Consider the following 57,671-nt stretch of genomic DNA (forward strand, 5'->3'; position numbering starts at 1 on the left):
GTTGGCCCACAGCAGCGTCACGAGAGCGACGTCGTCGTGCTCGGCGAGGGCGCGGCGCAGGAACTCGAGGCTCACGCGACCCAGCGCATCGAGCGGAATCCACTCGATCACGGCGCCCTCGTACCGCTCGAGCCATTCGACAGTGTCGACCGTGGCGTGGTGCTCGCCGCCGGGCACGAGGATCCGGGGGCGGGGGCGGTCGGCCTGCCGCGCCCACCACAGGCCCTTGACGGCGAGGTTCACCGACTCGGTGCCACCGGACGTGAAGACGACTTCGATGGGGTCGCAGCCGAGCGAGTCGGCGACGCGCTCGCGGGCCTCTTCGAGCACGCGCTTGGCGTTCTGGCCGGCGCTGTGGATGGACGAGGGGTTGCCGACGGCATGGAGCGCGTCGGTGTACGCGTCGATGGCCGCGGGGAGCATCGGCGTGGTCGCCGCGTGGTCGAGGTAGACGGCCATGGGTGCTCCTCTCAGGGCGTGTTCGCCGGTTCTGTGCCGGTGGGCCCTCTTAAGTACTCTAAGACGCGTGTCTGACATCGAGCTCCTCCAGGGCGATCCCGCTCTCGTCGATTCCCTGCGCGATCTCGGCGTGAGGCCGGGCCCCGACGGGCCGACGCTGCGCGTCTGGTCGGGAGCCGCGTCGAGCATCGACCTGGTGATCGACGACGCGCCGTCCGAGCGGGTCGTGCCCCTGATGCGCGATGCGTCCGGCGTGTGGACCGGCTCCGACCCGCGGCTCGTTCCCGGGCGGCGCTACTGGCTGCGCGCCGACGGCGAGCCGACCGGGGTCGACGACGTCGTGACGCCGTTCGACCCGACGGTCAACCTGCTCGACCCGTACGCGCGCGGCCTCGCCCGCACGGGTCGCGGAGACTGGCGCGGAGTCGTGGTCGACGAGTCGTTCGACTGGGGCGGGGTGGGCAAGCCCCGCACGCCGCTCGATCACACCGTCGTCTACGAGGCGCACGTGCGCGGGTTCACCCGCCTGGCGCCCTTCGTTCCCGAAGACCTCCGCGGCACCTACGCGGGCCTCGCCCACGAGAACACCATCGCCTACCTGAGAGAGCTGGGCGTCACCGCCGTCGAGCTCCTCCCGGTGCACCACCACGTCGACGAGCAGCGCCTCGTCGCGCAGGGCTTCCAGAACTACTGGGGCTACAACACGCTGTCGTACTTCGCACCGCATCCGGCCTACGCGTCGCGCGACGCCCAGCTCGGCGGGCCGTCGGCGGTGCTGCGCGAGTTCAAGGGCATGGTGCGGCTGCTGCATGCCGCCGGCATCGAGGTCTGGCTCGACGTCGTCTACAACCACACCGCCGAGGAGGGCGAGGGCGGCCCGGTGACGAGCCTGCGCGGCCTCGACAATCACTACTACCGCCACGACGAGGACGCCCGTCCCATCGACGTCACCGGCTGCGGCAACACCCTCGACACGAGCCTCCCCGCGGCGGCGCGCCTGGTGCTCGACAGCCTGCGGTACTGGGCGAACGACCTGCAGATCGACGGCTTCCGGTTCGACCTGGCGGCCACGCTCGGCCGCGGCGCCGACGCCGTCTACTCGCGCAACGCCCCGCTGCTGGAGGCCATCGCCTCCGACCCGGCGCTCGAAGGCGTGAAGCTCGTCGCTGAGCCGTGGGACGTGGGGCTGGGCGGGTGGCAGACCGGCAACTTCCCGGACGGCTGGAGCGAGTGGAACGACCGCTTCCGCAATCGGGCCCGCGACTTCTGGCTGCGCGACATCGCCGACGCCCGCGTGCACGGCATCGCCTCGAACGGCCTCGGGTCGTTCGCCTCCAAGCTGTCGGGGTCGAGCAACATCTACGCGCACGACCGCGGCCCGCTCGCCGGCGTCAACTTCATCACGGCCCACGACGGCTTCACCCTGGCGGACGTCGTCGCCTACGACTCCAAGCACAACCTCCGGAACGGCGAGGGCAACCGCGACGGCACGGACGACAACAAGTCGTTCAACCACGGCGCCGAGGGCCCGACCGAGAACCCGTGGGTGCTCGACGCGCGTCGGCGGGCGTCGCGCAACCTGCTGGCGACGCTCTTCCTGTCGGCGGGCATCCCCCTGCTCACCGCGGGAGACGAGATCGGCCGCACGCAGCGCGGCAACAACAACGGGTACTGCAGCGACGACGAGATCTCGTGGGTCGACTGGCAGCTCGACGACGAGCGCGAAGCGCTGCTCGCCGACGCCAAGGCCCTGATCCGGCACCGCCGCGAGAACCCCGCGCTGCGGCCGGTGCGGTTCGGCGAGACCGGCAAGGTCACGCTCTCGGCCACCGACATGAGCTGGTACGGCCCCGACGGCCGGGAGGTGCTCCCGGAGGCGTGGAACGACCCCGGCTGCCGCACCCTGCAGTACCTCGCGGCCTCCACCCCCGAGGTCGAGGAGTTCAACCGCGTGCTCGTGGTCGTCCACGGCTCGGAGAGCCCGATCACGGTCACGCTGCCGTCGCACGAGGGCGTCGCCTCGTACGAGGTGCTCTGGACCAGCGGCGATGCCTTCGACCCCCAGCCCCGGAAGCCGGGCGACGCTCACGAGATCGTGGGGCCGACGGTGACGCTCTGGCGGGTGTCCTGACTCGTGAGGGGCCACCTCGGATGAGCTCGGCACCAGGAACTCCCGCCACCGTCGCCCTCGACGCCGCCGGGGTCCCCTTCACCCCGCACACCTACGCCCACGCCGACACGGCCTCCAGCTTCGGCGAAGAGGCCGCGGCACTGCTCGGCCTCGACGAGGGCCAGGTGTTCAAGACGCTGGTCGTCCAGGCCGACGACGCCCTGGTCGTCGCGGTCGTTCCGGTCTCGGGCACGCTCGACCTCAAGAAGCTCGCGGCGGCAGTCGGCGCGAAGAAGGCGGCCATGGCCGATCCCGCTCTGGCGTCGAGGCGGACGGGCTACGTCGTCGGCGGCATCAGCCCGGTCGGGCAGAAGGCCCGGCTGCGCACGGTGATCGACGAGACCGCCGAGCTGTACGACACGGTGTTCGTGTCGGGCGGGCGCCGGGGCTTCGACATCGAGCTCGCGCCCGCCGACCTTGCGCGCGTGACCGGGGCGGCGTTCGCCCCGGTGGCGCGCGGCTGAGTTCCTGCGCCCCCTGCGCTTGCGGCTTCGGAGTTCGGGGTACATCCCGTCGCGGCGATGTCGGCGGCTCGGCGTACCGTTTCGGCCATGAGCGACCAGACAGCACCCTCTTCCGCGAACAACCAGCCGACGAACGACGACGATGTCGAGCCCATGGCCACCGCCGGGCTCGGTGACGACCCTCTGGGCGACCAGGCGGCCGACCAGGGAGACACTCTCGGCGGCACCCGGCCCGACCCGTCCAATCCCGCATCGAAAGACCCGGAGGAGTGGGTGACCGGCGACGAGCCCATGACACCCGCTCAGCGCAGCTACCTCGACACGCTCGCTCGCCAGGCCGGCGAGGAGCTGTCGGCCGACCTGACGAAGGCCGAGGCGAGCGAGCACATCGACCGGCTCCAGCAGGAGACCGGACGCGGCGCGTAGCCGAACCTGCCGCCAGACGACGAGTGCCGCCCCGGCGGGTAGTCCGGAGCGGCACTTCGTGTCGTGCACCGGGGAGAACGACTCGTCGTCCGCGTTTCGGGCGCGGCTCGCATGATTCGGGCATGCGAGTGCAGTCGTCGGCCGGTGCAGGGCCCATTCGGGTGGGGTCCTGAGAGATCGGGGCGGGAATGCCTCGATCGCCGGCCGGTCGACATCGACGGTTCGTCCTCCGCCGGCCCGGGCTTTCGGGACCCTGGCCTGCGGTGTGATGACGACATTACTGGTCCCCCATAGTGCGGACAACACGCGTGGACAAGTGTCGTGCACCCAGTACGGGGGGCATTCGGTCTATCCCCCGCAGCGTGGACACTCACCTGTACCCCGAACGTGCTCGGCCGGGTACGGCATGGACGCGGCGTCACCCTGACCGGGTACGGTCGAAGCGTGGCGATCCCTACAGAATCCAGAGTCGGAACCCGAGTCGGCCGCATCCCCGTCATGGGGTTGCAGCCACGGACGCCGGACGACGTGTTCGATACCAAGGCCTTCGTCGGCGAGGTCGTGCCCTTCAGCGCCACCGTGTTCCGCGAGGGGCACGACATCATCGACGCAGCGCTCGTCGTGCTGGGCCCGGACGGCAGCGTCGGCCGCAGCCGGATGACCCCGGGAATCCCGGGCACCGACCGCTGGAGCGCCGAGTGGCTGTTCGAGTCCGAGGGCCTGCACACCTGGTGGGTCGAGTCGTGGAACGACGACTGGGCGACCTGGCTTCACGTGGCCGAGATCAAGGTGCCCGCTGAGCAGGATGTCGAGAACGTGCTCGCCCAGGGCACCGACCTCCTCCGCAAGGCCGCCGAGCGCGACCCCGCATCCGCCCTCTTCCGCGACGGCGCCAAGGCGATCGGCAACACGAACCTCTCATCTGCGGCCCGCCTGCGCGTGGCGACGGACTCCCGCATCGCCGCCGCACTCGCCGCCCAGCCGCTTGCGAGCCTGGTGACGCAGAGCGACCGCAAGCACGTGCGCGTCGAGCGCACCCGTGCGGGCGTCGGCAGCTGGTACGAGTTCTTCCCGCGCAGCGAGGGCGCCAAGCGACGCGACGACGGCTCGTGGCAGAGCGGCACCTTCCGTACGGCCGCCCGGCGACTGCCGGCGATCGCGCGCATGGGCTTCGACGTCGTCTACATCCCGCCGGTGCACCCGATCGGCACGACCTTCCGCAAGGGGCCGAACAACACGCTCGAGGCCGGCCCGGACGACCCCGGCTCGCCGTACGCCATCGGCTCCCCCGACGGCGGCCACGACGCCGTCCATCCCGAGCTCGGCACCGTCGCCGACTTCGAGTGGTTCGTCGGCGCCGCGAAGAACGTGGGCCTCGAGCTCGCGCTCGACCTGGCGCTGCAGTGCTCGCCCGACCACCCGTGGGTCGAGGAGCACCCGGAGTGGTTCACGAAGCTGCCCGACGGCACCATCGCCTATGCGGAGAACCCGCCGAAGAAGTACCAGGACATCTACCCGCTCAACTTCGACGTCGACTACGAGGGTCTGAGCGCCGAGATCCTGCGCATCGTCCGCCTCTGGATCGACCGGGGCGTCACGATCTTCCGCGTCGACAACCCGCACACCAAGCCGGTCCACTTCTGGGAGTGGCTGCTCGCCGACATCCGCGAGGACCACCCCGAGGTGGTGTTCCTGGCCGAGGCGTTCACCAAGCCGGCGATGATGCAGGCGCTCGCCCAGGTCGGGTTCCAGCAGTCGTACACCTACTTCACCTGGCGCAACGAGAAGTGGGAGCTCGAGGAGTACCTGAACGAGGTCTCACACGAGACCAGCCCCTGGTTCCGCCCGAACTTCTTCGTCAACACCCACGACATCCTCACGCCGTACCTCCAGTACGGCGGAGTGCCCGCCTACAAGGTGAGGGCGGCGATCGCCGCGACCAGCTCCCCGACGTGGGGCGTCTACTCGGGCTACGAGCTCATCGAGAACGTGGCGCGTCCGGGCTCCGAAGAGAACATCGACAACGAGAAGTACGAGTTCAAACCGCGCGACTGGGCCGCCGAAGAGGCTGCCGGCGCCTCGATCGCGCCGTACCTGACGCTGCTGAACCGGATCCGCTCGCAGCACCCGGCGCTCCGGCAGCTCCGCAACGTGCACGTGCACTCGTGCGACGACGACGCGATCCTCGTCTTCTCGAAGTACCTCGACGGCCGCCACACGCGGTCCGGCCGTACCGACGGCATCATCGTCGTCGCGAACACCGATCCGCACTCCGCCCGAGAGACGATCGTGCGGCTCGATCCGAGCGCCTTCGGCGTCGAGCCCGGAACGCAGTTCACCGTGCGCGACCTCATCACCGGCCAGATCTGGACCTGGGGCGACGACAACTACGTCCGCCTCGACGCCTTCGTCGAACCCGCCCACATCCTGGCCGTCGACTACACCCGCGCCCCGTAGGAGGCACCATGACCACTCAGAACCTCGTCATCCCCGCACTCGACCCGAACGAGGCCCATCTCGTCTCCGTCGGGTCGCACCCGCACCCTCACCGTGTCCTCGGACCGCACCACGTCGACGCCGGTGTCCTGGTCCGCGCCCTCCGGCCTCTGGCGACCTCGGTGTCGCTGGTGATCGAGACCGGTGCCCGCCTCTCCATGAGCCACGTCTCCGACGGGGTGTGGGAGGCCCTCGCCATCATCGAGCCCGGCGCCTACCGGATCGAGGCCACCTACGACGGTGCCGACGCGCCCTGGCTCGCCGACGACCCGTACCGCTTCTGGCCGACGGTCGGCGAGGTCGACCTCTACCTCTTCGGCGAGGGTCGCCACGAAGAGCTCTGGAACGTGCTCGGGTCGCACGTGCGCGAGCACCAGGGCACGCTCGGCACCGCCTTCTCGGTCTGGGCGCCGCACGCGCAGGCCGTCCGGGTCAAGGCCGACTTCAACGGCTGGTACGGCGTCGCGCATGCCATGCGCCGCCTCGACGGCAACGGCATCTGGGAGCTCTTCGTGCCGGGCGTCACCTCCGGCACCTACAAGTTCGAGATCCTGACGCCCGACGGCCGCTGGGTCGACCGCGCCGACCCCATGGCCCGGTACTCCGAGGTGCCGCCCGCGACGGGCTCCGTCATCACTCAGAGCAGCCACGAGTGGGCCGACTCCGACTGGCTCGAGTCGCGCGATCGCGCCGACCACTCCAGGCGCCCGATGAGCGTCTACGAGCTGCACCTGGGCTCCTGGCGCCCCGGACTCTCCTATCGCGAGGTCGCCGACCACCTCATCGGGTACGTGACCGACCTGGGGTTCACCCACGTAGAGTTCCTGCCCCTCTCCGAGCACCCGTTCGGCGGCTCGTGGGGCTACCAGGTCACGGGCTACTACGCGCCCACCTCGCGCTTCGGAACGCCCGACGATCTCAAGTACCTCATCGACCGCCTCCACCAGGCCGACATCGGCGTGATCATGGACTGGGTGCCCGGCCACTTCCCCAAAGACGAGTGGGCGCTGGCGAAGTTCGACGGAGTCGCCGTCTACGAGCACTCCGATCCGCGGCTCGGCGACCAGCCCGACTGGGGCACTCACGTCTTCAACTTCGGTGATTCGCAGGTCAGGAACTTCCTGGTCGCCAACGCCCTCTACTGGCTCGAGGAGTTCCACATCGACGGCCTCCGCGTCGACGCCGTGGCCTCGATGCTGTACCTCGACTACAGCCGCAACGACGGCGAGTGGGTGCCGAACAAGTTCGGCGGGCGCGAGAACCTCGAGGCGATCGCCTTCCTGCAGGAGGTCAACGCGACCGCCTACAAGCGCAACCCGGGCATCGTCATGATCGCCGAGGAGAGCACGTCGTGGCCCGGGGTGACGCGCCCGACCAGCGACGGCGGCCTCGGCTTCGGCCTGAAGTGGAACATGGGCTGGATGCACGACTCGCTCGAGTACATCGAGCGCGACCCGATGTACCGCAGCTACCACCACGGCGAGATCACGTTCTCGTTCGTCTACGCGTTCAGCGAGAACTTCATGCTGCCGATCAGCCACGACGAGGTCGTGCACGGCAAGGGCTCTCTGTACGGCAAGATGCCCGGCGACGAGTGGCAAAAGCTCGCCAACCTGCGCGCCTACCTCGCCTTCATGTGGGCTCACCCCGGCAAGCAGCTGCTGTTCATGGGGTCCGAGTTCGGCCAGCCGTCCGAGTGGAGCGAGGAGCGCGGCCTCGACTGGTGGGTGCTCGATCAGCCCATGCACGAGGGCCTGCACTCGCTCGTCCGGACGCTCAATCTCGTGTACCAGGGCGAGAAGTCGATGTGGGAGCACGACTTCGACACCGACGGCTTCGAGTGGATCGACGGCGGAGCGGCGTCCGACAGCGTCGTGGCGTTCCTGCGGAAGTCCTCCGACGGCGACCGCGTCGCCGTCTTCGCCAACTTCTCGGGGCAGCCCGTCGCCATGCGCATGGGGCTCCCCGAGGCCGGCGTCTGGCACGAGATCCTCAACACCGACGCCGGCGAGTACGGCGGATCCGGCGTGGGCAACTTCGGCAGCGTCACGGCGACCTCCGACCCGTGGTCCGGTCGACCGGCATCGGCCGAGGTCGTGCTGCCGCCGCTCGGCGTGATCTGGCTCAAGCTCGCGCGCTGATCCTGCGCCGCGTTGCCGGAAGCCTGGCAGAGACACGCCGGCCCCGACCGATCCGCAAGGACTGGTCGGGGCCGGCATCTCTGTGCGCGGCTAGTACAGGAGCATCGTCAGACGACGGCGGGCCGCGACGACCTCGGGTGCGTCCAGCCCGACGATCTCGAAGTACTCGAGGAGGCGGGTGCGCACGGCGTCTCTGCCCTCCTGGTCGAGTGACGGGAAGAGCGTGAGCACGCGGTCGAACGCGTCGACGACGTGCCCGCCGCTGACGTCGAGGTCGGCGACGGCGAGCTGCGCGTCGACGTCGCCGGGAGCTGCGGCCGCGGCGTCACGGACCTCGGCCATCGACACGCCCTGCAGGCGAGCGAGCAGCGAGACCTGCGCGAGGCCGGCGACAGCGAGCTGGTCGCGAGGGTCCTGGGCGATCGCGGTCGTGTAGGCCTGCTTCGCCGCCTCGTAGTCACCGCGTTCGATGGCGTCATAGGCGTCCTGGTGGTGCGGCGGCAGCGGCTCCGGCTCGGGTTCGACCGCAGGATCCGCGGCGCCCTCGACGGGCACCGACCCCGTGACGCCGTTCTGCGCGGCGAACTCCAGCACCTGCTCGAACACGTCGCGCACCTGGGCCTCGGGCAGCGCGCCGACGAACAGCCCCATCGGACGCCCGCCGATCACGGCGGCGACGGTCGGGATGGACTGCGCCTGGAAGGCCTGAGTGAGCTGCGGGTTCGTGTCGGCGTCGACCTTGGCGAGGACCACGCGGCCGGCGTACTCGTTCGTGATCTTCTCGAGGATCGGCGAGAGCTGCTTGCACGGCCCGCACCACTCGGCCCAGATGTCGACGATGACCGGAACGGTGTTGCTCAGCTCGAGGACGGCCGAGAAGGTCTCGTCGGTGATGTCGACCACGAGCGACGAGACGCCTCCCGGGCCGGGGCCCGCCTGCTCCGCGGCCGGTGCCGGCGCGGCGGGATCGGGACGGTTGACGAGGGACGACAGGTCGACCGCGCCGCGAAGGCTCGCGGCGCTCGGGGGGACATTGCTCATGACGCCTCTTTCGCGGAGATCAGGGCCTGACTGAAGCCGAGCAGCACGATCTTGTCGGAGCTGCCGACCGGGGGGACGGAGAACAGGAGCTGGACGCCGTACGTGGCGACGATGCCCTTGGTGGACTTGGAGACGCCGCTGAGCGACTTCACCTCGCCCTCGGTGTTGACCTCGGCGCCGTCTTTCGTGGGCTTGACGGTCTCGATCTCGTCGAGCGACACCGAGACGATCGCGCCGGCGTCGTTGGTCGCGAAGGCGATGCTCGGCTCGGTGCCCACCTTGCTCGAGTAGGCGATGGACGCCGTCGACGGGAGCTTCTTCGCCTTGGCGTCTTTGTAGGGCTTGCCGATCTTGTCGCGGAGCGTGTCGCCGTCGGCCTGGAAGGCCGAGGCCGACGAGGCCGTGTCGCCGTTCTTGAGGATGGCGGCGTAGGCCGCGGCGACCTTGTCGGGCTCCAGCGCGAGGAGCTTCACGTCGGGAGCGAGTCGCGCGGCGCCGATCGTCGCCGGCGCCACCTTCGGAATCTGCGCGCCCGCCTCGAGGCCGACGAGGTAGTCGACCTTGTAGGGGTCGCGGGCGCTCTCCTGCACGAGCATCACGCCGACGGGCGCGACCTTCGTCGACGTGGTGCTCTGGACGAGCGCGAAGACGGTGCGCGGCCACGAGTCGGTCTGCTGCGGGAGCGTGAGGCTGACGGAGCCGCTCGGGATCGACACCGGAAGGGCGGCCGTCTTGTCGGCCTTGCGGATGGTGTAGCTCGCTGTGCGCTGCTGCAGAGCCGGACCAGTGAAGCGCGTCGCCGCCAGCTTCGGGTCGAGGTCTTTGTCGGCGCTGGTCTGGACGGCCGTGATCCGGGCGATGACGCGCTTCGCCTGCGGCACGGTCACCGCCGGGGGCTGGAGGTCGTCGCCCGGCGCGGCGGTCGCCGTCGCCGACGGCGTCGCCGCGCTCGTGGAGTCGCCGGTCGCGGGCTGCGGCCAGTAGTCCGAGGAACACGCAGACAGGCCGAGCGCCGTCACGAGCACCACCGGCACGACGGCGACCATGCGGCGGCCGCGCGGGCCGCGGCCTGAGGTGAGGCCGAGGGCGGCCTTGCGGGAGGAGCGGACGGAGCCGCGGCGCTCGGAGCGCTTGAGGCGCGGGGGCTTGCCGCCGCCCGAGCGTCGCGGGCCGCGCGTGCGACGGTGGTGGGCGACGGCCCACGCGAAGAGCAGGACGCCGATCACGAAGACGAGCAGACCGGCGCTGATCAGAGGGCCGACCAACGGGGTCGCCGTCGACAGCGGCCAGGTCACGGACACCGTCTTGGGGACGGCCGCGCTGCCGTCGGTGGCCACGAGCACCGAGATGTCGGTGTCGCCGACGAGCGAGAACCGGAGGTCTGACCCGGAGTACTCGGCCGTCCAGAGGTCGGAGTCGCGCGGGTCGGGCGCGGTGCTGCTGGTGCCGTCGACCGTCTTGGTCGTGAAGTCGCCGGTGGCCTTGTCGTACGACACGCGGTTGTAGGTCGTGTCGCCGATCCAGCCGACGATGTCGGCGGTGCGGCCGTAGGCGGCGAAGGAGTCCTTCGCACCGGCGATGTGGATGCTCTCGCGCCCCTCGTAGGCCTTGAGCGCCGACGCGGGCAGCAGCGTGAGCGGTGCCGACGACGACGACTGGGACGTCGCGGTGACGGAGTCGGCCGGTGCGAACACCGTCCGTTGGGCCAGACCGAGAAGGACCAGCAGAGCCGCGATCACCAGGGTGACGACGGCCAAGACGAAACGCACGAGTTTTTCTCCCTTCGTGCCACCATCCGACTTTCTGGCGGCAGCGAATTTAAGACGGTTCAGGATAGCCGACCTCTCTGGGAGAGACCTAGCCCGCATCACATCCTCCGTATCCCGCTAAAATACGGAGGTTGGCCGTCGCAGCGGGTTCCAACGTGTTCATCGTTCTCGCGCCCCTTCCTTTCGGGCACCCCAACCACAGGGAGACATTCGTGGCCACTGATGAGGCTGAATTCGGAACCGAGCTCCGCGGCTACAAGAAGGAGGAGGTCGAGAAGGCTCTCGGCGACCTCCGGCGAGAGCTGATCAAGGCCAACAGCGACCGTGCCGAGCAGGCCGAGTCCGTCAAGGCCCTGAACCAGCGCGTCGAGTCGCTCGAGGACGACCTGCAGGAGGTCGGCGAGCCGACCTACAAGGGCCTGGGTGCGAAGCTCGAGAGCACCCTCCGCCTGGCGGAGGAGCAGTCGAACGACCTCATCTCGAAGACGGAGCGCGAGGCGTCGGAGCTCCGCTCGTCAGCGGCCGAGGAGGCCGGGCGCGTCACCGACGAATCCCGAGAGCGCGCCGCCGACATCCTCGACGACGCCCGAGGCCGCGCCGCCGCCCAGATCGAGGAGTCGACCGGCGAGGCCGACCGCCTCGTGGCTCGCGCCCGCGACGACGCGAGCGCCATGATCGCCGATGCCGAGCGCGACGCGTCCGCCACCCGCACCGCGGCCGCGACCGAGGCCGCCGAGGCGCTGACCACCGCCCACCGCGAGGCCGCCGCGCTTCGCGCCGAGGCCGAGCGGGAGGCCGCCGAGCTGCGCCAGACCGTCGCCGCCGAGGTGTCTGCCGCGCGCGACGCCGCCGCGACGCTCGCCCGCGACACCGAAGAGGGCCGTGCCGCGTTCGAGAGCGACTCCGAGCGTCAGCGCGCCGAGCTCGAGCTCGAGGGCATGACCGTCCGCGACGAGCTCCTGCGTCTCAGCGAGACCACGCGTACCGACCTCGAGCACGAGGTCGTCACCCGCCGCGACGCTCTCGACCGCGAGGTCATGGGCGGCCGCGCCGAGCTCGACCGCGAGACGACCGCCGCCCGCGCCGCCCTCGAGAACGAGGCGTCCACGACGCGGCAGGCGCTCGCCCGCGAGGCCGAGGTCACGCGCGCCGAGCTCGACCGCGAGGTCGGCGAGGCCCACGCCGACATCGAGGCCGCCCGCGCCGCCAGCACCGAGGCCATCGCGCGCAGCACCCGCGAGACCGCCGAGCAGATCGAACGCGACCTCGAGCAGACCCGCGAGCGGATCGCCCGCGAGCTGGCCGAGCACGATGCCCGCATCGCCGACGAGGCCGCCCGCGCCCGCTCCGAGCTCGACGCCGACCTCGCCGAGACTCGTGCGCGCCTGGCCCACGACGACGAGGCGCAGCGCGCACGTCTGAAGAACGAGCTCGAGAACTTCGAGGCGCAGACGAAGGCTCGCGCCCAGGAGGTGCAGGAGGTCCTCGACAAGGAGGCCGAGCAGGCCCGCGTCGACCTCGACGCCGAGCTGGCCACTCGCCGCGACGAGGCAGAGAAGGAGTACGTCGAGCGCCACCACGACGCCGTCACGCAGACGCAGACCTTCCTCGACGACGCCAACGCGCAGCTCGCCGAGGTCACGGCCCGCGCCGAGGCCAAGCGCCGGGAGTCGCGCAAGGCGGAGGAGACGGCGTACTCGACAGCCCGCAAGGTGCGCTCCGAGTCCGAGCGCGTGGCGTCCGAGACGCTGAGCAACGCGCAGTCGCGCGCCGGCTTCCTGGTCTCCGACGCCGAGCGCCAGGCTCGCGACATCATCGGCGACGCCGAGGAGCGCCTCTCCGAGATCAACGCTCGCCGCGACGAGGTGGCCGCGTACTTCGGCAACCTCCGCGGCATGATCGGCGACGGCGAGCAGGTCGAGCAGGTCGCGGCCGAGTGACCGCCCCGTGAGAATAGCCAACCCCTACCGCCTCGGCCTCTTCGGCGGCCTGGGCGTCCTGACCGCCGTCCTGATCGGCACCGCGCTCGGCGAGCTCTCGACGATCCTGACCTACGTCGGCGTCGCCATCTTCCTGGCCCTCGGCCTCGACCCCGTCGTCCGCTTCCTCGAGAAGCGCCGGGTGCCGCGCTGGCTGGCGATCGTCATCGTCATGGTCGCCGTGCTCGCCGCATTCGTCGGCGTCGTCTTCGCCATCGTGCCGACGATCGTGCAGCAGACCTCGGTGCTCGTGAACAACCTCAGCACGTACCTGCAGAGCGTCACGGCCAAGCAGTTCACCGACAATCTGCAGTCCCTGGTGCCGAAAGACGTCTTCGACGTGCAAGACACCCTGAACACCGTGATCGACTTCCTGACCGACCCGAAGAACGTCGTCACGATCGGCGGCGGCGTCCTGGCCGTCGGCGTCGCGATCTCGAACGGCCTCGCCGGGGTGCTGATCGTGCTGATCCTCACCCTCTACTTCATGGCGTCGCTCGACAGCATCAAGGGCGGCCTCTCGCAGCTCGTGCCGAAGTCGAGTCGCCTCGAGTTCCTGCGCCTCACCGAGGGGATCAGCTCGTCCGTCGGGCGCTACGTGATCGGCCAGGTGTCGCTGGCGCTGCTCAACGGCATCCTGAGCTTCATCGTGCTGTCGATCGCGGGCGCCCAGCTGCCGGCCTTCTTCGCCTTCATCGCCTTCATCGGCGCGCTGATCCCGCTCGTGGGCACGGTGAGCGCGGCCGCGGTGGTCGTGCTGGCGCAGGTGGCGCTGCTGCCCCTCTCCCCCGCGACCTGGATCTTCCTCGGCATCTACTACCTCGTCTACATGCAGGTCGAGGCGTACATCCTCGCCCCGCGCGTCATGCGCCAGGCGGTCAAGGTCCCGGGCGTCATCGTGATCATCTCCGCTCTGGTCGGCGGCACGCTGCTCGGCGTGCTCGGCGCCCTCATCGCGGTGCCCGTGGCAGCGGCCGTGCTGCTCGTGGTGCGCGAGGTCGTGATCCCGCGGCAGAACGAGCGCTGAGCCGACCTGAGGCGGGGGCCCGTCGGGGCAGGAGGCTGGGCGCGGCGCTACCAGGAGCGGGGCGGCACTGCCGCGGTTCCTGCGCCCGATGCAGACTCGGGGCATGACGAACTCCACGTACACGATGACAGGCGGCCCCACGGTCGCGCGGATGGGCTACGGCGCGATGCAGCTGGCAGGCCCGCGGGTCTGGGGCCCGCCGGCCGACCGCGGCGAGGCGATCGCAGTGCTCCGGACGGCCGTCGAGCTGGGCGTCGACCACATCGACACCGCCGATTTCTACGGGCCGCACGTCGTGAACGAGATCCTGCGCGAAGCCCTCGCACCCTTCTCAGGCGACCTGACGATCGTCACGAAGGTGGGCTCGGTGCGCGACGAGAACGGCGGCTGGCCGCACGCGCGCTCCCCCGAGCAGCTGCGCGACCAGGTGCACTCGAACCTGCGGACGCTCGGCGTCGATGCTCTCGACGTCGTCAACCTCCGCGTGGGCGGCGGGGCCGACGGGCACTCGACGGTGCCCGGCTCGATCGCCGAGCCGTTCGGCGCGCTGGCCGAGATGCGGGCCGAGGGGCTGATTCGGCATCTCGGCGTCAGCGTCGTCGACGCCGAGCAGGTCGCAGAGGCGCGGGCCATCGCCCCCATCGTGACAGTGCAGAACTGGTACAACGTCGCCCACCGCGGCGACGAGGAGCTGATCGCGTCGCTGGCCGAGCAGGGTATCTCGTACGTGCCGTTCTGGCCCCTGGGCGGCTTCAGCCCGCTGCAGTCGGGGGTACTCGACGCGGTGGCGGCTCGACTCGGTCAGACTCCCAACGCGGTGGCGCTCACCTGGCTGCTGCAGCGGTCGCCGAACGTCCTCCTGATTCCCGGGACCTCGAAAGAGGCGCACCTGCGCGAGAACGTCGCCGCGGCCGAGCTCGAGCTGCCCGCCGACGCGGTGGCCGAACTCGACGCGATCGGGTGAGCGGTGGCGGCGTCGAGCCGAGCTCGACGCGATGGGCTGTGCCGCCTCCGCTTGCGGGGACCGCGGCCCATCGCCAGCAGGCACAGTCGCCACGCGCGGTCGTTACACCCGCGCCGGCTCGGGCCAGGACTCAGACATCGGCAGCGCCCCCGGATTGACCACCCGGACGATCTCGCTCAGCACCCGACGGGTCTGATTCTCGCCGACCCACAGGTGCTTGCCGCCCTCGACCTCGACCAGCTCGGTCTCGGGCACGACAGCGAATCGCTCGCGCGCCTCGGCGGGTCGGAGGAAGTCGTCGAACTCCGGCACGATGGCCACCAGGGGCCTGCCCGACCCGGCCCAGCGAGCCAGTTCGGCTTCGCTCGTGCGCGACAGGGGCGGCGACAGCAGGATCGCCCCCGCGATGTCGTGCTCGAGGCCGTGCTTCAGCACGACCTCGGTGCCGAACGACCAGCCGACCAGCCACGGCGCCGGCAGCCCCTGGGCCGCAACGAACTCGATGGCGGCCGCGAGGTCGAAGCGCTCGGTGACGCCGTCGCCGAACTCCCCCTCGGACGTCCCGCGGGGCGACGAGGCGCTCCGGAAGTTGAACCGCAGCACGGACAGGTCGGCCTGTGCCGGAAGCCGCGCCGCCGCCTTGCGGATCACGTGCGAGTCCATGAAGCCGCCTGCGGTCGGCAGCGGGTGCAGCGTCAGCAGGGTCGCAGCCGGGGGCCGGGACGCAGGAACTGCCCACTCGCCGACCAGTGTCAGCCCGTCGGCGGTGTGCAGCTCGATGTCGCTCCGCCGCGCCGGGAGCTCGACGCCCCCTCGCACCTGGAGGGGCTCGCGTGCGGCTTCATCGGCGTGCGCATCAGTCATGAGATCTTCCAGCAGTGGGTGTGCCAATGGCGGCGAGCCGCCAGGTCGGAGTCTTCGCCGAACAGGCCGTCGGCGCGCCATGCGACGACGTGCGGCGTTCCGGGCTCGACGGGGAGCGTGCAGCCGGGGCAGACGTAGGGCTTCGTCGACGACGCACCCGAGATGGCCTGGACGACCCACTCGCGCCCTCGTCGGGTCTCTGTTCGCTGGCCGCCGTAGAGGATGCGACTGAGGTCGCCGCCGTCGTCGTGCGCGGGCACCTGGCCCGGACGGCCGCCGGGGGCGCGTCGAGGTCGGTTGCTGCGCGGCATGCCCTCCAGCCTAGCGAAGGGGGTGGCGGGGCGGTGGTCGAACCGGCGGGGCGCCGGAGTTCCTGCTCGTTTGCCCCTGGCTACCGTGACGGCACAGAGAATCCATCGTCAACCGCGCCGCCGCCGATGCGTCGGCTGCGGCGGAGGTGAGGCCTAGTACCAGTTGTTGGCGACCGAGTGGGCCCAGGCACCGCAGGGGTTGCCGTAGCGGCCCTGGATGTAGTTGAGGCCCCAGGTGATCTGAGTGGACGCGCTGGTCTGCCAGTCGGCACCGACGGAGGCCATCTTGCTGCCGGGCAGTGCCTGCGGGATGCCGTAGGCGCCCGACGGGTTGGCTGCGTAGACGTTCCAGCCCGACTCTTTGTTCCAGAGCGAGACGAGGCAGTTGTACTGCGAGGTGTCCCAGCCCCGAGCGGCAACGAGCTGCGCGCCGATGGCCTGGGCGCTGCCCGGGGTAGCGGCTGCGGCGGCCGGTGCCGCCGTGACCGTCGTGGTGGTCGTCGTCGGGGCAGCATCGGCAGCCGTCGTGTCGGCCGTGGCCGTGTCGGTCGCCGTGGACTCGGCGGTGGCCGTGGTCTTGGCCTTCTCGACGACCACCGGGGCCGTGTAGTTGACGGTGTAGGCGTCGCGGCTCGTCGAGATGGACGCCCCGTCGGCCACGGTGTAGCTCTGGCCGCCCACGGTGTATCCACTCGAGATGGCCGTGTCGGTGCTGGGCGTCGTCGTCGACGCATAGGCACCGGAGAGCGGGTTCACGAGCGAGGCGGAGACGAAGGCGAACGTGGCCGCGAACCCGACAAGCGGAAGGATGACGCGCTTCTGAGGAGCGCGGAAACCCGATGAAGCAGCTGCCGGGGCGAGGACCAGAGCGGTCTGACGGACTGCCGGTGCGCTGGCGCGCGGTCGTGAGACCACGGATCGCGACGGACCGGATGCGTGTACTGCGGAGTGCCTACCCATAAGTCCGTCAACTATAACGGATGGATCACGAGCCGTACAGCCTTCGATGGCGGCGCGCCATCATCCGTGAGATGTATCCCGGAGGACATGCGGAGTGAATCGTCAGCGAACGGCCAGCATGACGTCGACCACGGAATCGAGCACGAGGTCGACCTGGGCCTCGCGGTAGCCGCCGCGCTTCGAGCGGAACACGCTCGTGCGGACCTCTTCGATGCTGAGCGCCCGCCCCTCAGAGAAGTAGCCGCGAAGACGCGTCGCGAGGCGGTCGACGTCTTTCGGGTGGTAGCCGGACGACAGCACGCTGACACGGTCGAATCGGTGACCCTCTGGTCGCTCCAGGCGCGCGACTACAGCCTCGGCCGTCGCCTTCGCCTCGGCGAACCAGGTCTCGTCGCCCGTCGAACGGAGGTACCGCTCGCGCTCGCGCATGGCGAAGGCGTCTTCGAGGCGCTCGAGGGCCGAATCGACGTGGTCGGGCACGTAGCCGTGCTTGACCATCGAGAAGGCCGTGCGGCGAATGGACTCCGCCGACACCTCCGGGGACTCCGCGTCGCCCGAGTAGGCCGCACGGGCTTCCTTGAGGAAGTCTTCGACCTGCTCGATGTCGTAGCCGCGGGTCGAGCCGGTCACCTTGGGGAATGTCGCGCTCACGGTGACATTGTGCCGCACGATCCCGTGGAAGCGGTCGCGCGACCCGCACCAGCGGCAGGAACCCGCCGCCGCGGCGGGCTTCTCCGCCGCCGCGCGGGGCTTCTCCGCCGCCGCGGGGGTGCCGCGGGCCTACGCGAAGATGAGGTAGAGGGCGTACGCGACGACCGCTGACGGCAGCGTCGAGTCGAGCCGGTCGAGGAAGCCGCCGTGCCCGGGCAGCCACGTCGAGATGTCCTTGATGCCGAGATCGCGCTTGATGAGCGACTCCGTCAGGTCGCCGACCGTGGCGGTCAGCGTCAGCACGGCGCCCATCAGCACGCCCAGCCACCAGGCCTCGTGGATCATGAACAGCGCGATCAGAACGCCCGCGATCATGGCGGCCGCCGCTGATCCTGCGAACCCCTCCCAGGTCTTCTTGGGGCTGATGCGCGGCGCCATCTTGTGCTTGCCGAAGTTGAGGCCGGCAGCGTAGGCGCCGGTGTCGACCGAGATCACGATGATCAGCGTGCCGAGCGCCCACCACTGACCGCCGTCCTGGGCCGTGAGAAGCACCAGGAACGAGCCGAGGAAGGTCGTGTAGATCTGCACGAACGCGCCCGTGCCGAGGTCTCGGACCAGGTCGGCACCCGTGGCCTTTCGCGAGGGCACGGCGATCTCGGCCACGCGCCACAGCGAGATGAAGAGGATTCCGCCCAGCAGCACGAGCCACTGGCCCTCGGCGCGCCAGTAGTAGGCGGCTGGAACTACGGCCAGCGCCGTCAGGACGCTGGGGACGCGAGGCACGTTGCGCCCGGCGACTCGCACCGCGTTGGTCAGCTCGATCACCATGAAGAGGATCAGCACGGCCGCGACGACCATGAACAGGGCCTTGACGAGGATCAGGCTGACCAGCACGGAGCCCCCGAGGCCGACGCCGATGCCGATCGCCGCGGGCAGGTTGCGGCCGGTGCGCTCGGTCAGCTTCGCGTTGCTGGCCTCGAGGCGTGCACGCTGGGCGCGGAGCTGGTCTTCGATCTCGTGGCGCGCCGAGTGGGCCCGCGCGTCGACGTCGGGTCTGGTCGGAGTGGTGCCGCGCTCCGGATCGTCAGGAACGGTTCCCATCAGACCTCGAGGAGCTCCGCCTCTTTTTTCTTCAGCGCGTCGTCGATCTGGTCGACGAAGCCCTTCGTGATGGACTCGAGCTCCTTCTCGGCGCGCGAGATCTCGTCTTCGCCGACCTCGGGCTGCGAGTCGAGGTCGTCTTTCGCCTTGCGGCGGATGTTGCGGATCGCGACCTTGGCGTCTTCGCCCTTGGTCTTGACGATCTTGACGAACTCCTTGCGGCGGTCCTGCGTCAGCTCGGGGATCGTCACGCGCACGATCGTGCCGTCGTTCGTCGGGCTGGCACCGAGGTTGGGGAAGGTCGCGATGGCCTTCTCGATCTCTTTGAGCGCCGTCTTGTCGTAGGGCGTCACGATCAGCGTGCGCGCCTCGGGCGCCTGAAGCGACGCCAGCTGAGCGAGCGGAGTCGGGGTGCCGTAGTAGTCGACCGGGATCTTCTGGAACAGCGCCGGGTTGATGCGGCCCGTGCGCACCGTGTTGAAGTCGTCTTTCGCGACCTCGACGGCCTTGCCCATCTTGTCTTTGGTCTCGGTCAGTACATCTGCGATCGCCACATTGCTCCTTAGTTCGTCGTCAGCTTACTCGGGGGGCCGATGCTCGACCTGCGCCCCGCCGCCGGTCGGGGAGTTCGCGCCCCGTGGCCCCTCAGTTGCTGACGAGGGTGCCGATGGCCTCGCCGCGGATGGCGCGGGCCACGTTGTTGTCGCCCTCCATGCCGAACACGCGCATGGGCATGCCGTTGTCCATGCAGAGGCTGAAGGCGGTCGAGTCGACGACCTTGAGGCCCTTCACGAGGGCGTCCTGGTAGGTGAGGGTGTCGTACTTCATGGCCGTCGGATCGGTGCGCGGGTCGGCCGAGTAGACGCCGTCGACGCCGTTCTTCGCGACGAGCACCTCGGTGGCGCCGATCTCGAGCGCCCGCTGCGCCGAGACGGTGTCGGTCGAGAAGTAGGGCAGGCCCGCGCCGGCGCCGAAGATGACGATGCGGCCCTTCTCGAGGTGGCGGCCGGCGCGGCGCGGAATGTACGGCTCGGCGACCTGGGTCATCGCGATGGCCGACTGCACGCGGGTGGAGGCGCCGGTCTGCTCGAGGAAGTCCTGCAGGGCGAGGGCGTTCATGACGGTGCCCAGCATGCCCATGTAGTCGGCGCGGCCTCGGTCCATGCCGCGCTGGCTGAGCTCCGCGCCGCGGAAGAAGTTGCCGCCGCCGACCACGATCGCGACCTCGACGTCGGCCGAGGCCTCGGCGATCTCGCTGGCCAGCGCGCTGACGACGTCGGGGTTGACACCCAGGGATCCGCCCCCGAACGCTTCGCCCGACAGCTTCAGGAGAACTCGGCGGCGGGCGGTCTTCGGTGTCTTCATCGTGTTCTCCCTCGGTGATGGCTCATGTCAGCGTAGCCAGAAATCAGAGTGCGGGCGGGCGCAGGAACGAAGCGCCCTTCGCCGTGCGGCGAATCGTCTGCGCGCGCGCAGATGGGGCCCGAGACGATCGCTCGTCTCGGGCCCCATCGGGTGGTGCTACGCGCCGACCTTGATCCGGGCGAAGCCCTGGACGGTCATGCCGGCCTCGGCGAGGACCTTCTCGACGGACAGCTTGCTGTCCTTCGCGTAGGCCTGGTCGAGCAGGGCGATTTCTTTGAAGAAGCCCGTGAGGCGTCCCTCGATGATCTTGGGCAGAGCCGCTTCGGGCTTGCCCTCGTTCTTCGCGGTCTCCTCGACGATGGCGCGCTCGCGGGCGACCTCCTCGGCCGGGACCTCGTCGCGGCTCAGGTACTTCGGGTCGGCGAACGCGATGTGCTGAGCGATCGAGCGAGCCGTCTCGGCGTCGCCGCCGGTGTAGCCCACGACCACGCCGACCTGCGGGGGCAGGTCTTTGGAGGTCTTGTGCAGGTAGACGGCGAACTCGGAGCCCGGGACCGTTGCCACCGTGCGGAGCTCGACCTTCTCGCCGAGAAGAGCGGCCTCCTGGTCGACGAAGGCGGCGACCGTCTGGTCGCCCGAGACGATCGCGGCATTGCCGGTCTCGGCGTCGTCGGCGCCCGAGGCGGCGACGGTGTCGAGGACGGTCTCGGCCAGCGCGACGAACTTGTCGTTCTTCGCGACGAAGTCGGTCTCGCTGGCGAGTTCGATGATCGTCGCGGTGTCCGCGCCGACCTTCGCGGTGACGAGGCCGGCGGTGGTCGTGCGACCCTCGCGCTTGGCGACGCCCTTCAGACCCTTGACGCGCAGGATCTCGATCGCCTTCTCGAGGTCGCCCTCGGCTTCGACGAGCGCGTTCTTGGAGTCGAGCATGCCCGCGCCGAGACGGTCGCGGAGGACCTTGACGTCGGCGAGTGAGTAGTTGGCCATTGATGTGCCCTTTCGTGAATCAGGCGTGCTGAAAAGGTGGAGAGGTTACTTCTTGGCGGCGGCGGCGTCGACAGCGGCAGCGTCGGCGTCAACGGCGTTGGCGACCTCGGGGTCGGCCTCGGCGACCGGGTTGGCGACGGGCTCGCCCAGTGCCTTGTCGGCGACCTGAGCGTCGGCGTCGTTCTCCTCGGTCGGCTCGGGAGCGGCCTCGGCGGCGGGCGCCTCGGCAGCGGCGGGCTCGGCCGAAGGGGTCTCAGCAGCAGGGGTCTCGGCAGCAGCGGTCTCAGCAGCAGCGGGAGCCTCGGTCGACTGAGCGAGGAGCTCGGCCTCCCACTCGGCCAGCGGCTCGACGGGCGCAGCGCCCTCTTCGGGCTTCTGGTGGCGCTGGATGAGGCCCTCCGCGGCGGCGTCGGCGACGATGCGCGTCAGCAGGCCGACGGAGCGGATCGCGTCGTCGTTGCCCGGGATCGGGAACTGGATCTCGTCGGGGTCGCAGTTCGTGTCGAGGATGCCGATGACCGGGATGCCCAGCTTCTTGGCCTCGTCGATCGCGAGGTGCTCCTTCTTGGTGTCGACAACCCAGAGAGCCGAAGGGGTCTTCGTGAGGTTGCGGATACCGCCGAGCGTCTTGTGCAGCTTGTCGAGCTCGCGCTTCTTGATCAGGAGCTCTTTCTTGGTGAAGCCCTGAGTCGTGTCGTCGAAGTCGATCTCTTCCAGCTCCTTCATGCGAGCGAGTCGCTTGGAGACGGTCTGGAAGTTGGTGAGGAGGCCGCCGAGCCAGCGCTGGTTGACGAACGGCTGGCCGACGCGGATGGCCTGCTCGGAGATCGAGCCCTGAGCCTGCTTCTTGGTGCCGACGAAGAGGATGGTGCCGCCGTGGGCGACGGTCTCCTTGACGAAGTCGTAGGCCTGGTCGATGTAGCCGAGCGACTGCTGCAGGTCGATGATGTGGATGCCGGAGCGCTCGGCGAGGATGAAGCGCTTGACCTTCGGATTCCAGCGACGGGTCTGGTGTCCGAAGTGGACGCCGCTGTCGAGCAGCTGGCGAATGGTGACGACGGCCATGGCCGTTCTCCTGTTCTACGCACGCGAACGCGCACGTCTTCTCGGTTGGATGGACGACCGGTCGGTCGCCTCTGCCTGATGCCCGGGCTCGTACCCGCCTTGCGTGGCAAGGACCGAATGGGTGGAGTCACCGCGGTCGAGGACCGCTCGGGCATGCGAAGTCACCCCGCGAACGGAGTGCGTGCCAACAATAGCACTCGCTAGGCGGAAGCACCCACCGCCTCGGAGCCCATCTCCTCGAGCGAGCGGCCCTTCGTCTCCTTGATCTTGAAGAACACGAAGAGGATCGACAGGAAGGCGAAGAAGGCGAAGATCCCGTACGAGAGCGTGAGGCTCAGTGCGGCCAGCGCCGGGAACGCGACGGTCACGACGAAGTTCGCGATCCAGTTGAAGCTGGAGCCGATGCCGAGGGCGGCCGCGCGGATGTTCGACGGGAACATCTCGCCGAGCAGGACCCACATGAGCGGGCCCCAGGTGGCGCCGAACGAGATGACGAAGAGGTTCGCCGCGACGAGGGCGATAGGGCCCCAGGCGCCGGGCAGCTGCGGGTTGCCGTCGACGACGTTGGACTGGCTGAACGAGATGGCCATGAACGCCAGGCTCACCGTCATGCCGATCGATCCGACCAGGAGCATGGGGCGGCGGCCGACCTTGTCGACGAGCGCGATCGCGATGAAGGTGACGGCCACGTTGACCACGGCGGTGATCGTCGAGATGAGGAACGACTGGTCTTCCTTGAAGCCCACGGCCTGCCAGAGCGTGGTCGAGTAGTAGAAGATCACGTTGATGCCGACGAACTGCTGCAGGATCGCGAGGATGATGCCGACCCAGACGATGCCCTGCAGGCCGAAGACCGGTCCGCGCACGCTCGACTTCTTGGTGAGCTGGGCCTCCTTCTTGATGGCGTCCTCGATGTCGTGGAGGTTCGTCTCGATCGTCTCGGTCGGGACGATCTGCTTCAGCACGTCGCGCGCCTCGTCGCGACGGCCCTCGCCCGCGAGGTAGCGCGGCGACTCGGGCAGGCGGAGTGCGAGAATGCCGTAGACCACCGACGGGACGACGCCGACGAGGAACATCCAGCGCCAGGCGGGGAACGGGCCGATCATGGCGTCGGCTGAGCCGGCGGTGACGGCGAAGAGCTGGTCGGAGAGCAGAGCGGCGAAGATGCCAAGCGTGATGGCGAGCTGCTGGAACGAGCCCAGGCGGCCGCGGATGCTCTTGGGCGAGACCTCCGAGATGTATGCCGGCGCGATGACCGACGCGATGCCGATGCCGAGACCGCCGACCAGGCGCCAGATGATGAAGTCCCACGTGGCGAAGGCGAGTCCGGCGAAGATCGAGCTGATCAGGAAGAGGCCCGAGGCGATGAGCATGACGCGGATGCGGCCCCAGCGGTCGGCGAAGCGGCCGCCCAGGTAGGCGCCGACCGCGCAGCCGATCAGCGCTGACGCGACCGTGATGCCCGAGGCGGCCTCGGGGATGTCGAACTCCTTGGTGATGGAGTTGACCGCGCCGTTGATGACCGACGAGTCGAATCCGAACAGGAACCCGCCGATGGCCGCTACGACCGCGAGAGCGGTGACCCTCCGGTCGAGCCGTCTGGCTTCGTCGGTCTTCGGTTCTGTCGTCTTGTCTGACACTGTTCTTCTACTTTCCATCGGCGGCGACATGCTTTGTCGTCGACCCTCTGTGAGGAAGGCAGCGACTCATGATCGCCGCCTCCCCAGGTGCGGCATGCACGAGTCGTTGTGCACAGATCGACCCTACGCCCGTTGCAGAGTGCATCGCCACGCGATCCTGGGCGTGTGAGATCGATCCTCGTCGTGCCGCGTGCTGCGGCGCTGCTCGTCGCCGCGCTGCCGGCCGGGGCGCTGCCAGTGGGGGCGTTGCTGGCCGGAGTGCTGCTCGTGGGGGCGCCGGGCGCCGCCGCGGCGCGCGAGGAGGCGGGGTCGCCGTGGTCGTGGCCCGTTCCTGCGCCCCATCCGGTCCTGGCGGGGTTCGAGGCGCCGACCGAGGTCTGGTCGCCCGGGCACCGCGGCATCGACGTCGGGGCCGCGATCGGCGCCGTCGTGCTCGCGCCCGAGTCGGGCGTCGTGCACTACGCCGGGGTGGTCGTCGACCGTCCGGTCCTGTCGATCGAGCATCCGGGCGGCGTGCTGTCGAGCTTCGAGCCGGTCGCCGCGACCGTGGCCCGCGGCGACTCCGTGCAACGAGGTCAGCCGGTGGGCGTGGTCGAGGCCGGGCACTGCGCCGACGCGATCCCGTGCGTGCACGTAGGCGCACGGGTCGACGGGGCGTACGTGTCGCCGCTGGTGTTCCTCGGCGGGGTGCCGCGCGCCGTGCTGCTGCCGACGCGGCCGCTGGCCGGCGCGGAGACGGGTCCTTCGACAAGGACGCGTGGGCGACCCGCAAGGAGATCCGTCGCGACGCGCAAGCCCAAGAAGGATTTCGGGCTCGAGCTGCGAGCGCCACGAGGACGCCCGGGCTGACTGTCCTTGCGAAGCTCGGGCATGCGGTCAGGCGCGCGGGTGAGCCGTCCGGTAGCTCTCGCGCAGCCGCTCCGTGGAGACGTGCGTGTAGATCTGCGTGGTGCCCAGGCTGGCGTGGCCGAGGAGTTCCTGCACCGCCCTCAGGTCGGCTCCCCCGTCGAGCAGGTGGGTCGCGGCGGTGTGCCGGAGCGCGTGCGGACCCGCGGGGCCCGACCCCGGCAGCGGCTCGAGCAGCCGGGCCACCAGCGAGTAGACGGCGCGGGTGCCGAGCCGTCGGCCCGACCTCCCGACGAAGAAGGGCGCAGGAACTCCGCCACCGCCGCCCACCAGCTTCGGCCGGGCGCGGTCGACGTACTCCCCCAGCGCCGCCGCTGCCGGCACTCCGAACGGGACCACCCGCTGCTTCGACCCCTTGCCGACGACCCGCACCGTGAGCCGCTCGAGGTCGATGTCGCCGAGGTCGGTGCCGACCAGCTCGGCCACGCGCAGCCCTGCGCCGTACAGCAGCTCGATGACGGCGAGGTCGCGAACAGCGCCAGGGTCTCCGGTATCGGCGAGAGTCGCCAGCGAGGTCAGGATGCCGTCCATCTGCTCGCGGGTGAGGACACGCGGCAGGTGGCTCTCGGCCTTGGGAGCGCGAAGCCGTACTCCGACATCGGTCGGGGTCGCACCCGACTCGTGCAGCCGCCGCGTGAACGCGCGCGCCGACGCCGACCGGCGGGAGATCGTCGCGCGCGCCAGCCCCTGCTGCGTCGACTGCCACAGCCAGTCGCGGAGCGTGTCGAGGTCGAGCCCGGACGTCTCGGGCTCGCCGTCGACGCGGCCGCGGACGAATGCCAGGAGCGACTCGAGGTCGGAGCCGTACGCGCGGACGGTGTGCTCGCTCAGCCCGCGGCCGTGGCGGAGCCAGGCGAGGAAGGCGTCGATGTCGCGGACGAGGGTGGCGGGCACGGTCAAGGGTAGGCACGGCGGCGGCCGGGCGCGGCGCGGCGCGCCACGGCCGCGGGCGCACCGGGGCGGTCCCCGCCGCGCGCCGCGGCGCCGAGCCCGACGCGCTGCGGCCCCGGCGCGCCGTCGACTCACACGACGGCGACCCACCCCCGATCGCGCTCGCGGGCGCGGCCCGTCAGCTCGAGGACCGCCAGGGTGGCGCGGGCCTCGCTCTCGCCGAGACCCGCCGACAGGGCGACTTCGGCCTCGGTGCGCGGCCGCCGCGGACTCAGCGCGTCGAGCACCCGCACCTCGACGGGGTGCAGTCGCCCCTCGCCGGTGCCCAGGTGGTCGGCCCCGCCGGTGTCGAGGGCCGGGCGCAGGAGCCCGACGACGTCGTGCACTCCCCCGATCAGCCGGACCTCGGGCTCGCCCAGCAGACGGTGGCACCCCGCCGACGACGGCGACGTGATGGGCCCCGGCACCGCGCCGAGCGGACGCCCCAGCCCGCGAGCGTGGGTCGCCGTGTTCAACGCGCCCGACCGCTCGCCGGCCTCGACGACGACCGTGGCGCCCGTTCCTGCCGCCAGAAGCCTGTTCCGTTGCAGGAACCGCCAGCGCGACGGACTCGTGCCGCACGGCACCTCCGCCACCACGGCTCCGCGGTCGACGACACGGGCCAGCAGCTCGGAGTGCCCGGCCGGGTAGAAGCGGTCGACCCCGCCAGCCATCACCGCGACGGTCGACCCCTCGGCGGCGAGGGCAGCGCGATGCGCGCTCCCGTCGATCCCGTAGGCGCCGCCCGAGTGGACGGCGATGCCGCGCGAGGCCAGCCCGTCGCCCAGCTCCAGCGCAACCTGCTCGCCGTAGCCCGACGAGGCCCGCGAGCCGACGATGGCCACCCCGGGCTCCGCGGTCAGCCGCGCCGGGTCACCCCGCACCCAGAGCGCCGCCGGCGCGTGCGGGCCGAGATCGGCGTACCCGGCGGGCCACGACTCGTCGCCCGGCACGAGCAGCTGCGCCCCGACCGAGCGCGCCGCACGGATCGCGGCCCGGACGCGCGCCTCGGTCAGGCGCCCGACCCAGCGTCGCAGCGCCGCGTCGACGTCGACGTTCGCGGCCTCGGCCACGTGAGCGTCACGCAGCCGGGACCGGATCTGATCGGCCGAGAGCGTCAGGAGCCCCAGCGCTCTTTCGGCGCCGAACACCGTGCGGAACAGCCCCGCGACGCCGTCGCCCGGTTCGGCCAGGCACGACCAGATCGCTCCGGATATCGCCGCGGTCGGCTCGACCGCGCAGCCGTCGACGCGACCGAGCACCCGGGCAGCGGCTTGCGCGTCGCCCGGCGACAGGATGCCGCCGATCGTGCCTGCACTGAGCGTGCCGGCACCGAGGGTGTCCCGCGCCGAACCTGCAGTGCCCTCTGCTGCGCTCACAGCGCCCTCCGCCGCATTCACAATGCCCTCCGGAGGGCCAGGGCGGCTCCCACGTGCTCGCGGGTCGGCCGCTCGGCGGCATCGAGGTCGGCGACCGTCCATGCGAGCCGAAGCACGCGGTCGTAGCCGCGCATCGTCAGCGCCCCGCCCTCGAGCGCCCGGTCGAGCACCTCGGTGTCGGCGGTCGCGAGGCGCAGGTCGCCCGACCGGAGCCGGCTGCCCGGCACCTCGGAGTTGAGCCGCCACGGCGTGCCCTCCCACCGGCGTCTCTGCCGATCGCGGGCGGCGACCACCCGTGATCGCGCCTCGGCGGTCGTGATCTGCCCGCCGAGCGGCTCGGTCGCCTGCCGGAACTGCGCCGAGTCGATCCGCGACACCCGCAGCTGGATGTCGATCCGGTCGATGAGCGGCCCCGACAGCTTGCCGAGGTAGCGCCGTCGCTGAAACGGCGAGCAGGAGCAGGCGACGTCGCGCGACCCGTACTCGCCGCACGGGCACGGGTTGGCGGCGAGCACCAGCTGGCACCGGGCCGGCCACGTGGCCGAGCCGTGGGTCCGTTGGATCACGATCGACCCGCTCTCGAGGGGCTGGCGCAGCCCGTCGAGCACGGCGGCCGCGAATTCCGGCGCCTCGTCGAGGAAGAGCACCCCGCCGGAAGCACGCGTCACGGCGCCGGGCCGCATGATGGCGTGCCCGCCGCCGACGAGGGCCGCGGCCGAGCACGAGTGGTGCGGGCTCTCGAACGGCGGGCGCCGCGACAGGAGCGCCTGCACCGGGAGACCGCTCAGCGATCGCACCGACGAGACCTCGAGGGCCTGATCGATGTCGAGGTCGGGCAGGAGTCCCGGCAGCCGTGCCGCGAGCATCGTCTTGCCCGCGCCCGGCGGCCCGACCATGAGCATGTGGTGGCCGCCCGATGCCGCCACGATCATGCCCTCGACGGCCGCCCGGTTGCCGATCACGTCGGCCAGGTCGAGGTCGGCCTCGTCGACGGCCTCGGTCGCGGGCCGGGTCAGCGCCTCGACGGCTTCAGGCTCGAAGTCGCCGCCGTGCCAGATCGCGGCGTCGCGGAGGCTCGCGACCCCGACCACGCGGACGTCGGGCACCAGTGACGCCTCGTCGACGTTCGCGGACGGCACCATGACGGTCGTCGCCCCGGCCCGGGCGGCGCCGAGCACGCTCGGCAGGATGCCGTCGACCGGCCGAAGCCGTCCGTCGAGGCCGAGCTCGCCGATGTGGACCACCGACCGGATCGACGCGGCGCTCACGAGGTCGCCGGCCGCGAGGGCTGCCACGGCGATCGACAGGTCGAACGACGATCCGTGCTTGCGGAGCGACGCGGGCGACATGTTCACGGTCAGCTTGCGCGACGGCAGCGGGCATCCCGAGTTGGCAGCGGCCGCCCGGACCCGGTCGCGGGCCTCGCCGAGCGATGCGTCCGGCAGCCCGATCAGCAGGAACCCCGGCAGGCCGTCGCTGATGTCGGCCTCGACCTCGACGATCGCACCGTGGAGCCCCTGGAGGGCGATGGCCTGGGTGCGTGCCACGCTCATGCGACGTTCTCGAGGTGCTCGACGGTGGGCGGGGCGGTTCCTGCGACCGTCACTGCCACCGCGTCCACGCGCAGACGCGAGCCCTCGCGCGGGTTCTCGCGCGCCCAGGCCCCCGTGAGGCGCCGCAGCCGCGCCAGCTTCGTCGGCGTCACCGACTCGAACGGATGCCCAGCCGCATGGCTCGACCGCGTCTTCACCTCGACGACGACCACCCAGTCGTCGTCGGCGACGACGATGTCGATCTCGCCCTCGGGGCACCGCCAGTTGCGCGCCAGCACCCGGTAGCCGCACTCGCGCAGGTACTCGGCGGCGATCTCCTCGCCGGCAGCGCCCAGTTCGAGCCTGCTGCCCCTGTCGGGACTGCTGCCCCTGTCGGGACTGCTGTGTGTTCTGTCTTCTGTCATCACGACCTCCTCGTACGAGGATCGTGAATCGCAGGAACTCCCCGCGGCCGCCGGTCACATCTGTGGACAGACCATCGGCCAGGGCCCGCCTGTGGAGAACACCCCGCAGGTGGTCGCCCTACTCGTCGAGCGCGAGCTCTTTCGGAAGCTCCAGGTCGCGCGTGGTCAGCTCTTCGACGTTGACGTCTTTGAAGGTGAGCACGCGCACCGATTTGACGAAGCGGTCGGACCGGTAGACGTCCCACACCCAGACGTCGGTCATCGTGAGCTCGAAGTAGAAGTCGTGCTCGGTGTCGCGGCGGACGAGGTCGACCTCGTTGGCCAGGTAGAAGCGTCGCTCGGTCTCGATCACGTAGCGGAACTGCGACACGACGTCGCGGTACTCGCGGTAGAGGGCAAGCTCGACCTCGCGGTCGTAGTCGTCGAAATCGTCGTCGTCCATCGAGCGGCTATCTTACGTCAATGCAGCCAGGAGAGGCGGTGCAGCGGCGAGGGGCCGTGCGCCTCGAGACCGGCGTAGTGGGCCGCCGAGCCGTAGCCCTTGTTCGCCGTCCACGAGTAGCCCGGGTGGACGTCGTCGTAGCCGATCATGAGCCGGTCGCGGTGCACCTTGGCGATCACCGACGCGGCGGCGACGGACGCGCAGTCGCGGTCGGCTTTGATGCGAGTGACGATGCGCGGCGGCGTCAGGAGCGCCGGCGTGAGGTAGTCGTGGCTCCCGTCCAGCACGACGACCGAGTCGAGGATCCCGACGCCGAGCCCGTGGAGCTGCGCCAGAGCCCGCCTGCCCGCCAGACCGAGGGCGGCGATGATGCCGACGGAGTCGACCTCGGCCGCCTCGGCCAGGCCGACCGCCGACGCCTCGCACCACTGGGCGGCGAGGGGCGCCATCGCCTCCCGGCGCTTCTCGCTGAGCATCTTGCTGTCGCGCAGGCCCTCGGGGTGCGGCCCGCAGGTGATGCGCACAGCGCTGATGCCGACGGCGACCGGACCGGCGATGGCCCCGCGACCCACCTCGTCGCAGCCGAGCACCCAGACGGCGCCGTCGTCGTGCAGCTCGCGCTCGAAGTCGAGCGTCGGATCGGCGACCGGGGTCACTTGGTGCTCGAGTCCGTTCCGCGGAACACGTCGGGGTAGTCGTCGAGCCAGGTCCAGCGGCTCAGGGGCCACGTGATGATGAAGGCGCGGCCGACGACGTCGGACTCCGGCACGAAGCCCTTGGACGGCGTGTTCGTCTGAAGGCGGCTGTCGGCCGAGTTGTAGCGGTTGTCGCCCTCGACCCAGAGCGAGCCGGCGGGGACGGTCACCGAGAAGTCCTTCTCGGACTCGCGGGAGATGCCGGCGGGGAGCTTCGTGTACGGCTCGTCGAGGGGCACGCCGTTGACGGTCATCTGACCGAAGTCGTTGCAGCAGGCCACCTTGTCGCCGGGCAGGCCGATGACGCGCTTGACGAGGTGGTCGTCGCTGTCCTGCGTGCCGAGGCCGACCTGGGTCAGGAACCACTGGAAGCCGTCGACCACGGGGTTGCCGGTCGTCGACGAGACCTGGTCGCTCGTCGAGAGCCACCCGCCCGGGTCTTTGAAGACGATGATGTCGCCGCGCTTCAGCGGGACGACGTTCGGGACGAGCTCGTTGACGATGATGCGGTCGTTGATCTGGAGCGTGTTCTCCATGGACGCCGACGGGATGTAGAACGAGCGGACCAGGAAGGTCTTGATCAGGAACGAGATCAGGAGGGCCGCGAGAAAGATGATGACGATGTCGCGAAGGAAGCGGCCCATGCCGCCCGGACGCCTGACGGTCTCGCCGCCCTCGCCGTCGGGAGCACGGCGTCGCCCGCGGACGGGCGACGATCCGTCGGCGGTCTGCATCTGCAGCCCCCGCCGCAGGCTGCGCATGAACGTGCTGTTATCTGTCATAAATCACCGAACTCCCCGCCCAAATGTACTGGACGGGGAGCTCGAAGTTCGGCAAAGCGCTGAACGACTAGTTGTCGCGCTTCTCCTTGATCTTGGCCTTCTTGCCGCGCAGCTCGCGCAGGTAGTAGAGCTTCGCGCGGCGCACGGCACCACGGCTGACGAGCTCGATGTGGTCGATGACCGGGGAGTGCACGGGGAAGGTGCGCTCGACGCCGACCTGGAAGCTGACCTTGCGGACCGTGAAGGTCTCGCGGACGCTGTCGCCCTGGCGGCCGATGACGACGCCCTGGAACACCTGGACACGCGAGCGCGTGCCCTCGATGATGTTCACGTGGACCTTGACGGTGTCGCCGGCACGGAAGTCGGGGACATCGCTGCGAAGCGACGCTGCATCCAGACTCTGGAGGATGTGGCTCATGATGGTTCGCTCTCTCGGGCCGCCACAGGTCGACCGCGGTTTAGGGTCCCGGCGCACGGTGATCGTGCGGGAACGCTTCGTGGAGGATCGTGCCTCGTGATGGCCGACTCCCCTGTGGCAGAGTCGTGCGCGGGCACAAACGCCTATTGTGCCACAGACCGCGGTCCCGGCGCCAGGTGACACCGTGGCCTCGAGGTCGCCGCCGCCCCAGGGACGCCGATGCCTCAGGAGTGCGGGCCGACCGTCACCGTGCGGTCGGGGTCGAGCGCTGCGGTGGTCGAGACGAACCCCTGACGGAGCGCGCGCACGGAGCGACGCACGCTGACGGCGATCAGGACGGCGAGGGCGACCACGGTGAGCATGATCGCCGCGGCCGCCAGCACGCTCGACAGCGGCGACGCCCCGGCGCCGGCGAAGACGGTGAACGCCGAAGCGGCGGTGCGCCCGGCCGCGGAGTCGACGAGGAAGAAACCGGCGGCGAGCTGACCGATCCAGGCCACGGCGAGCAGCCCGGAATCGCTCCAGGAGACAGAGCGGGTGCGGCGATTGGTGCCGCGAAGGGTGACCAGAGCCGTCGCGACGGCCTGGCCGACGAACAGGACGGGCACGAACAGGAGCTGGGCGAAGAACTGGAAGCCGAGGGGCGCCCCGAAGAAGCCGCGCCCGAACAGCACCCACAGCGGCAACGCGAAAGCCGCGATCCACGACACGCGATACAGCACTCTGCGAAGCCTCATGCAGTGGAGCCTAGGCACCGACGGTGAAGAATGACTGCATGATCGATCTACGCACCCCGGGAGAAATCGAAGCGATGAGGCCCGCCGGGCGGTTCGTCGCGTCCGTTCTGGAGGCCACCCGGGTGGCAGCTGTCCCCGGAGCCAATCTCCTCGAGATTGACGCTCTCGCGCACCGCATGATCCGGGACGCCGGGGCGGAGAGCTGCTATGTCGACTATCACCCGTCGTTCGGCGCCAGCCCGTTCGGCAAGGTCATCTGCACCTCCGTCAACGACGCCGTGCTGCACGGGCTCCCCCATGACTACGCCCTGCAGACGGGCGACCTCCTCAGCCTCGACTTCGCCGCCAGAGTCGACGGCTGGGTCTCGGACAGCGCCGTGAGCCTCGTGGTGGGCGGTGAGGGTTCACCCGAGGATGCCGCGCTCATCGCGACGGTCGAGGAGGCGCTGGTCCGAGGGGTCGCCGCCGCCCAGCCCGGCGGCCGGCTCGGCGACATCAGCGCCGCGATCGGCGAGGTCGCCCACGCCGCGGGTTACTCGGTCAACCTGCAGTTCGGCGGCCACGGAGTCGGGACCGAGATGCACGGAGACCCGCACGTGCCCAACGACGGTCGAGCCGGCCGTGGCTTCCCGCTCCGCCCGGGCCTGGTCATCGCGATCGAGCCGTGGCTGATGCAGTCGACCGACGAGATCTACACCGACGCCGACGGCTGGACGCTCCGCAGCGTCGACGGCTCGCGCACGGCGCACGTCGAGCACACCGTGGCCATCACCGCCGACGGTCCCCTGGTGCTGACTGCCCGCTAGGAGGCGGCGCCGCCAGGCGACCGGCGAATCCGTCGCTCCGAGGTCACGCCTCGGCGTCGGGAAGCAGGTCGGGCCGCACCCGGCGCGTGCGCTCCACCTGCTGCTCGTGGCGCCACGTCGCGATAGCCCCGTGATTCCCGCTGAGCAGGATCAGCGGAACCTCGTGCCCCCGCCAGACGGCCGGCTTGGTGTAGCTCGGGTACTCGAGCAGGCCGCCCTCGTGGCTCTCCTCCGTGAGGCTCTCCGGGTTGCCGACGACACCCGGCACGAGTCGCCCGATGGCCTCGATCATTGCCATGGCCGCGACCTCGCCGCCGTTCAGAACGTAGTCGCCGAGGCTGACCTCGCGGACCGTCACACCCGGCCTGGTCGCCGCGTGGTCGATGACGCGCTGGTCGATGCCCTCGTAGCGCCCGCACGTGAAGACGAGACGAGGCGCGAGCGCGAGCTCGCGGGCCTGCGCCTGCGTGAACGGCGTGCCCGCCGGCGACGGCACGACCACCACGGTGCCCTCGGGCGTTCCGTCGAGGATCGCGTCGAGCGCCTCGCCCCAGGGCTCCGGCTTCATCACCATGCCGGCACCGCCGCCGTAGGGCGTGTCGTCGACGGTGCGATGCCGGTCGTGAGTGTGGTCGCGCAGATCGTGGACCTGCACGTCGAGGAGCCTCTGCTGCCGGGCCCTGCCGAGCAGCGAGACGTCGAGCACGCCGAAGAACTCGGGGAAGATCGAGACGATGTCGATGCGCACCGAAGGCCTACTCGGACGTCTCGTCAGGCTTCGGGTCACGAGCCGCGGGCGCAGGAACTGCCGTCGCGGGCACCTCTGCATCGGCAGGCTCGTCGTCGTCGAGGCTCTCGAACAGGCCGAGCGGAGGCGTCACGGTGACCGTGCCCGCCGCGAGATCGACGCTCGGGACGATCGCGGAGACGAACGGCACGAGCACCTCGCCCGAAGGTGTGTCGACGGCCAGGAGGTCCTGGGCCGGGAGGTGGTCGACGCGGGCGATGGTGCCGACCTCGGATCCGTCGCGGACGACGGAGAGGCCGATCAGCTGGTGGTCGAACCACGCATCGGGCTCGTCGCTGACCTCGACGCCCTCGTGCTCGACCCAGAGGATCGCCTTCACGAGCGTCTCGGCCGCGGTGCGGTCGTCGACGCCGACGAAGAAGCCGACAGGGTGCGAGTTGTACCAGCGGAGTTCGACGAGCTCGAGGGTCTTGCCGTGCCAGGGTGAGTCGTTCGGCACCTGCAGGGCGAAGACGGCCCCGGGGACGAATCGCTTCTTGGGAGCGTCGGTGTAGAGCTCGACCTTGAGAGCGCCTTTGAGGCCGTGGGCCTTGGTCAGACGGCCGACGCGGAGCCGCGTCTGGCCGTCGCCAGGAGTGGAGCTGTCGGACACCGAATCAGAAATCGGTGTCGACGACATCGACGCGGACACGCTTGCCGTCGGCGATCGCCGTGACAAGGGTGCGCAGCGCCTTGGCGGTGCGCCCGGAGCGTCCGATGACGCGTCCGAGGTCTTCAGGGTGGACCCGGACCTCGAGCACGTCGCCGCGCTGCGAGGTCTTCGAGACCACCTGCACCTCGTCCGGGTGATCGACGATCCCCCGGACGAGGTGTTCGAGTGCAGGTGCGAGCACTGACTACGCCTCGGTCGACTCGTCGGCAGCGGCGTCGTCGGCAGCGGGAGCCTCGGCAGCGGGCGCCTCGGCGACCTTCTCCGTCTTGGGCTTGAGGACGGGCTTCTTCTTCTCGTCGGCGACGAAGGCCTCCTTGGGGGCCTTGGTCTTGACGGTCGAGACGGCGTCCTTGTCGCCCTTGAACTGACCCCAGTCGCCGGTCAGCTTCAGGAGGGCGGCGACCTGCTCGGTCGGCTGAGCGCCGACGCCGAGCCAGTACTGGGCGCGAGCCGAGTCGACCTCGATGACCGAGGGCTCTTCGGTGGGGTGGTACTTGCCGATCTCTTCGATCACGCGGCCGTCGCGCTTGGTGCGCGAGTCGGCGACGACGATGCGGTAGTACGGGGCGCGAATCTTACCGAGACGCTTGAGGCGGATCTTGACGGACACAATTCTCCTGTGGCAGTGATTTGAGGCGAGTTGCTAGCCGTGAGCGTGGGGGCACACTCGGCTCGAAAGCTCTAAGGGGTCATGCGTGCCACCTGATTAGAGGGTCGGGTGGCCGCTGACTCGACCTCTCATTGTTGCAGACCGGTGCCCATTCAGCCAATCATCCGCTGGCCCGTGTCGGGATCGATGCCCTCGTCCCTCAAGATCCGGTCGATCGCGTCCGCTGCGTCCGCCGGCCTCCGGCTCGCACGCCGCCGTGGCCACAGCGCCTCCGCCGGTTCGAATGCTCCCGTGTATCCTCCGCCCTCTCGTCTCGCCCAAGCGGCGCGGAGTCCGGCCACGGCCGCCTCGAGGCGGCCGATGGCGTCGTCGTCCAGGCGGTAGAGGCGCTGCGGCCAGGCGTCGCGGACTCGAACGAATCCGGCGCCGTGCAAGATCTTGAGGTGCTTGCTGACCGCGGGCCACCCGACTCCGAACACGTGCTGCACCCTCTCGGCGAGGTACAACGACGCGCACTCCTCCGATGCCAGGACAGCGAGCAGATACCGGCGAACCGGGTGCCCCATGACGTCGAATGCGTTCGCGGCATCGACGAGCCACGGCGCGGGCGGCGCCTCAGGAGTCGCAGGAGTGAGCGGCATGCGTCGATTCTTCCTCGAGGTGACTCTGCCCGACGGCTGTCCACACGAATCCAGCCCCCCGAAGCCCCTGTGGAGAACCGTCGCCGCTCGCACACGCATCGCCCGGCCCTGCCGGTTCCCCTCCGGAAGACTTTCCCCGCGCGTGAATTCACGCCCAGGGAAAGCGGTCGAAAAGGAAACCCCGGGGGGTAGGCGGGCGGCTGGGGAGCCCGCGTCAGGGGGCGATGGCGCGCGACGCGGACAGCCCCTCGGAGGTCGCCCTGACGGCGTCGACGGCGCGGGCGTCGAGGGCGCCGCCGATGACGGTGTGCTCGATGGCGGCCGCCGCGAGTTCCTGCGCCAGGGACGAGACGGATTCTTGGCCGGCGCAGACGATCACCGTGTCGGCCGGGATGGCGGTGACCCGGCCGGCGTCGTCGACGACGTCGAGGAAGCCCGGGCGGATCTCGCGGTAGTCGACGTGGTCGACGAAGCGCACGCCGGCGGAGCGGAGGCGGCCGACGGCGACCCAGCGGGAGGTGACGCCGATGCCGCTGCCGAATCTGCCGGAGCGCGACACGAGGGTCACGTCGGCGCCGGGGCGGGGCGGGTGCGGGCGGAGCGCGGGGCGGCGCTGCGGGCGGTCGGACTCCGCGGATCCTGCGCGGGGTAGGCCGTGGTCGGCCACGAACGACGCCGCGCGGTCGGCCTCGCGGCCGGACTCGACGAGGAAGGCGGCTGTGTCGACGCCGATGCCTCCGGAGCCGATGAGCGCGACGGTGCCGCCGGGCACGCCGTGGCGGAGCGCCTGCTCGTAGGTGAGGACGTGCGGCAGGTCGACTCCGGGCACGTCGATGCGGCGCGGCTCGACGCCGGTGGCGACGACGACATGGTCGAAGCCCGCAAGATCGGCGGCGGTGACGCGGCGTCCGACGTGGACAGCCGCGCCGAGGGCCAGGAGGGCGGAGTGCCAGGCCTGGACGGGGCCGGCGTAGTCCTCCTTGCCGGGGATGGTCGCGGCGAGGTCGAACTGACCGCCGAGCGCGTCGCGGGCCTCGAAGACGGTGACCGGATTGCCGCGCTTGGCCAGGTCTACGGCGGCGGCGAGGCCGGCGGGGCCGGCTCCGACGACGGCGACGCTGCGGCGGACTGCCGAGGGCACGGTCGGGAACTCGAGCTCGCGGGCGGCGCGCGGGTTGACGAGGCAGGAGACCGGCCTGCCGAAGAGGGAGCGGTCGATGCAGGCCTGGTTGCAGCCGATGCAGGTCGTGACCGCCGCGAAGTCTCCCGCCGTGCTCTTGGCGACGATGTCGGGGTCGGCCAGGAACGGGCGGGCCATCGCGACGGCGTCGATGAGCCCGCCGGCGAGGACGTCTTCGGCGTCGCGGAGGTCGGTGAGGCGGTTGCTCGCGATGACGGCGACGTCGGGGCGGGTCGAGGCGCGGACGACGCCGGCGATCCGCCGGGCGAAGGGCACCCAGACGCCGTGCGGCACGGCGGACTGGACGGTGGGGACGCGCGACTCGTGCCAGCCGACGCCGATGCTGATCGCGTCGGCACCGGACTCGACGAGGTCGCGGACCAGGGCGTCGACGTCGCCGGGAGTCGACGAGCCGGGCATCAGGTCGTCGCCTGAGACGCGGACGCTGACGGGGATCCCCGCCTGGCGGACCGCGCGCAGAACCTCGACGGCGAATCGACGCCGGCGCTGGGCGTCTCCGCCCCACGCGTCGTCGCGCAGGTTGGTGAGCGGCGAGCAGAACTGGTTGATCAGGTAGCCCTCGGAGGCCATGATCTCGACGGCGTCGAATCCAGCGGCGGCGGCGGAGGACGCGGCACGGCCGAACGAGGCAATGGTCGCGAGGACGCCGGCCTCGTCGAGCTCGAGCGGAACGGCTCCGCGGGCGCCGCGCCACGCTACGGCCGAGGGCGCGACGGCCTGCTGGGGGCGGCCCGACTCGTCGAGGAGGCCATGCGTGAGCGCGTAGCGGCCGGCGTGGAACAGCTGCGCGGCGACGAGTCCGCCAGCGTCGTGGACGGCGGCCACCGCCGTGCGGAGCCGCTCGTCGGCGGCCGGGTCGCCGAGCATCGCGTAGTCGTCGCCGCCGCGGCCCGCATGATCGACGGCCAGGCCGCCGGTGATGATGAGGCCCGCACCGCCTTCGACGCGCTCCCGGTAGAACTGCGCGAGCGCCGCTCCCCCGTCGTCGCGGACCTCGAGGCCGGTGTGCATGCTGCCCATGACGACGCGGTGCGGCACCTCGAGCGGTCCGAGGCGCCACGGCCGCATGGTCAGCGGGAGCGTCTGCGCGTTAGGAGACGTCGGAGGCACCCAGCACCGCGTCCCGTAGCGGACTCGTCGTGTCGACCCAGAACGGCGGGGCGATCACGGTCAGGCCGCCGTCGACCGACAGGGTCTGGCCCGTGATGTAGCCGGCCTTCTCGGAGAGCAGGAAGTCGACCGCGTCGGCGACATCGTCGGCAGTGCCCTTGCGCTGCAGCGGGATCTTCTCGACCACGCTCTCGATCGGCGCCATGCCGGGCACCGAGTTGTAGAAGTAGTCGAGCGAGTCGGTGTCGATGAGCCCGCCGTTGACGGCGTTGACCGTGATGCCGCGAGGGCCGAACTCTGTCGCCATGAACTTCACGTACGCCTCGACCGCGGCCTTGGCAGCGCCGAGGGACGCGTAGGTCGGGAACGCGCGGAGCGATCCGTAGCTCGTGATGGCCACGATGCGGCCGCCGTTCGGCATCAGGGCCTCGGCCGCCTGCGCACCCAGGACGAACGAGCGGATGTTCGTCGCGTAGTTGCGGTCGAGGTGGTGCAGCTTCAGCTCGGAGACCGGCTTGAAGGCCGACGCCGCCGCGCTGGCGATGAACATGTCGAGCTTGCCGTAGGTCGTCTCGACGAGCTCGAAGACCGCCTCGATCGACTCGGGCTGCTCGACGTCCAGCTGCGCCGTGATGCCGTCGGCACCGAGCGCGCGGATCTCCGCGAGCGTGCCCTCGGCCATCTCGGCGTTCTTCTTGTAGGTCACGACGACGTCGACGCCGCGGCTCGCCAGCTTGAGGGCGAGCACCTTGCCGATGCCGCGCGAGGCCCCGGTGATCAGAGCGACAGGACGGGTGGGGGTTTCGGAAGCCAACTTCGGCCTTTCGTAGGAACTCTGGATGGTGATCAGTACGAGACGGCGCCGGTCACGACGGCGCGCCCCACGATGAGCTTCTGGATCTCGTTGGTGCCCTCCTCGAAGCGCTGCGCGCGAGCGTCGCGGTACACGCGCTCGATCTTGTTGCGCTTCCAGTAGCCCTGCCCGCCGTGGACCTGCAGCGCCTTGTCGGTGACGCGCGCGAGCATGTCGACCGCGACCATCTTCGATGCGCTCGACAGGACTCCGGCGTCGGGACGGCCGTCTTCGTAGGCCTTCGCCGCCTCGATGACGAGAGCGCGGGCGGCGGCGATGTCGGCGTAGTTCTCGGCGAGGTAGAACTGGATCGCCTGGCGGCTCGACAGCTTCTTGCCGAACGTCTCTCGCCGGTCGGCGTACTCGACGGCGAGCTGCTGGGCGCGCTCGGCGAGGCCGACTGCGCTCATCGCCACGGACACGCGGCTGGGCAGGAGGAAGCCGCCGAGGGCGACCTTGAGGCCGTCGCCCTGCTCGCCGAGGAGCGCTCCGGCCGGGACCGGCGTCTCGGTGAAGCGGAGGATCGCGTGGTCGGTGCCGCGGATGCCCATGGTCTCGGAGTCGTCGATGACCTCGGCGCCGGCGAGACCCGTGTTGGGCATGAGGAAGGCGACGAAGCCGTCTTTCTCGGACGACCCCTCGATGCGCGCGGCGATGAGCCAGTAGTCGCATTTCACGCCGAAGGTGATGAGGTGCTTCTCGCCGTTGAGGTACCAGGTGTCGCCCTCGAGGCGGGCCGTGGTGCGGAGATCCTGGCCGGTGCCGGCGGTGGCCTCGGTCAGGGTGAACGCGACGAGCTTGGTGCCGGCGATCGAGGGCTTGACGACCTCCTCCATCTGCTCCGGGGTCGCGAACGGGACCATGGCGCGCCAGGTGCCGTTGATGACGTGGACGAGCATGCGGATCGACGCGTGCGACCGCGACACGATCTCCATCAGCTCGAGGTAGCGCGAGAACGGGATGCCGCGTCCGCCCAGCTCGACCGGCGCCGCGAGGCTGAGGTACCCGCGGTCGCGGAGCTCGGGCAGCAGGCGGTCCGGCACCTGGCCGGTGGCCTCGATCTCGTCGGCGAAGTCTTCGCCCGGCCCCTCCACCCAGGCGGTGATGTCGGCTTTGATCGCCTGGAACTCGGCCTCGTCGAAGGCGGCAGGCGTCGTGATGGTCATGGTCATTAGCTGTTCTCCTTGAGGGGCGTTTCCGCGGCGACCAGGTCGGCAGCCCGCTCGCGGAGGATGTTCTTCTGAACCTTGCCGACGGCGTTGCGAGGTATCTCGTCGATGAACTCGAGGCGCTCCGGCCAGTAGTACTTCGAGACGCCGGCGTCGCCGAGGTACTTCTGCATCGTGTCGAACGGGAGTTCCTGCCCCGATCTGGCGGGGACCACGAAGGCGCACGCGCGCTCGCCGAGACGCGGGTCGGGCATGGCCACGATCGCGGCGTCGGACACCATCGGGTGCTGGTACAGCAGATTCTCGATCTCGACGACCGGGATCTTCTCGCCACCGCGGTTGATCACGTCTTTCACGCGGCCGGTGATGTGGAGGAAGCCCTTGTCGTCGATCTTCGCGAGATCGCCGGTGCGGTACCAGCCGTCGGACGTGAAGACGTCGTCGGTGAGGTCGGGGCGGTCGAGGTAGCCGCCGAACATCGTCGGCGAGTGCAGCTCGTAGTTGCCCTCCGAGCCGTTCGGGAGCTCGACGCCCTCGTCGTCGACGATGCGGAGGCGGATGCCGGGCAGCGGCTTGCCGTCGCTCCCCCACGCGTCGGCCGGCGCGTCGAACGGTGTCGACAGCGCGCCCAGGCAGGTCTCGGAGGTTCCGAAGGCGCCGAGCACGCTCGTCTCGAGGACGGTCGTGGCCTTCTCGGCGAGGGCGCGAGGCACTGCGGCGCCGGTCGCCACGAAGATGCGCAGGCTCTCGGGCTGGGCGACCCCGCCCTCGACGGCGGCCACGAGGTCGGTGAGGAACGGCGTGGCGCACTGCACGAAGGAGGCCCTCGACGCGTGGAAGGCCTGGTCGAGGGCGACCTGGGCGTCCCAGACGGGCTGGATGACGCTCGCGACTCCGAGGCGCCAGGAGAGCAGCATGCCGTACAGGAAGCCGGTCTGGTGAGCGAGCGGCGACGGGATGTAGATGCGGTCGCTCTCGTTCAGCCCGAGGTGCGCGACCTCCATCGCGGTCGCGAGGCCCAGAGTGCGGTGCGGGTGCTGGACGCCCTTCGGCTCGCCGGTCGTGCCGGAGGTGAACAGGAGCTGGCAGGTGTCGTCGGGGCTCGGTGCGAGCTGGCGAATGCGGTCGACGTCGGCGGTGACGGCGCCGAGGGCGATGTCGTAGTAGCGCCAGTTCCACTCGGAGGCCTGCACCGCGGCGGCCGCCGCCGCGGGGATGGGCGTGAACTCGCTGCGCCCGCCGCCGTGGCCTCGGAACTCGGAGCGGATCACGACGACGTGCTCGACCGACAGGCGGCGCTTCTGAGCGCGGGCCTCGTCGACGACCTCGAGCAGCTCGATGGCCGGGCGACGACGACGGAACAGGTTGGGCAGGAAGACGACGCGGGCCCTGGAGCGGGCCAGGGTCATCGTGGTCTCACGCGGGCCGAAGACCGGCATGATCGGCGTGGCAACGGCGCCGATCTGCACCGTGCCCAGCGTGATCGCGACGAACTCCTTCCAGTTCGGCAGCTGCATCGCGACCGACTCGCCCTTCTCGACGCCCAGCTCGATCAGCAGCTGCGAGACCTTGTCGGCCTCGTCTTGCAGCTCGCGCCAGGTGGTCGTGACCGGGGCGACGCCGCCGACCTCGATCACCGCGGCCTCGTCCGGGTGCGTCTCGGCAAGACGGCGGACCTTCTCGCTGAGCACCAGCGGGTCGGCGTCGACGCCCTGCAGCTCGAGCGGGGCCTCCTGGAGCGCGGCCTCCTCGGTCAGGCTGTCGCGCTCGAAATCGACGTTCTCGCTGGTCTCGAGGCTCTTCGGGTCGCCCATGTCGAGGTCGAGGCCGATCGACGTCATGGCCTCGAGGAAGGTCGGATACGAGATGCGGTAGGCGCGCGGATAGGTGAGGGTCGACGGACCGGCGGCGCGGGTCGCTGCGATCGCCAGCGACATGAGCACGCGGTGGTCGTTGAACGACGAGAGCGGAGCGCCGACGAGCGGCTTGGTCGCCCCAGTGACGCGCAGCTCGTCGTGCGTCTGGTCGGCGGTGCCGCCCAGCGTGTTCAGCTGCAGCATGGCCGAGACGCGGTCGCTCTCCTTGAGGCGGATGTGACCCACGTTGCGGAACGTCGAGGTGCCGTCGGCGAAGGTGGCCATCGTCGACAGGATCGGCAGCAGGTCGGGGATCGGCTGGCAGTCGATGTCGATGGCCTTCAGCGGCGAGCCGTCGCTGGTGATCCGCACGAACCCGGTGGCCTCGTCGATCGTGAACGGCACGCCCATCGAGGCGGCGATGTCCAAGAACTCCGACTCGGGGTGGTCGGTCTCGGCCGTGGTCGTCGCGGTAAGACCGCGGAACAGGACGTCGGAGGGGTGGATCGCTGCGGCGGCGATGCCGAAGGCGGCCGAGCCGATGTCGGCGGGGATCGTGTAGTCGTGCGGCGTCGCCGTCTGGTTGCCCCTGATGCGGAAGGTCAGCCAGTCGTCGTCGTGCTCGACCTCCAAGCCCCAGAGCCGCATCATGCGGATGGTCAGGTCGACGTAGGGCTGCTCGTTGAGCGTGCCGCCGGTGACGTGGATGACGGTGTCGTCCTCGGCGAACGGCGCGAGGAGCAGGAGCCCCGAGATCCACTGGCTCAGCGTGCCGGCGATCGAGACCTCGCCGCCGCCGGGGCGCACGGGCTCCACGTGGACCGGCGGGCGGTCCTGGTCGGCCTCGAGCCGCACCCCCATCTGCTGGAGCGAGTCGAGAAGCGCCTTGATCGGGCGGCGCCGGAAGTACTTCATTCCCGTGAGGGTCATCGGCTGGTCGGCGAGCGACGCGAGGCCGACCATGAAGTAGAGCGTCGTGCCCGAGGAGCCCATGTTGAGCAGGCCCTCGGCGCCCTTGGAGCCGTGGTCGACCACGTCGGTGGCCCGGTACGGGCCGCCCTCGACGACGTAGGTGTTGCCCGTGATCGTGATCGTCGTGCCGAGGGCACGCAGCGTGCCGACGGTCCACTCGACCTGGCGGGTGGTCGACACGCCGGTGATGACGCTGCGGCCCGGGGCGAGCGAGGCGAGCACGAGCGCGCGGTGCGCGTGATACTTCGACACGGGCACCTCGAGTTCCCCTTCGAGACGTGTGGTGGTTCCGCGCACGACCAACTGCATCGCTGTACTCCTTCTGCTGCGTGAGTCGGGACGCGTCGTTGGAGAGAACCTCTACCCAGTGTCGGTCCCAACCCACAACGTTAGACCTTCCACGCGCCAGCAGAGGGTCACCGGCGGCCCTCACCGCATGCGTCGTCAAAAGTCGTTACACACCCTGCAAGATTTGGGCGTGAACTTCGGAGGATGCCCACTTGCCGACTCCGCGCCCGCTCTCGGGCTGGCAGGATTGGCGCATGAATGGACCGCAGCCCATCCCGTTCGCGTCGAGCGAGCAGTCGACGCTGGGCCTCGAGTGGGAGCTGGCGCTGGTCGACTCCGCGACGGGCGAGCTGGCGCCGCACGCTCCGGCGATCCTGCCGTCGCTCGAGTACCTGAACGCCGACGGCGACAGGGTCACCAAGGAGCTCCTGACGAACACGGTCGAGGTGGTCACCGGCGTGCACCACCGCGTCGCCGACGCACTCGCCGACCTGTCCGGCACCATCGACCTCGTGCGCGAGCGGGCCGCGATCCTCGGCGCCGACCTGATGTGCGCTGGGACGCACCCCTACAGCCAGTGGTACCAGCAGCAGATCACCCCCGACAGCGAGCGGTACGAGACGCTCATCGACCGCACGCGCTGGTGGGGACGCCAGATGATGATCTGGGGCGTGCACGCGCACGTCGGGATCGCCGACCAGCGCAAGGTGCTGCCGATCATGAACGCGCTGCTGGCCTACCTGCCGCACTTCCAGGTGCTGACGGCGTCGAGCCCGTTCTGGGCCGGCGACGCGACCGGGTACGCCTCGAACCGGGCGATGATGTTCCAGCAGCTGCCGACGGCGGGCCTCCCGCCGCAGTTCGAGACCTGGGCCGAGTACGAGGCTATGGTCGGCGATCTGGTGCACACCGGCGTGATCGACGACAACTCCGAGCTGCGCTGGGACCTCCGCCCGTCGCCGAAGTGGGGCACGCTCGAGATCCGCGTCTTCGACGGCATCTCGACGGTGGCCGAGGTCGGCGCCGTGGCAGCCCTGGCCCAGTGCCTGGTCGACGACTTCGCGGCCCGGCTCGACCGCGGCGAGGAGCTCCCGCGCCTGCAGCCGTGGTTCGTGCGCGAGAACAAGTGGCGCGCGGCCCGCTACGGCATGGAGGCGATCATCATCCAGAACGCCGACGGCGACGAGCGGCTGGTCACCGACGACACCCTCGACGTGCTGGAGCGACTAGCGCCGACGGCCGACAAGCTCGACTGCGCGCAGGAACTCGCCGGCGTCCGAGCGATCATCGAGAACGGCGCGTCATACCAGCGCCAGCTCCAGGTCGCCTCCCGGCACGACGGCTCCCTGCGCGAGGTGGTGGCCTCGCTCGTCGCCGAGCTCCGCGACGGCCTGCCGGGCGCCTAGCGCCGCCCGGAGCCCCGGCCTAGCGGCCGAGGAACTTCTGCAGGCTGGCGAGCTCCTCCTGCGTGGGGGCCTTGTCGCCCTTCTTGCCGCCGAGGCCGAAGCCCCCGCCGGTCGGAGCAGCCGGAGCCGCCTTCTCGCCATTGGCGAGTCGGGCGTTCTCGGCGGCCCGCTTGGCGGGGTTGCCCGCCTTCGAGCCCTTCTTCTTCGCGACCTGCTTGCGGCCGCCGCCGAAGCCGGCGCCGGGGATCGGGCCCATGCCCGGAACCTGCGGCACCCCGCCCTTGGCCACGGTCTTCATCATCTTCGCGGCCTGCTCGAAGCGGTTGACGAGCTGGTTCACCTCGGTGACCGTCGATCCGGCACCGCGGGCGATGCGCAGGCGGCGAGACCCGTTGAGCAGCTTGGAGTTGGCCCGCTCGGCCTTGGTCATCGACTGGATGATCGCCTCGGTGCGCACGATCTCGCGCTCGTCGAAGTTGTCGAGCTGCTCCCGCATGCCCTTGGCGCCGGGGAGCATGCTCAGCATGCCCTTGATCGAGCCCATGTTGCGCAGCTGCTGCATCTGCTTGAGGAAGTCGTCGAGCGTGAAGCTGTCGGTGGCGAACTTCTCGGCCATCTCGAGCGCCTCGGCCTCGTCGAAGGCGCCCTGCGCCTGCTCGATGAGGGTGAGGATGTCGCCGAGGTCGAGGATCCGCGACGCCATGCGGTCGGGGTGGAACGGCTCGAAGTCGTCGAGGCCCTCGCCGGTCGACGCGAACATGATCGGGCGACCCGTGACGTGGGCGACGCTGAGCGCGGCACCGCCGCGCGCGTCGCCGTCGAGCTTGGTCAGCACGACGCCGGTGAAGTCGACGCCGTCCTGGAACGCCTTCGCCGTGACGACGGCGTCCTGGCCGATCATCGCGTCGATGACGAACAGCACCTCGTCGGGGTCGACGGCCTTCCGGATGTTGGCGGCCTGCTTCATCATGTCGGCGTCGACGCCGAGACGGCCGGCGGTGTCGACGATGACCACGTCGTAGAGCTTGTCGGCGGCGAACCTCACACCGTTCTTCGCGACCTTGACCGGGTCGCCGACGCCGTTGCCGGGCTCGGGGGCGAAGACCGGGACGCCAGCCTGCTCGCCCACGACCTGGAGCTGCGTGACGGCGTTGGGGCGCTGGAGGTCGGAGGCGACGAGGACGGGCGTGTGGCCCTCCTTCTTCAACCACTTCGCCAGCTTGCCCGCGAGGGTCGTCTTGCCCGCGCCCTGGAGGCCGGCGAGCATGATGACCGTCGGCGGCTTCTTCGCGAACTCGAGGCGTCGCTGCTGGCCGCCGAGGATCTCGACGAGCTCCTCGTTAACGATCTGGACGACCTGCTGCGCCGGGTTCAGCGCCTTGTTGACCTCGTCGCCGAGGGCGCGCTCGCGGATCGCGGCCGTGAACGACTTGACGACGTCGAGCGCGACGTCGGCGTCGAGCAGGGCGCGGCGGATCTCGCGGACGGTCCCGTCGACGTCGGCGGGGCTGAGCTTGCCCTTGCCGCGGAGGTTCTTGAGGGTTTCCGCGAGGCGGTCGGAGAGTGATCCAAAGGTTGCCATTGTGGATCGATCTTAACTCAGACTCAGCCGATGAGGTTCTGGACGAACACGTGGGGCGTGAAACCGGTCAGGTCGTTGATCCCCTCCCCCTGCCCGACGAGCTTGATCGGGATGCCCGTCTGCTCCTGCACCGCCAGCACGAACCCGCCGCGCGCCGAGCCGTCGAGCTTGGTGAGCACGAGCCCGGTCACGCCGGCGTGCTGGATGAACGCCTCGGCCTGCGCCAGGCCGTTCTGCCCGGTCGTCGCGTCGAGCACGAGCAGCACCTCGGCGATCTCGGTCTGCTTCTCGACGACGCGCTTGATCTTGCCGAGCTCGTCCATGAGCCCCGCCTTGGTCTGGAGGCGACCGGCCGTGTCGATGATGACGATCTCGATGCTCTCGCGCATGGCCTTCTCGACCGTCTGGAACGCGACGGACGCGGGATCCTGCCCCTGCTGCTGGGGCTTCACGATCTGCACGCCGGCGCGCTCGGCCCAGGTGCCGAGCTGCTCGACCGCCGCCGCACGGAAGGTGTCGGCCGCCCCGACGACGACGGTGCGGTCGAAATTGCGCAGGAACTTGGCGAACTTGCCGATCGTGGTGGTCTTGCCGACGCCGTTGACGCCGACCACCAGCACCACCGCCGGGCGGTTCGAGAGCTTCAGCGTGGAGTCGAGCTTCGACAGGCGCTCCTCGAGGTTCTCGCGCAGCATGCGCCGGAGGTCGGCGGGGTCGGTCGTGTTGTACCGGGCCACCTGCTCGCGGAGGTGCTCGGTGATCTGCTCGGTGACGTCGGGGCCGAAGTCGGCGCCGATGAGGGAGGTCTCGAGGTCGTCCCACGTCGTGTCGTCGATCGTCTTGCGACTGAAGACGCCGCGGAGGGCACCGGAGAGGGACCAGGGATTTGCCATGCCTGCAACATTAGCCGGGAGCTTGCGAACGGCTTTCGCCGTCGCGTAGCGTTGTCGTCATTGAAGGGGAGTATTCCCAACGCAGCGGTGTCGTCAATACGTTCCAGAAAGACCTGGTTCCGTACCGCTGGTCCTGGCACTTGTGTAGGGGCGTTAGAGACCTTCAGTGAACAGCCCTGCCATAAAGCGACCGGTGAAACGGCGTGCAGGGCCCAACACTGAAGGAACATCGTGGAAACCTCATTCCTCGTCTGGGCGATCACCATCGCCGGCATCCTCGGCCTCCTGGTCTTCGACTTCTACAGTCACGTCAAGACGCCGCACGAGCCGACCATCAAGGAGTCGGCGTTCTGGTCGGTCGTCTACATCTCGATCGCGATCCTGTTCGGCGTCGGCATCGGCGTCATCGCTGGCTGGGAGCCGGGCGGCGAGTACTTCGCCGGCTGGATCACCGAGAAGGCGCTCAGCGTCGACAACCTGTTCGTCTTCCTGATCATCATGACCGCGTTCGCGGTCCCGCGGATCTACCAGCAGAAGGTGCTGCTCGTCGGCATCGCGATCGCCCTGCTCTCGCGCGGCGTGTTCATCGCGCTGGGCGTCGTCATCATCGAGAACTTCTCGTGGGTCTTCTACCTGTTCGGCATCCTGCTGTTCTGGCTGGCCTGGAGCCAGGTCAAGCCCGGCGAGGAAGACCACTCCGGTGACGCCGACAGCCGCCTGATCCGCACCCTCCGCCGCATCATCCCGACCAGCAAGGACTACGTCGAGGACCGCCTCACCACGAAGGTGGACGGAAAGCGCCTCTTCACCCCGCTCTTCCTGGTGATGGTCGCGATCGGCCTCACCGACGTGCTGTTCGCGCTCGACTCGATCCCCGCGATCTTCGGCCTGACGCAGGACCCGTACATCGTGTTCACCGCGAACGCGTTCTCGCTGCTGGGCCTGCGCCAGCTGTACTTCCTCATCTCGGGCCTGCTCGAGAAGCTCGTCTACCTGGCCCAGGGTCTCGGCGTGATCCTCGCCTTCATCGGCGTGAAGCTCCTCCTGCACGCTCTGCACGTGAACGAAGTACCCTTTATCAATGGCGGTCGGTCCGTCGAATGGGCCCCCGAGATCCCCATCTGGTTCTCGCTCGGGTTCATCCTGCTCACGATCCTCGTCGCTACCGTCCTCAGCCTGCGCAAGTCGGCTGCGGACGCGAAGAAGAAAGACGAGGTCGCTGCGTCCTAGTCGACGCACCCTGAGGGCCGGCCCCGCATCCAGCGTTGGAGTACCAGCGATGGTGTCGAGGGCCGGCCCGGCCCTCGTCCCCCGCGCGCTCCGCGCGCATCGACGAGAAGAAGACTGAAGAAGACATGCGCCTCGAACTGATCCGCCACGGACAGACCGACTGGAACCTCAACGACCAGCTGCAGGGCTCCAGCGACATCCCCCTGAACGAGACGGGTCGCGCCCAGGCGCACGCAGCGGCCGAGCTCCTGGCCCCCTACGACTGGGCCGCCATCGTGTCATCGCCCCTCGGGCGCGCCCGGGAGACCGCGCGGATCATCGCCGGCGACCTCGGCATCGAGCTCGGCGACGCCTACCCGGAGCTGATCGAGCGCGACTACGCCTCGCGCGAGGGCACCATCACCGAGACGAAGATCCCGGACGAGCCCAACGCCGACTTCCCCGACATCGAGCCGCGCGAGTCGGTCGCGCGGCGCGGCCTCGGCGCCCTCGAGGACATCCGCGACACGCGCCTCCCCCTCGACGGCGACGACAGCAACATCGTCGTCGTGTGCCACGGAACGATCATCCGGTTCACCCTGTCGGCGATCCTCGGCTATGAGGTCGGCCACATCCACAACGCCGCGGCGAACACGGTCGAGTGGGCCGACGGCGAGTGGCGCGTGCTGACGGTGAACGGCGAGCCGGTCGGGGTGGCCGCGTAGAGGTCGGCGAGTTCCTGCGCCCTCGATTCTGACGAGTCGGGGGCGCTTCCGCGTCTACGCGCGCGTGTGCGGGGCGGGCGGCGCCCAGGCTGCCGGGACCGCCGACGGGGCCGATACCGGAAGCGGCGGAGCGGTCGGCGGGCCCGCGTGGCGGCCCGGAGGCGGACCGGGCGGCAGGGGCGAGCCGCCGGAGGGCGGCGGCGCGAGCCACCAGACGACGCGGAGGTGGAACGCGTGACGAGCCCGGCGAGCCACCTTAATCCAGACGAGGCCCGTGCCGACGATCACGCCGGGATACACCAGCAGGACGACGACGATCGCCAGGAGGTACTGCGCCGGGCCGGTGACGACCTGGAGGGTGCCGGCGGCGCCGTCCCAGAGGCCGTGGGCGAGCGAGACGCCGAGGTAGGCGACCAGCACGATCGGGCGGAAGCAGAACCTCCCGCCCCTCGACGCTGAGAACAGGGCCGCCGCGAACAGCGCCGTGTAGAGCGGGTGCAGGAAGGGCGTCAGGATGCCGCGGGTCGGCACGAGCACCAGTGCCGCCAGGATCGGGGTGAGGTGCAGCTGCGCGGGCGGGCTCTGATAGAAGCTCACGGCGTAGGCGAGGTCTTCGAGCGCGGCGAAGCCGAGGCCGACCGCGCCGCCGAGGAAGAGGCCGTTGCGCATGCTCTTGTCGCGGAGCTTCCACGACACCGCCATGACGGCGAGGATCTTCGCGAGCTCCTCGGAGATGCCGGCGAGCCAGAGGACGGTGAGGCCGGGGTGGGCTCCCCCGCCGGTCGCCTTGTTCAGGAGCGAGTCGAACGAGGATCCGAGGGCGACGGCGATGAGGCCGCCGAGGCCGAAGGCGAGCAGCAGGCGCGGCATCCCGATGGTGTCGCGCGGCACGAAGCGGTACGCCATCGTGTAGATGAACGCGGCCGCGACGGTGACAGAGCCGACCAGGAGGCCGACCGTGATCGCGGCGCCGTTCTCGAGCAGGAGGCCGCCGACCAGGATCAGGAAGAGGAAGAACACGGTGCCGCCCGCGGCGATCCACAGGCCTCCCCAGCGGCCGAGCCACTTCTTCGCCGGGATCTCCGACTCAAGCCAGAGGGGCGGGGGCCAGTTCGCGCGCATCCTCCGAGGCTACGCGGGGCTCGTCGGGCAGGCCTGACCCAGTTCGGGGCTGGGCGCCCTGACCCGGTTCGGGGCTAGGCGGTCTGGGCTTCGGCCTCGGCGCCGCGCTCATGAGGATTGACCACGCGCTGGCCGATCACCGCCGAGACGCCGTCCTGGCGCATCGAGACGCCGTAGAGGGCGTCGGCAATCTCCATCGTGCGCTTCTGGTGCGTGATCACGATGAGCTGCGACGATTCGCGCAGGTCGCGGAAGATGGTGAGCAGACGGCCGAGGTTGGCGTCGTCGAGCGCCGCCTCGACCTCGTCCATGATGTAGAACGGCGACGGGCGCGCCTTGAAGATGGCGATGAGCAGCGCGACCGCGGCAAGCGACCGCTCGCCGCCCGAGAGCAGCGAGAGCCGCTCGATCTTCTTGCCGGCGGGCTTGACCGTGACCTCGATGCCGGTCTCGAGGAGGTTCTCGGGGTCGGTGAGGTGGATCGAGCCGCTGCCGCCCGGGAAGAGGATCGGGAACACCCGGTTGAACGCCTCGCGCGTGTCGTCGAAGGCGCTGCCGAAGATCACCTGCATCTTCTCGTCGATCTCGTCGATGATCGTCAGGAGGTCCTTCCTGGTCGAGGTGAGGTCGGTGAGCTGATCCGTCAGAAACTTGTGGCGCTGCTCGAGAGCGGCGAACTCCTCGAGCGCCAAGGGGTTGACGCGTCCGAGCTGAGCCAGGGTCCGCTCGGCCGCCGCCAGGCGCTTCTTCTGCTCGTCGCGGACGTACGCGACCGGCTCGTCGCCCTCGGCAGTGCCCGGCACCGGCACCTCGGGGCCATACTCGTCGATCAGGACCGACTCCACGAGGCCGAGCTCGGAGCCGGCGCGCTCGAGCAGGCTCGACAGGTGCAGCTTCTTCTCGTAGATCTCCATCTCGAGCCCGTGCACGCTCTCGGTGACAGTGTGGAGGCGGTCACGGAGGGCGCGCTCGTCGCGGCGCAGGGCCGCGAGCTCGTCGTTCTGCCCCGACCGCTCGGCCTCGCGCAGCGCCAGCACCCGACGAGCCTCGGCGACGGAGCGGTCGACGGCGTCGAGCACGGCGGGCAGCGCGTCGAGCACGGCCGTCGTCGCGGCCATCTGACGCTGGCGCACCACCGTCTGGCGGGCGTGCTCCTCGGCGGCGGCCCGCTGCTCTTCGAGCTGGCGCTGCAGCTCGTTCGCGCGTGACACCTCGGCACGGACACGCTCGCGGATGGTCTCGAGCTGGATCCGCTTCTCGATCTCGACGCCGCGCGCGTTCTCGACCTCGGCGAGGACCCCGTCGCGCGCCGAGACGTCGAGGATCGGGCGCGGCCTCGAGCCGTACTCCTCGAGCGCGCTCGTCGCCTGGGCCACGACGCGCTCGGCCTGGTGCACCGCCTCGGCCGACGTCGCAAGCGCCGCCGAGAGACGCTCGGCCTCGGCCTCGGCCGCCTCGAGTCGAGCGCGGAGACGCCCGGCGCGCTGGCCGTGGGCCGCGAGGCGGCTCTCGTGCTCGCGAGCGGCCGCCTGGATCTCCTTGGCGGCGGTCCGGGCCTCGGCGAGCTCGCGGCGGGCGTCGTCGAGCTGCGCGGCCGACTTCTCGATCGTCACGCTCACGCCGGTGAGCGCCTCGGCTGCGGCGTCGCGGTCGGCGATGAGCTCCAGTCGCGAGCGTCCTCCTGCCGACCCGCCGCGGACCACGAAGTCGGTGAGCACCTCGCCGGCGCGGGTGATGACGGTCGACGGCGCGTCGCCGCCGAGTGCGAGCACGGCGGCCGCGACTGCGAGGTCGTCGGCGATCACCGTGGTCGCCAGGATCGCCGCGATACCGGCCGGACCGGCCACGACGGAGGTGGCGGCGACCGCGCCGGACGGCAGGTCGAGGTGGAGACCGTCGGTCTCGCGCGACGGCGTCGCGACGACGACCTCGACCCGGCCCAGCTCTTCGTCCGTGACGTGGCGGACGGCCGCCACGGCGTCGTCGAGCGTCTCGGCCAGCACCGCGTCGGCGACCGACCCGAGGGCCGCGGCCACGGCGACCTCGAAGCCGGGCTCGACCTGCACGTGCTCGGCGACCAGACCGGTCACGCCGGGGCGGGCCGCCGCCACGAGAGCGCTGGACGCGTCGTTCTGATCGAGCGCCAGAGACAGGGCGCTGGTGCGGGCGGCGAGGGAGTCGCGCTCGCGCTCCGCGCCGTGGAGGACCTCGCGGAGCTCGTCGACCAGGGATTGCGCGGTGGACACCCGCTCGTCGGCTACGGCCTGGAGCGCGGCATGGTCGACGTCGTCGCCGCTGGCCTCGGGCGACTCCTTCTCGAGAGCGGCGAACTCGGCGCGGGAGGTCTCGCGGCGGGCCTCGGACGCCTCGAGCGCGTTCGTCTGGCGGAGCTGCTCGCCGCGCACGGCGGCCAGCTTCGAGCGCGCGACCTCGACGGCCGCACCGAGGCGAGAGACCTCGAGGTCGTGCTCGGACACCAGAGCGCTCTGGGCGGCGATCTCGTCGTCGAGCGAGTCGAGCGAGGCCCGCGTCGTCGCGACATCCGCCGCGGCCCTAGCCACGGCGAGCTCGGCCTCCGCGACACCCGCCTGCAGGTGCTCCGACTCATCGCGCGCGTCGGCGACCATGCCTGCGGACACCGTCGTGGCCACACCCGGAGAGTCGGCCTGCTGGGCGAGCATCGTCAGCTTCTGGTTGGCGAGGCTCGACAGGCTGCGGAGGCGCTCCTGCACCGACTCGAGGCCGAACGCCACCCGGCGGGCCTCGTCGACCGCGTCGCCCACCATCGCCTGCTCGAGGCGCTGCTCGCGGATCTTGTTCTGGTCGAGCTGCTCCTGCAGCACGATGCGCTCGCTCTTGCGCTCGTTCTCGCTCGCCGACTGCGTCGTCAGGACGGTGCGGAGGCCGACGACCTCGTCGGCCAGCAGACGGGCGCGGGCGTCGCGGACGATCGAGGCGATCCCCTGCGCCTCGCGGGCGATCTCGGCCTGGCGACCCAACGGCTTCAGCTGGCGCCGGATCTCGCCGGCGAGGTCGCTCAGACGCGTGAGGTTGGTCTGCATCGCCTCGAGCTTGCGGATCGTCTTCTCTTTGCGGCGACGGTGCTTCAGGATGCCGGCAGCCTCCTCGATGAAGCCGCGGCGCTCCTCGGGGGTGGCGCGCAGCACGGCGTCGAGCTGGCCCTGCCCGACGATGACGTGCATCTCGCGACCCAGGCCGGAGTCGCTCAGGAGTTCCTGCACATCGAGCAGTCGACAGTTGTCGCCGTTGATCGCGTACTCGCTGCCGCCGTTGCGGAAGAGCGTGCGGCTGATCGTCACCTCGGTGTAGTCGATGGGGAGCGCGCCGTCGCTGTTGTCGATGGTCAGGATCACCTGCGCGCGGCCCAACGGCCCGCGGGTGGAGGTGCCGGCGAAGATGACGTCCTCCATCTTGCCGCCGCGGAGGGTCTTGACGCCCTGCTCCCCCATCACCCAGGCGAGCGCATCGACGACGTTGCTCTTGCCCGAGCCGTTCGGCCCCACGACGCAGGTGACCCCGGGCTCGAACGCGAAGGTGGTCGGCTGGGCGAACGACTTGAAGCCCTTGAGGGTGAGGCTCTTGAGGTACACCGGGGCTCCCCTCTGGTCGGCGCCCGCGCGGCCCTGCGCCGTGCGATCCCCCTAGGGTAGCGGCGTGGCGCGGTTCGTCCTGCTTGCTGACCCGCCGCGGCGGCGGGAACCTGCAGCTCCGGCGGGGATTCTCTACCGCCGCCGCGGGCTAGTACCGCCGGCGCTGACAGCGCGGGCAGAAGTGGCTGCCGCGGTTCATGAAGGAGACGCGCCGGATGGGGGTGCCGCAGCGGGGGCACGGCTTGCCCTGCTGCCCGTAGGCGTTGAGGCTGTGCGAGAAGTAGCCCGACTGCCCGTTGACGTTGACGTACTGGGCGTCGAAGCTCGTGCCTCCCTCGGCGAGGGCCTTGAACAGCACGTCGCGGATCTCGACGAGCAGCAGCTTCGCCTTGCCGCGCGACAGCGACGACGCCGGCTGATCGAAGTGGAGCTTGGCGGCCCACAGCGACTCGTCGGCATAGATGTTGCCGATGCCGGAGACCAGGGTCTGGTCGAGCAGGGCGCGCTTGATCCCCGAGGCGCGGGCGGCGAGCCGCGTGAAGAAGAGGCCCTCGTCGAACGCCGGGTCGAGGGGGTCGCGGGCGATGTGGGCCACCTGGCGCGGGATGACGGAGAGCCAGGGCGGATCCTGCGCCGGTGACTCCGAGGCGGAGGCCCCCAGCAGGGACGCCCCCGCGAACCCGGAAGCCCGCCCGTCGGCGGTCGGGACGAGCTCGTCGAGCGCCATGGAGCCGAAGATCCTCTGGTCGACGAACGCCAGGCGCTGCGGCCCGAGCGAGGGGTGGTCGAGATCGAGGCGGATCCGCAGCAGACGGTCGTCGGGCGCGTCGCGGTCGCGGAGCAGGACCTGCCCGCTCATTCCGAGGTGGGCGACGAGCGCATGGCTGTCGTCGCCCGTGGCCGACTCGAACGGGAGCCACAGGAACTTGCCGCGCCGCACCGCACCCCGCAGCTCGGCCCCCTCGAGCCGTGCGACGAAGTCGTCGGCGGGGCCCTCGTGGCGGCGCAGGCTGCGCGGCTCGAGCACCTCGACGCGCTCGACGACCGCACCCGCGACGGCGGGCTGGAGGCCGGCACGGACGACCTCGACCTCGGGGAGCTCGGGCACGCGGGTCAGATCTGGTCGGGCGCGACCGGCGGGACGCTGAGCTGAGTCCACGCCTCGAGAGCCGCTGCCATCTCGGCCATCTTCTTGCTGCTCCCGGTACCGGCGGCGATCTCGTCTTTGCCGAGGCGCACGATCGCGTGGAACCGCTTGTCGTGGTCGGGACCGGAGTCGGTGATGAGGTAGTTGGGCATGCCGCGACCCTGGGCGGAGGCGAGCTCCTGCAGGCTCGTCTTCGGGTCCATCGCGGCGCCGAAGCGGTCGGGGTCGGCCAGCAGCGGGGCGATGAGGCGCATCACGAGGCCGGTCGCGGCGGCGGCCCCGGCGTCGAGGTAGGTGGCGCCGATGATGGCCTCGACGGTGTCGGCGAGGATCGAGTGCTTCTCGCGCCCGCCGGTCATCTCTTCGCCGCGGCCGAGCAGGAGGTACCGGCCGAGGCCGATGTGCGCAGCCACCTCGGCCAGCGCCACCGTCGAGACCAGGCTCGCGCGGCGCTTAGCGAGGTCGCCCTCGTCGAGGTGGGGGTTCTCGCGGAACAGCATCACCGTGACGGCCTGCCCGAGGATCGAGTCGCCGAGGAACTCGAGGCGCTCGTTGTTGCCGATCCCGCCGTGTTCGTACGCGTACGAGCGGTGGGTCAGCGCGAGCTCGAGCAGCTCGGGGGTGACGGCGACGTCGAGGAAGTTAACCAGATCAGCCCGATCAGGCACTGGTGCGTGATCGGGCTGACTCATGGAAGCCAAGCTTAGTCGACTCGAATTGTCTGAGAAGAACTCAGATGTCGGCGACCTTGCGGCCCTTGTACTCCATGTACAGGGCGGTGCCGGCGGAGTCTTCGACAACCTTCGCGCGGTGCGGGAGGCTGTAGACGGTCTTGCCGCCTTCGATGGTCTTCACGAGAGTGGCGGGCGTGGCCTTCCACTGCGAACGGCGGGCGTGCGTGTTGGCGCGCGACTGCTTCCTCTTGGGAACTGCCATGACTGTCTCTTCTCTGTGTTGGTCGGATGTGGTTCGCCGTGGCACAGGATTGTGCCGGGCGCACGCTATTCGGTGGGCTTGGAGTCCGCGTCAGCGACGAGCTGATTGAGAGCTGACCACCGGGGGTCGAGCACTTCGCGGGGCTGGTAGTCGACCAGGTCTTCTACCCGCTCGCCCGTTTCGGGGTCGAGACCTGGGCAATCAGGCCGGCAAACCGGTTGGAAGGGCAGTGACAGGACCACTGCGTCTCTGACGACTGGTTCAAGATCCACGTGATCGTCTTGAACCCGATAGTCAAAGGCTTCGTCGTCAGAATACGCGAAAAGCTCGGCGAAATCGACCTCGACACTCTCGGTGATCGGTTTCAGGCACCGGCTGCACTCGCCGTCAGCGTCTCCGGACACGTGGCCGGTGACCAGGATGCCGTCGTGCAGGCTCTCGAGACGGAGGCCCAGATCGATCGTCGCCCCTTCGGCGACGGCGATGACGCCCTCGCCGAGCTTGGAGGGCACGGTCACCTCGACATCGGCCTCGCGCATGGAGCCGGGGCTGCGCATGAGGTCGTAGACGGTGACGTCGTACGGGGAGGAAGTGGAATGAGGCACGAAGATCGAGTCTACGCTCCCTGCGCCGCCCTCGGGCGAGCCTCGACGAAGAGACTGATGGGAACCACCGTGGCGCGCACCCGGGCGAGCGGCGCGCTGGTGCGGTGCAGGCCCCGGATGGCCTCGCGGGCGGCGTCCTGCGCCTCAGTTCCGGCGCGCTGATCGGCGAAGCCGAACCGCTCCTCCTCGACGGCGCGCCGCACCGCGTCGACCGCCGCCAGCGCGAGGTCGTCAGGCGCGACGGCCTTCGCGAGGGTGGCAGAGGTCTGCTGCGGGGTCGCCGCCGGATCGACGGGCAGCCCGAGGTCGCGAGCCGTGTCGACGATCTCGCGCCAGGCGGCGAGGGCGGAGTCGGGTGGTCTCTGAGTGAGGCGGCGGCGTCGGCGTGACGTCCGCAGCCACCACGGCAGCATCCCGAGCAGGATCACGATGGCGATGGCTCCGACGGTCAGCGGCACTCCCCCGACGGTCGTGCCGCTGCCGGCCGACTGCGCGTCGGCAGAGCTCGTCGAGGTCGCCGTGGCGGCGTTGCTCGCGGCCGTGCTGGTCGGCGTGGCCTCGGCCGAGGCGGTGTCGCTGGGCTCGGTCGTCGCCGATGCGGACGCCGACGGGCTCGTGTCGGTGCCCGTCTGCGTCAGGTAGCTGGCGGTCGTGCCCTGGCCGACCGTCGGCTCGAAGGGGATCCAGCCGAGGCCTTGGAAGTACAGCTCGGGCCAGGTGTGCAGATCGTTGCTCGTGACGGTCCAGTCGTCGCTGCCGCCGACCTGCGTGCCGGGCAGGAAGCCGACCGCGATGCGCGACGGGATGCCGAGGGTGCGCGCCATGACGGCCATCGCCGAGGCGAAGTGCACGCAGTAGCCGCTCTTGCGCTGCAGGAACGTCTCGACCATGTCGAGGCCCGACCCGTCGTAGCCCTCGCGCACCGGCGTGTCTTCGGAGTACGTGAAGTCGCCGTTGCGGAAGTAGTCCTGCAGGGCGACGGCGGCATCGAACTTGTTCGCCGCGCCCGAGGTCTCGCGCTTCGCCAGGCGGGTGATGGACGCAGGAACTCCGTCGACGTCGAGGTACTTCGACATGTCGGCGGACTGCTCGCCGAGCGCGTCGATGATCTGCTGCGTCGTCGGGTCGACCGGCTTGGACGTCACCGAGTAGTCGAGGCCCTGGGAGCCCTGCGTCGCGCTGCGGATGGTGACGCCCGACTCGTTCACGTACTTCCAGGCGTCGCCGATCCCGCTGATCTTGGTGGCCGGTACGGGGATCGGCAGATACGGGCTGCGGAGCAGAGTGACCGAGACGTCGGTGTCGACGGTGTCTTTCGTCGTGCCCGCCGAGACGCCGGAGGG

53 protein-coding genes (2 of these 53 cut by a window edge) are annotated in these 57,671 nt (G+C 70.3%); 13 read left to right on the top strand and 40 right to left on the bottom strand.

Features of this window, described 5'->3' with window-relative positions:
* Positions 1–459: the beginning of a cysteine desulfurase family protein gene (locus EDF46_RS03760; RefSeq protein ID WP_123504911.1), read on the bottom strand. The gene continues 705 nt to the left of window position 1, outside the view; the window shows 459 of its 1,164 coding nt (coding positions 1–459); the start codon lies at positions 457–459; the stop codon falls past the left edge of the window.
* 67 nt (positions 460–526) lie between these two features.
* On the opposite strand from EDF46_RS03760, the gene glgX reads away from it, so the two are divergent.
* The 5 genes from glgX (at position 527) to glgB (ending at position 8,156) form a co-directional block, all read left to right on the top strand.
* On the top strand, positions 527–2,590 hold the full coding sequence (gene glgX, locus EDF46_RS03765) for a glycogen debranching protein GlgX (protein WP_233579797.1): 2,064 nt from the start codon (positions 527–529) through the stop codon (positions 2,588–2,590).
* A gap of 20 nt (positions 2,591–2,610) precedes the next feature.
* Entirely contained in the window at positions 2,611–3,093 is a 483-nt protein-coding gene (gene ybaK / locus EDF46_RS03770) for a Cys-tRNA(Pro) deacylase (protein ID WP_123504913.1), read from the top strand.
* Positions 3,094–3,246: 153 nt separating this feature from the next.
* Complete coding sequence (locus EDF46_RS03775) at positions 3,247–3,519, top strand: DUF3072 domain-containing protein (protein ID WP_123505184.1); 273 nt, start codon at positions 3,247–3,249, stop codon at positions 3,517–3,519.
* Between the two features lie 444 nt (positions 3,520–3,963).
* Positions 3,964–5,976, top strand: a complete 2,013-nt coding sequence (locus tag EDF46_RS03780; protein ID WP_370454053.1) for a maltotransferase domain-containing protein — start codon at positions 3,964–3,966, stop codon at positions 5,974–5,976.
* An 8-nt stretch (positions 5,977–5,984) separates the two neighbouring features.
* Complete coding sequence (gene glgB / locus EDF46_RS03785) at positions 5,985–8,156, top strand: 1,4-alpha-glucan branching protein GlgB (RefSeq protein WP_123504915.1); 2,172 nt, start codon at positions 5,985–5,987, stop codon at positions 8,154–8,156.
* A 90-nt stretch (positions 8,157–8,246) separates the two neighbouring features.
* On the opposite strand, the gene EDF46_RS03790 is transcribed toward glgB, so the two are convergent.
* Together EDF46_RS03790 and EDF46_RS03795 are read right to left on the bottom strand one after the other, a co-directional pair.
* On the bottom strand, positions 8,247–9,197 hold the full coding sequence (locus EDF46_RS03790) for a tetratricopeptide repeat protein (RefSeq protein ID WP_123504916.1): 951 nt from the start codon (positions 9,195–9,197) through the stop codon (positions 8,247–8,249).
* The gene (locus tag EDF46_RS03795) at positions 9,194–10,966 is read right to left on the bottom strand and encodes a hypothetical protein (RefSeq protein WP_123504917.1); all 1,773 of its coding nucleotides are present in this window, start codon (positions 10,964–10,966) and stop codon (positions 9,194–9,196) included. Before EDF46_RS03795 ends, EDF46_RS03790 begins: the two co-directional genes overlap by 4 nt.
* Positions 10,967–11,178: 212 nt before the next feature.
* Between EDF46_RS03795 and EDF46_RS03800 the strand changes: the two genes are divergently transcribed.
* The 3 genes from EDF46_RS03800 (at position 11,179) to EDF46_RS03810 (ending at position 14,936) form a co-directional block, all read left to right on the top strand.
* A complete protein-coding gene (locus tag EDF46_RS03800) occupies positions 11,179–12,906 on the top strand; it encodes a hypothetical protein (protein ID WP_148061129.1) in 1,728 nt (575 codons plus the stop codon).
* A gap of 7 nt (positions 12,907–12,913) precedes the next feature.
* The gene (locus tag EDF46_RS03805; RefSeq protein WP_123504919.1) at positions 12,914–13,972 is read left to right on the top strand and encodes an AI-2E family transporter; all 1,059 of its coding nucleotides are present in this window, start codon (positions 12,914–12,916) and stop codon (positions 13,970–13,972) included.
* A 103-nt stretch (positions 13,973–14,075) separates the two neighbouring features.
* A complete protein-coding gene (locus EDF46_RS03810; protein WP_123504920.1) occupies positions 14,076–14,936 on the top strand; it encodes an oxidoreductase in 861 nt (286 codons plus the stop codon).
* 102 nt (positions 14,937–15,038) lie between these two features.
* On the opposite strand, the gene EDF46_RS03815 is transcribed toward EDF46_RS03810, so the two are convergent.
* The 10 genes from EDF46_RS03815 to EDF46_RS03860 all read right to left on the bottom strand — a co-directional run bounded on the left by EDF46_RS03815 (position 15,039) and on the right by EDF46_RS03860 (position 23,898).
* Positions 15,039–15,800 carry an alpha/beta hydrolase gene (locus EDF46_RS03815; protein WP_123504921.1) on the bottom strand — a complete coding sequence of 254 codons (762 nt, stop codon included), beginning with the start codon at positions 15,798–15,800 and terminating at the stop codon, positions 15,039–15,041.
* Complete coding sequence (locus tag EDF46_RS03820) at positions 15,797–16,111, bottom strand: hypothetical protein (protein ID WP_123504922.1); 315 nt, start codon at positions 16,109–16,111, stop codon at positions 15,797–15,799. Before EDF46_RS03820 ends, EDF46_RS03815 begins: the two co-directional genes overlap by 4 nt.
* Before the next feature lie 153 nt (positions 16,112–16,264).
* Entirely contained in the window at positions 16,265–17,026 is a 762-nt protein-coding gene (locus EDF46_RS18665; protein WP_233579799.1) for a lytic transglycosylase domain-containing protein, read from the bottom strand.
* A 147-nt stretch (positions 17,027–17,173) separates the two neighbouring features.
* Entirely contained in the window at positions 17,174–17,722 is a 549-nt protein-coding gene (locus EDF46_RS03830; protein WP_123505185.1) for a DivIVA domain-containing protein, read from the bottom strand.
* Positions 17,723–17,851: 129 nt separating this feature from the next.
* Positions 17,852–18,823, bottom strand: coding sequence for a phosphatidate cytidylyltransferase (locus tag EDF46_RS03835; protein WP_123504923.1), 972 nt, complete (start codon positions 18,821–18,823; stop codon positions 17,852–17,854).
* Positions 18,823–19,338, bottom strand: coding sequence for a ribosome recycling factor (gene frr / locus EDF46_RS03840; protein WP_233579878.1), 516 nt, complete (start codon positions 19,336–19,338; stop codon positions 18,823–18,825). The genes EDF46_RS03835 and frr overlap by 1 nt, the downstream gene beginning before the upstream one ends.
* 130 nt (positions 19,339–19,468) lie before the next feature.
* The gene (gene pyrH, locus EDF46_RS03845) at positions 19,469–20,188 is read right to left on the bottom strand and encodes a UMP kinase (RefSeq protein ID WP_123504925.1); all 720 of its coding nucleotides are present in this window, start codon (positions 20,186–20,188) and stop codon (positions 19,469–19,471) included.
* Between the two features lie 156 nt (positions 20,189–20,344).
* Positions 20,345–21,175: a translation elongation factor Ts gene (gene tsf, locus EDF46_RS03850; RefSeq protein ID WP_123504926.1), complete on the bottom strand. Its 831-nt coding sequence runs from the start codon at positions 21,173–21,175 to the stop codon at positions 20,345–20,347.
* 45 nt (positions 21,176–21,220) lie between these two features.
* Positions 21,221–22,240, bottom strand: coding sequence for a 30S ribosomal protein S2 (gene rpsB, locus EDF46_RS03855; RefSeq protein WP_123504927.1), 1,020 nt, complete (start codon positions 22,238–22,240; stop codon positions 21,221–21,223).
* A gap of 200 nt (positions 22,241–22,440) precedes the next feature.
* Complete coding sequence (locus EDF46_RS03860; RefSeq protein WP_123505186.1) at positions 22,441–23,898, bottom strand: sugar porter family MFS transporter; 1,458 nt, start codon at positions 23,896–23,898, stop codon at positions 22,441–22,443.
* A gap of 147 nt (positions 23,899–24,045) precedes the next feature.
* On the opposite strand from EDF46_RS03860, the gene EDF46_RS03865 reads away from it, so the two are divergent.
* Positions 24,046–24,729, top strand: a complete 684-nt coding sequence (locus EDF46_RS03865; protein WP_233579802.1) for a M23 family metallopeptidase — start codon at positions 24,046–24,048, stop codon at positions 24,727–24,729.
* Positions 24,730–24,756: 27 nt separating this feature from the next.
* On the opposite strand, the gene EDF46_RS03870 is transcribed toward EDF46_RS03865, so the two are convergent.
* The 9 genes from EDF46_RS03870 to EDF46_RS03910 form a co-directional block, all read right to left on the bottom strand.
* The gene (locus tag EDF46_RS03870) at positions 24,757–25,680 is read right to left on the bottom strand and encodes a tyrosine recombinase XerC (RefSeq protein WP_233579804.1); all 924 of its coding nucleotides are present in this window, start codon (positions 25,678–25,680) and stop codon (positions 24,757–24,759) included.
* Positions 25,681–25,808: 128 nt separating this feature from the next.
* On the bottom strand, positions 25,809–27,095 hold the full coding sequence (dprA, locus tag EDF46_RS03875; RefSeq protein ID WP_233579806.1) for a DNA-processing protein DprA: 1,287 nt from the start codon (positions 27,093–27,095) through the stop codon (positions 25,809–25,811).
* A 17-nt stretch (positions 27,096–27,112) separates the two neighbouring features.
* Complete coding sequence (locus tag EDF46_RS03880) at positions 27,113–28,648, bottom strand: YifB family Mg chelatase-like AAA ATPase (protein WP_123504929.1); 1,536 nt, start codon at positions 28,646–28,648, stop codon at positions 27,113–27,115.
* The gene (locus EDF46_RS03885; RefSeq protein WP_123504930.1) at positions 28,645–29,052 is read right to left on the bottom strand and encodes a YraN family protein; all 408 of its coding nucleotides are present in this window, start codon (positions 29,050–29,052) and stop codon (positions 28,645–28,647) included. The genes EDF46_RS03880 and EDF46_RS03885 overlap by 4 nt, the downstream gene beginning before the upstream one ends.
* Before the next feature lie 118 nt (positions 29,053–29,170).
* Positions 29,171–29,494, bottom strand: a complete 324-nt coding sequence (locus tag EDF46_RS03890; RefSeq protein WP_123504931.1) for a DUF2469 family protein — start codon at positions 29,492–29,494, stop codon at positions 29,171–29,173.
* Positions 29,495–29,511: 17 nt separating this feature from the next.
* Positions 29,512–30,150, bottom strand: a complete 639-nt coding sequence (locus EDF46_RS03895; protein WP_123504932.1) for a ribonuclease HII — start codon at positions 30,148–30,150, stop codon at positions 29,512–29,514.
* Positions 30,147–30,971 (bottom strand): signal peptidase I, encoded by an 825-nt coding sequence (gene lepB, locus EDF46_RS03900; protein ID WP_370454054.1) that lies wholly within the window; start codon positions 30,969–30,971, stop codon positions 30,147–30,149. The genes EDF46_RS03895 and lepB overlap by 4 nt, the downstream gene beginning before the upstream one ends.
* 67 nt (positions 30,972–31,038) lie before the next feature.
* Positions 31,039–31,389, bottom strand: coding sequence for a 50S ribosomal protein L19 (gene rplS / locus EDF46_RS03905; RefSeq protein ID WP_123504933.1), 351 nt, complete (start codon positions 31,387–31,389; stop codon positions 31,039–31,041).
* A gap of 224 nt (positions 31,390–31,613) precedes the next feature.
* A complete protein-coding gene (locus EDF46_RS03910) occupies positions 31,614–32,126 on the bottom strand; it encodes a hypothetical protein (protein ID WP_148061130.1) in 513 nt (170 codons plus the stop codon).
* Positions 32,127–32,164: 38 nt separating this feature from the next.
* Here EDF46_RS03910 and map point away from each other — a divergent pair, with 38 nt between their 5' ends.
* On the top strand, positions 32,165–32,932 hold the full coding sequence (gene map / locus EDF46_RS03915) for a type I methionyl aminopeptidase (RefSeq protein WP_123504935.1): 768 nt from the start codon (positions 32,165–32,167) through the stop codon (positions 32,930–32,932).
* A gap of 43 nt (positions 32,933–32,975) precedes the next feature.
* Here the strand turns inward: map and trmD are convergent, their stop codons facing one another.
* From trmD to aroA, 9 genes are all read right to left on the bottom strand, one after another.
* Positions 32,976–33,680, bottom strand: a complete 705-nt coding sequence (gene trmD / locus EDF46_RS03920; protein WP_123504936.1) for a tRNA (guanosine(37)-N1)-methyltransferase TrmD — start codon at positions 33,678–33,680, stop codon at positions 32,976–32,978.
* Between the two features lie 7 nt (positions 33,681–33,687).
* Positions 33,688–34,359: a ribosome maturation factor RimM gene (rimM, locus tag EDF46_RS03925; protein ID WP_123505190.1), complete on the bottom strand. Its 672-nt coding sequence runs from the start codon at positions 34,357–34,359 to the stop codon at positions 33,688–33,690.
* Positions 34,337–34,573, bottom strand: a complete 237-nt coding sequence (locus EDF46_RS03930; RefSeq protein ID WP_123504937.1) for an RNA-binding protein — start codon at positions 34,571–34,573, stop codon at positions 34,337–34,339. Before EDF46_RS03930 ends, rimM begins: the two co-directional genes overlap by 23 nt.
* 3 nt (positions 34,574–34,576) lie before the next feature.
* Positions 34,577–35,002, bottom strand: a complete 426-nt coding sequence (gene rpsP, locus EDF46_RS03935) for a 30S ribosomal protein S16 (RefSeq protein WP_123504938.1) — start codon at positions 35,000–35,002, stop codon at positions 34,577–34,579.
* Positions 35,003–35,154: 152 nt separating this feature from the next.
* The gene (locus EDF46_RS03940; protein ID WP_123504939.1) at positions 35,155–35,643 is read right to left on the bottom strand and encodes a helix-turn-helix transcriptional regulator; all 489 of its coding nucleotides are present in this window, start codon (positions 35,641–35,643) and stop codon (positions 35,155–35,157) included.
* A 214-nt stretch (positions 35,644–35,857) separates the two neighbouring features.
* Positions 35,858–37,954 (bottom strand): FAD-dependent oxidoreductase, encoded by a 2,097-nt coding sequence (locus EDF46_RS03945; RefSeq protein WP_199738182.1) that lies wholly within the window; start codon positions 37,952–37,954, stop codon positions 35,858–35,860.
* Entirely contained in the window at positions 37,935–38,768 is an 834-nt protein-coding gene (locus tag EDF46_RS03950) for an SDR family oxidoreductase (RefSeq protein ID WP_123504941.1), read from the bottom strand. The genes EDF46_RS03945 and EDF46_RS03950 overlap by 20 nt, the downstream gene beginning before the upstream one ends.
* A gap of 32 nt (positions 38,769–38,800) precedes the next feature.
* Complete coding sequence (locus EDF46_RS03955; protein ID WP_199738183.1) at positions 38,801–39,979, bottom strand: acyl-CoA dehydrogenase family protein; 1,179 nt, start codon at positions 39,977–39,979, stop codon at positions 38,801–38,803.
* Positions 39,979–43,113, bottom strand: a complete 3,135-nt coding sequence (gene aroA / locus EDF46_RS03960; protein WP_123504942.1) for a 3-phosphoshikimate 1-carboxyvinyltransferase — start codon at positions 43,111–43,113, stop codon at positions 39,979–39,981. The genes EDF46_RS03955 and aroA overlap by 1 nt, the downstream gene beginning before the upstream one ends.
* Before the next feature lie 233 nt (positions 43,114–43,346).
* On the opposite strand from aroA, the gene EDF46_RS03965 reads away from it, so the two are divergent.
* A complete protein-coding gene (locus EDF46_RS03965) occupies positions 43,347–44,498 on the top strand; it encodes a glutamate--cysteine ligase (RefSeq protein WP_123504943.1) in 1,152 nt (383 codons plus the stop codon).
* Between the two features lie 19 nt (positions 44,499–44,517).
* On the opposite strand, the gene ffh is transcribed toward EDF46_RS03965, so the two are convergent.
* The gene (ffh, locus tag EDF46_RS03970; RefSeq protein WP_123504944.1) at positions 44,518–46,080 is read right to left on the bottom strand and encodes a signal recognition particle protein; all 1,563 of its coding nucleotides are present in this window, start codon (positions 46,078–46,080) and stop codon (positions 44,518–44,520) included.
* Between the two features lie 23 nt (positions 46,081–46,103).
* On the bottom strand, positions 46,104–46,973 hold the full coding sequence (ftsY, locus tag EDF46_RS03975) for a signal recognition particle-docking protein FtsY (protein ID WP_123504945.1): 870 nt from the start codon (positions 46,971–46,973) through the stop codon (positions 46,104–46,106).
* A 231-nt stretch (positions 46,974–47,204) separates the two neighbouring features.
* Here ftsY and EDF46_RS03980 point away from each other — a divergent pair, with 231 nt between their 5' ends.
* Both EDF46_RS03980 and EDF46_RS03985 read left to right on the top strand, forming a co-directional pair.
* Positions 47,205–48,203 (top strand): TerC family protein, encoded by a 999-nt coding sequence (locus EDF46_RS03980; RefSeq protein WP_123504946.1) that lies wholly within the window; start codon positions 47,205–47,207, stop codon positions 48,201–48,203.
* Between the two features lie 125 nt (positions 48,204–48,328).
* Positions 48,329–48,907, top strand: a complete 579-nt coding sequence (locus tag EDF46_RS03985) for a histidine phosphatase family protein (protein ID WP_123504947.1) — start codon at positions 48,329–48,331, stop codon at positions 48,905–48,907.
* Positions 48,908–48,961: 54 nt separating this feature from the next.
* Here EDF46_RS03985 and EDF46_RS03990 read toward each other — a convergent pair whose 3' ends face one another.
* From EDF46_RS03990 to EDF46_RS04020, 7 genes are all read right to left on the bottom strand, one after another.
* On the bottom strand, positions 48,962–50,029 hold the full coding sequence (locus EDF46_RS03990) for a PrsW family glutamic-type intramembrane protease (RefSeq protein ID WP_123504948.1): 1,068 nt from the start codon (positions 50,027–50,029) through the stop codon (positions 48,962–48,964).
* 74 nt (positions 50,030–50,103) lie between these two features.
* The gene (gene smc, locus EDF46_RS03995) at positions 50,104–53,640 is read right to left on the bottom strand and encodes a chromosome segregation protein SMC (RefSeq protein WP_123504949.1); all 3,537 of its coding nucleotides are present in this window, start codon (positions 53,638–53,640) and stop codon (positions 50,104–50,106) included.
* A 148-nt stretch (positions 53,641–53,788) separates the two neighbouring features.
* A complete protein-coding gene (gene mutM / locus EDF46_RS04000; protein WP_123505192.1) occupies positions 53,789–54,748 on the bottom strand; it encodes a bifunctional DNA-formamidopyrimidine glycosylase/DNA-(apurinic or apyrimidinic site) lyase in 960 nt (319 codons plus the stop codon).
* 5 nt (positions 54,749–54,753) lie between these two features.
* Positions 54,754–55,479, bottom strand: a complete 726-nt coding sequence (rnc, locus tag EDF46_RS04005; protein ID WP_123504950.1) for a ribonuclease III — start codon at positions 55,477–55,479, stop codon at positions 54,754–54,756.
* A 40-nt stretch (positions 55,480–55,519) separates the two neighbouring features.
* Positions 55,520–55,723, bottom strand: a complete 204-nt coding sequence (rpmF, locus tag EDF46_RS04010) for a 50S ribosomal protein L32 (protein WP_055958861.1) — start codon at positions 55,721–55,723, stop codon at positions 55,520–55,522.
* A 65-nt stretch (positions 55,724–55,788) separates the two neighbouring features.
* On the bottom strand, positions 55,789–56,328 hold the full coding sequence (locus tag EDF46_RS04015) for a DUF177 domain-containing protein (RefSeq protein ID WP_233579808.1): 540 nt from the start codon (positions 56,326–56,328) through the stop codon (positions 55,789–55,791).
* An 11-nt stretch (positions 56,329–56,339) separates the two neighbouring features.
* Positions 56,340–57,671 carry the 3' portion of a DUF3488 and transglutaminase-like domain-containing protein gene (locus tag EDF46_RS04020; RefSeq protein WP_158614141.1) on the bottom strand. Its footprint extends 903 nt past the window's final position, so the window shows 1,332 of its 2,235 coding nt (coding positions 904–2,235); its start codon lies beyond the right edge, outside the window — the gene reads right to left on this strand; its stop codon occupies positions 56,340–56,342.

It is taken from the genome of Frondihabitans sp. PhB188 (assembly GCF_003752365.1).
In the GTDB taxonomy this organism is placed as follows: Bacteria; Actinomycetota; Actinomycetes; order Actinomycetales; family Microbacteriaceae; genus Frondihabitans.

Coding starts and splice junctions, on each gene's coding strand:
- ybaK (WP_123504913.1), top strand. CDS start 2,611: ATGAGCTCGGCACCAGGAACTCCCGCCACCGTCGCCCTCGACGCCGCC.
- EDF46_RS03775 (WP_123505184.1), top strand. CDS start 3,247: ATGGCCACCGCCGGGCTCGGTGACGACCCTCTGGGCGACCAGGCGGCC.
- glgB (WP_123504915.1), top strand. CDS start 5,985: ATGACCACTCAGAACCTCGTCATCCCCGCACTCGACCCGAACGAGGCC.
- EDF46_RS03790 (WP_123504916.1), bottom strand. CDS start 9,197: ATGAGCAATGTCCCCCCGAGCGCCGCGAGCCTTCGCGGCGCGGTCGAC.
- EDF46_RS03810 (WP_123504920.1), top strand. CDS start 14,076: ATGACGAACTCCACGTACACGATGACAGGCGGCCCCACGGTCGCGCGG.
- EDF46_RS03815 (WP_123504921.1), bottom strand. CDS start 15,800: ATGACTGATGCGCACGCCGATGAAGCCGCACGCGAGCCCCTCCAGGTG.
- EDF46_RS03820 (WP_123504922.1), bottom strand. CDS start 16,111: ATGCCGCGCAGCAACCGACCTCGACGCGCCCCCGGCGGCCGTCCGGGC.
- EDF46_RS03835 (WP_123504923.1), bottom strand. CDS start 18,823: ATGGGAACCGTTCCTGACGATCCGGAGCGCGGCACCACTCCGACCAGA.
- frr (WP_233579878.1), bottom strand. CDS start 19,338: ATGGGCAAGGCCGTCGAGGTCGCGAAAGACGACTTCAACACGGTGCGC.
- pyrH (WP_123504925.1), bottom strand. CDS start 20,188: ATGAAGACACCGAAGACCGCCCGCCGCCGAGTTCTCCTGAAGCTGTCG.
- tsf (WP_123504926.1), bottom strand. CDS start 21,175: ATGGCCAACTACTCACTCGCCGACGTCAAGGTCCTCCGCGACCGTCTC.
- rpsB (WP_123504927.1), bottom strand. CDS start 22,240: ATGGCCGTCGTCACCATTCGCCAGCTGCTCGACAGCGGCGTCCACTTC.
- EDF46_RS03860 (WP_123505186.1), bottom strand. CDS start 23,898: ATGGAAAGTAGAAGAACAGTGTCAGACAAGACGACAGAACCGAAGACC.
- EDF46_RS03880 (WP_123504929.1), bottom strand. CDS start 28,648: ATGAGCGTGGCACGCACCCAGGCCATCGCCCTCCAGGGGCTCCACGGT.
- EDF46_RS03885 (WP_123504930.1), bottom strand. CDS start 29,052: ATGACAGAAGACAGAACACACAGCAGTCCCGACAGGGGCAGCAGTCCC.
- EDF46_RS03890 (WP_123504931.1), bottom strand. CDS start 29,494: ATGGACGACGACGATTTCGACGACTACGACCGCGAGGTCGAGCTTGCC.
- lepB (WP_370454054.1), bottom strand. CDS start 30,971: ATGACAGATAACAGCACGTTCATGCGCAGCCTGCGGCGGGGGCTGCAG.
- rplS (WP_123504933.1), bottom strand. CDS start 31,389: ATGAGCCACATCCTCCAGAGTCTGGATGCAGCGTCGCTTCGCAGCGAT.
- EDF46_RS03910 (WP_148061130.1), bottom strand. CDS start 32,126: ATGAGGCTTCGCAGAGTGCTGTATCGCGTGTCGTGGATCGCGGCTTTC.
- map (WP_123504935.1), top strand. CDS start 32,165: ATGATCGATCTACGCACCCCGGGAGAAATCGAAGCGATGAGGCCCGCC.
- rimM (WP_123505190.1), bottom strand. CDS start 34,359: ATGTCGTCGACACCGATTTCTGATTCGGTGTCCGACAGCTCCACTCCT.
- EDF46_RS03940 (WP_123504939.1), bottom strand. CDS start 35,643: ATGCCGCTCACTCCTGCGACTCCTGAGGCGCCGCCCGCGCCGTGGCTC.
- EDF46_RS03955 (WP_199738183.1), bottom strand. CDS start 39,979: ATGACCATGACCATCACGACGCCTGCCGCCTTCGACGAGGCCGAGTTC.
- aroA (WP_123504942.1), bottom strand. CDS start 43,113: ATGCAGTTGGTCGTGCGCGGAACCACCACACGTCTCGAAGGGGAACTC.
- EDF46_RS03965 (WP_123504943.1), top strand. CDS start 43,347: ATGAATGGACCGCAGCCCATCCCGTTCGCGTCGAGCGAGCAGTCGACG.
- ffh (WP_123504944.1), bottom strand. CDS start 46,080: ATGGCAACCTTTGGATCACTCTCCGACCGCCTCGCGGAAACCCTCAAG.
- ftsY (WP_123504945.1), bottom strand. CDS start 46,973: ATGGCAAATCCCTGGTCCCTCTCCGGTGCCCTCCGCGGCGTCTTCAGT.
- EDF46_RS03985 (WP_123504947.1), top strand. CDS start 48,329: ATGCGCCTCGAACTGATCCGCCACGGACAGACCGACTGGAACCTCAAC.
- EDF46_RS03990 (WP_123504948.1), bottom strand. CDS start 50,029: ATGCGCGCGAACTGGCCCCCGCCCCTCTGGCTTGAGTCGGAGATCCCG.
- rnc (WP_123504950.1), bottom strand. CDS start 55,479: ATGAGTCAGCCCGATCACGCACCAGTGCCTGATCGGGCTGATCTGGTT.
- rpmF (WP_055958861.1), bottom strand. CDS start 55,723: ATGGCAGTTCCCAAGAGGAAGCAGTCGCGCGCCAACACGCACGCCCGC.